Origin of the sequence: Blautia caccae (assembly GCF_040095955.1) — a bacterium.
Taxonomy (GTDB): domain Bacteria; phylum Bacillota; class Clostridia; order Lachnospirales; family Lachnospiraceae; genus Blautia; species Blautia celeris.
Map to the genome: position 1 here is coordinate 1 of NZ_JBBMFP010000025.1, position 56,830 is coordinate 56,830.

Consider the following 56,830-nt stretch of genomic DNA (forward strand, 5'->3'; position numbering starts at 1 on the left):
TTAGCCATTTTTCCGGTCAGAAAATAAATATAATCTTTTGCTAATTTAGGGTTGACTTTTCATAGCTGGTCTCCTTTTACCAATACTGTTTATTTTTATATTATACCAACAGCAATGTACAGGAAGCAATACCCTTTGCGTATTCCTTCCGCGATATATTACAATCGTACTTCGTTTGTTTCCTTCGAGTGCTTGACTCTCACCTTACGTGATACAGTATAATCAGAAAAAAACAGACACACCGGTGTATGTTTGAAAGGCGGGATGTAATTATGAAGGAAAATCTGGATATGAGCAGGTATTTTGCTGCACTGGAGGCATTCAAAGAAGAACATCATGATGAGGTGATCAAATACTGGAAAACGGAGAAAGCCTTTGACAACATGATAAAACAATTCAGGAAAAAAGAAAAACAGATGGCCAGGGACGCCATAAAAAGCTTTGGGAGCATAGACAAATACACGGATGCCATGATAGAAAATCTCGGGCATCTGACAGAAGTCGTTGAAGAACTCATGCGTATGTGATAAAATAACCCTCCACTATAACACCAGACTTGATATCTATGTTACGGTAGTCTTTGTAAGGAGGCATAAAAAAATGAACACATACAGGACTTCGGAAATCGCAGAAATCATCGGCGTACATCCCAATACGGTGCGTTTGTATGAAGAGCTGGGGCTGATTCCAAAACCCGGACGGCTTCCAAACGGCTACAGAGTATTTACAGAGCTTCACATAGAGCAGTTCCGCCTTGCCCGTCTCGCATTTCAGATAGAAGTGCTGCAGAACGGGCTGCGTAAGAAAATAGTACAGATGGTAAAAGTGTCTGCGGCAGGTGATTATGAGAAGGCACTGGAACTCACACGGGAATATCTGCTGCAGATTCGGCAGGAGATTGCCAACGCGGAGGAGGCCACCCAGATCGCTGAGCAGATTTTAGACGGCAGAACAGAAGAAAATCTGCACACCATGAAACGGAAGGAAGTGTCCGAATACTTAAATGTTTCTATGGATACCCTGAGAAACTGGGAGATGAACGGTCTATTGACAGTCAGACGCAGGCAGAACGGGTACCGCGTTTATACAGATGGAGATATCAAGCGCCTGAAGATTATCCGTTCCCTTCGGTGTGCCAACTATTCGCTGGAAGCTATTTTGACCATGCTCGGGCAGGTATCAAAAAATCCGGGGATAGATATCAAAAAAGCGCTGGATACACCGAAGGAGGATACTGAGATCATTACAGTGTGCGATAAACTGGTGACCTCCCTCACCGCGGCAGAGTTAAATGCGGAAAAAATGATGGAGAAGCTCACGGAAATGAAAATCAGATTTTCTGAACCCTCCATTTAACCACCAATGTTTTTTCCTGTGATATCCTTGTCCTTGATAAAACAAGGAGGTAAAAGATATGCAGGAAGTAATCAAAGTAGAACAGCTCACCAAATCCTACGGTAAGCTGCATGCAGTGGAAAATATAAGTCTGTCCGTTGACAGGGGAATGGTATTTGGCCTGCTCGGAGCAAACGGCGCAGGAAAATCCACCACGATCGAATGTATCCTGGGAACGAAAAAAGCCGACACAGGGACGATTCGCATTCTGGGAGCAGACCCTTTTAAGGACCGGAAAAAACTCTTTGAAAGGGTAGGGGTACAGTTCCAGGAGAGCAGCTATCAGGAGCAGATCACAGTGGCAGAGCTGTGCCGGGTGACTGCCTCATTATACAAAGAAGCCGCTGACCCTTTTGCACTGCTTGCGCGGTTTGGAATTGCGGATAAGAAGAAAAGCCCTGTCAAAGATCTGTCCGGTGGACAGAAGCAGCGTCTGTTTATTGTTCTTGCGCTGATACCTGATCCGGAAGTAGTTTTTTTGGACGAACTGACAACCGGGCTGGACGCAAAAGCACGGCGGGAGGTATGGAAAATACTTTCTGACCTGAAAGAAAAAGGTCTGACCATTTTTCTGACTTCACATTTCATGGATGAAGTGGAAGCTTTATGTGACGGTATCTGTATTTTGAAACGAGGAAAGATCGTTTTCTATGGAACAGTTTCAGAGGCGATAGAAAAAAGCCCGTATGAGAAATTTGAGGACGCTTATCTTTGGTATACAGACGAGGAGGAACAGGCCAATGAAAACATTTAGAACCATGCTTAAGACAGAACTGAAATTATCACTGCGAGGAATGGATATGTTCATATTTGCCATCTGTGTCCCTGTTGTGGTGTTGGTGATACTGGGAATTATATACGGAGAAAAGCCGGCCTATCCGGGGGCAGACTATACCTTTTTGGAACAATCCTTTGGCGCCATTGCCACTATATCTATTTGCGCCGGCGGGGTAATGGGACTGCCCTTGGTGGTCTCGGATTACCGGAGTAAAAAGATTCTGAAGCGCTATCAGGTCACCCCGGTCAGTCCGGCCATGATCCTGTTTGTGCAGGTAGTCATTTATACCTTGTATGCAGTGGTTTCTTTTTTGCTGCTGTATCTTACAGGTGCGCTCTTTTTCGGGTATCGGTTTAACGGGTCAGTGCTTCATTTTCTGGGAGGCTACCTGCTGGTGCTGGTATCCATGTTCAGCATCGGCATGATGGTGGGAGGCATAGCGCCGAATACGAAAATAGCGGGTGTGATCGCCAGTATTCTCTACTTCCCCATGCTGATATTTTCCGGGGCAACACTTCCCTATGAAGTTATGCCGGCAGCCATGCAGAAGGCAGCCAATATCCTGCCTCTTGCACAGGGGATAAAATTACTGAAAGCAGCATCTCTTGGGCAGGGCACAGAAAATGTGACGGTATCGGTCCTCATTATGATCGTGATCGCGGTACTCTGTACAGGGATAGCTTTTCGATACTTTAAATGGGAATAAAGCGGATGCAGCAGTGCTTTGTATAGATTTTGCAGACCGTCTATGATACAATGAAGAATATTAGAAATTCAGAACCCGGTCCTATACAGGAAAAGCCGGTATGACTTTTTGATGTTGGAACTGTGGTATCTTATAGAAAGCGAGGCTGCATTATGAGCGAACCTATACTTTTTAAGACACGTGAGGAGTTCAGGGATTGGCTGAAAAACAATTGTATGACCAGCGGCGGCGTCTGGCTGCTTTTCGGAAAAACGAAGGAGCTGGTGACCGTCAAAGCCGGAGAAGCACTGGAAGAGGCTCTTTGTTTCGGCTGGATTGACGGCCTTATGAAACGGGTCGATGAGAAATCTTATGTGAAATACTTTTCTGCCCGCAGAAGCGGCAGCAAATGGTCAGAAAAAAATAAGGCGCTGGCAGAGGCTCTTGAAAAACGCGGTTTGATGACGGATTTCGGAAGAGCAAAGATTGAGGAAGCAAAGAAAAACGGGCAGTGGGAGGGCACTGCCCCAAAAGTGGTTATAGGTAAAGAGCAGATAGACTCTGTGGCGGAACTGCTGAAAGGAAATGAACAGGCATATGCAAACTTCCTGAATATGTCCCCGTCAGTGCAGAAGACCTATACCAGAGCATATCTGGATGCCAGGACGGAGGCCGGACGCGTCAAACGGCTGGCGTGGATGACTGAGAGGCTGGAAAAGAATTTAAAACCCATGTGAAGGTTTTGCTCCGGACTGCCTGATCTGTCAGATAAAAAACTTTTTAATTCTCAGCGGGAATCAAATTACTGTTGTATTTGGTTTTGCCCGACATAACATCATCATAAAAGGTCTGTTTCCAATCTATGTAGTCAATGGAATCCTGAAGTTCCTGCATAGAGAGGAGCAGGTCTTTTCTTTTTTGCTCCAGAATGACTTTCCGCTTAGGTATGGAAGACTGCCCCTGGAGGCACAGAGCGAGATATTCTTTCATTTCTTTCAGGCTCATACCGCATTTCTTCAGACAGGTCAGGCTTTTGATCCATGCAATATCATGCGCATCAAAGACACGGCGATTTGTCTTGTCACGTTTTACATTGGGAATCAGACCCTCATTGCAGTAGAATTTCAGTGTTTCATAATGCATGCCTGTTTTCTCACAGGCCTGTTTCATTGTATACATGATAACCTCCGTAAAATAGGAAAACTTAAAAAAGCTATTGACCGGTAGCAGCTACCGGAGAGTACAATGCAAATGATATCAATGGAAATGCAGAATGTCAAGTTTGCAGTATGTTAAAAAACAGGAGGATTTGCTGATGTATAATATTAAGAAAAATTTTGGCTTCGGATGTATGAGGCTTCCCATGATTGACGGGGAGGTGGACCAAAGGCAGTTTTCAGAGATGGTGGACACTTTTTTGGAGGCCGGATTTAACTATTTTGATACGGCACACGGGTATCTGGGAGGCAAAAGCGAATTGGCACTAAAAAGCTGCCTGACCAGCCGGCATCCCCGGGACAGCTATATCCTTACCAATAAACTGACGACGTTTTTCTTTGAAAAGGAAGAGGAGATCCGGCCGTTTTTTGAAAACCAGCTTGCGTGGTGCGGCGTGGAATATTTTGATTTTTATCTGATGCATGCCCAGAGTGCGGAAAACTTTGCAAAATTCAAACGCTGCCATGCGTATGAAACGGCATTGGAACTAAAGAAAGAGGGAAAAATCCGCCATTTCGGCATATCCTTCCACGACCATGCAGATGTGCTGGAACAGATTCTGACGGAATACCCGCAGATTGAAGTCGTACAGATTCAATTCAATTACCTGGATTACGATGACCCTGCAGTACAGAGCCGGAAATGCTATGAGGTCTGCCGCAAATATGGAAAGCCGGTGATCGTTATGGAGCCGGTAAAGGGCGGTAATCTTGTCAATCTGCCGGATGAGGCCAGAGCCGTATTGGATGAGTTAAAGGGCGGCAGTCCGGCCAGCTATGCAATCCGGTATGCAGCCGGATTTGACGGTATGATGATGGTGCTTTCCGGCATGAGCACCCTGGACCAATTGGAAGACAACATCAGTTACATGAGAGAGTTTCAGCCTCTTTCCCAGAAAGAAATGGACGCAGTGGATAAAGTACGGAATATTTTCCGCTCCATGAATCTGATCTCTTGTACTGCCTGTCGGTATTGTACAGATGGATGTCCGAAACATATATCTATCCCTGATTTGTTTGCCTGCATGAATACAAAACAGCTCTATCATGACTGGAACGCGGATTATTATTACAATAACGTCCACACAAAGAAAAACGGAAAAGCATCTGACTGCGCAAAATGCGGAAAATGTGAGGATGCCTGTCCGCAGCATCTGCAGATCAGGAATCTCCTGGAAGATGTTGCAAAAGAGTTCGAGAAAACCTGCCGTTAGGCAGCAATTATCTCCAAGAGACAACAGCGGGTTAGCAGTGTGGCACAGCACGCTGCGCCTGAACCATCCGATTTTTGAGCAGACAGTTGTAGATGGAAGAATAGGATTGCAGTGATTGTGTGTGATAATGTATAATAAAGATAGTAAAAGATAGAAACAGAAATTCAAGAATGGAGTTTTTCGGATTATATGAGTATCTTCAGGACGAATTCCAGAAATTATTTTAGGAGATTGTCATATGGAGAATTATGGAAGTATTGAAGTGAAGATTGATGAAATGCTCGAAAAGAGAAATTTAAGTAAAAATAAATTATGTTTTAAAGCACAATTAGAACGGAAGCAATTAAATAAACTTTACAAAAACGAAGCGGTAAGAATTGATTTCGGTGTTCTTTGTCGAATATGTTTTGCTTTGGATTGCGACATATCAGATATATTGATATATAAAAAGCCTGAGTAAAGGCCAATAATAAAAAGATGTAAAGAGGGGATTCTACTAATGAAGATACTAAGTATATCAGCAACCAATATTCAACATTCCCAAAAGAACAGCATGTCACTATTACTATGCAACAAAATAGCGGAATTTTTGAATTGTAAAGAAATACAATGTGAAGTAATCGATTTAAGAGACTATACTTTGCATCCGTGTATTGGATGTGGTAAATGTTTTAGTAGTAAAAGATGTAGTGCTGATTCAGATTTCAATAAGATTTACAATAAAATTACCAGGTCAGACGGAATCTTTTTTATTTCACCTCATTATGCTCCCATTCCTGCCAAACTTAGTATGGTGCTGGAGAAAATGGAGCAGATCACCTTTTTACATTGGTGGAAAGATAATACATATAAGTCTGAATTATATGGACTGCCCGCGGGAATAATTTCGCATGGTGGTGGGTCTGATTGGGCATTAAAAAGCTATAAAGCAATGGTTAATGATACAATCGCAAATGCTTTAGACACAATTCAATGTAAAGTAGTACCATATGACGAAGAATGGAATACTGGAATTTCCATACCAGTACAAAGAGTTATGGAAGATAGCGATATCTTCCCAATACAAGAATATGATTGGCCTATGATTGATCAAAAAATAAAAGATTATATCGAATTTTTCTTGAGAAAGATTTAATATTAATGAAAGACAGATGTTATTGTTGAATGTGTATCAGACGGCAATAATATTTAAAAAGAAGATAGGAATCACCGTTTCTACTGTTAATTGATTCGGTGATTCCTGTCTTGTTTATCTGTAGTTCTCGCTACATAATTCTTTCGGCATCTGTATGAAGAGGTGCAAAAAGTTGTTTTATCCCCATCGGATATATCGGAAATCTTAAGCGGAGGCGCAGGTTCTATTGAGGTAAAATAAAAGCAGGCTGTCTATAGGCGGTGTATGACATGGCATAATGCATCTGACAGCGCTTCAGAAAACTCTTTTTTCCTGTCAATGAATGGAATATGTCCGGTGTTCCTTATTGTTATAAATTTCTTATAAGGTGCGGAAATAGCATTAAAATATTTAACTGCCATAGGATAAGGTGTTGTCCAGTCGCAGTCACCGGCAATGATGATAACCGGAGTTTCATACTGCAGTGTATAATCGTACATGGTTGATTTTTGGTCCGCTAAAAGTGTCTCATAAAGCGCACTGTTTGCTGCAATGAGACTACCAAAACTGAACATCCATCTTAAATTTCGGAAGGTCATATACGGAGAAAAAAGCTGTAGGATGAGCATTTTACTGCTGTATTGGGAAGGCAGATACTTCTCTTTTAACTGACGGAATTTCAGCAGTTTTGCTGCTTCCGGTTTATCAAATTTTCGGCACTTCATTATCGGTTCAAGCATTTTTTCTATTTCATATGCATCCTGAGGGCGGCCCGCTGCATAAGCCAAGTGGACGGCTTCCTGTGCGGATACCTGTTCTGATTTTTTAAAATCCAGCATTTGGCTGACGGAAATACAGGCCAATACCTTTTCAGGGTGCTGACCCGCATAAATAGCACCGGGAAAGGTTCCCCACGAGTGCCCCATGAGGATAACCTTTTCTTTTTGAAACTCCAAACGAATATGATCGACAAGCTCATCTAAGTCCGACAGCAGTAAATCCAGAGTAGGTTTTGCGGCTGTTTTATTCTGATAAAAGGTATTTCCACAGCCCCGCTGGTCCCAGTGGATCACGGTATAATCCTGTTCCAGCTCTGCCTGCCAATCATAGGAATAATATGCCATCGGATTGCCTGGCCCTCCGTGCAGCATAAGAATAACCGGATTGGAACTATCCTGTCCCCGGATTTGTATGTACTGTTTTATTTTGCCTATGGTTATATATTCAGATCTTTGAATCCCTGTTTTTGAACGGATTTTATATTGATGGGCAAAAGTGATTCTGCCTGTAATGATCGTGAGTACAAATAATAATATACATCCCATCAATAGGAGCAGTATGCTTTTCATTGACTTTCATCCTCTAATACCCTTAATATTTCTTCAATAAACTGCTGCTGCCTGCGGATAATGGCAAACATGTTTTCTATAGTGATCCTGGAGATTGGAGAAATCGGTTCATTAGCATTTTCGTTACTCTTTTCCCCCTGTTTCAGTGCGCTGTATTCCATTTGCAGCTTCTCTTTTTGTGATTCCAGGGCCTGCCGGGCATTTTCGCGGGGGATTTTATCGATGAGAGATAATCCGCTGTACAGTGTTGTAGGATATAGGACAGAGGAAGCGCCCAGTGCATCAAATATTAAGGATTGCAGATAAGCTGTTCCCTTGTCTGTGATTTTATATACAGCTTTTTGCCGGTGGCCCGTGTATTCCACATCAGCTATCTCAATATAGTTATCCTGTTCCAGTTTTTTTAACGCATGATATATGGAACCAACCAATACACCGCCCCATCTTTCAGCATCTGCCATGCTTATCTTTTGCTGAATATCGTAGCCGGACATAGGGCGTTCCTCGAATAAGCCGAGTACCAGTAACTTTGTCACAGTTTCTTTACCTCCGATTCATATACTCAATATTGAGTATACAACAATGAGGAAATTTGTCAAGGTATTTTACAAGACTGCATTATCCGTAATACTTTATAGGATTACTTGACAGAATCCACATTAGAATTTACAGTTAAAGACAAATGATAAGTTTTTCTACAGGCTGTTAATATGGTGGGAGAACTGATAGGAAAAAAGCTATATGCTTATATTTGACAGAGCATGGAAAAAACGGATAAAGGATGAATATTATGAAAACAAAACTGGTTTGTTTTGATTTAGATCATACATTGATCAGAGGAATCCATTCAGTTATGCTACCCTGCATCTTGAACGGCAAAGAGGAGGAACACGCCATAATCCAGAAACAGGAAGAAAACTGAAAAATAAGCAGGAGCAGAAATATATTATATGAATGTTTATGACAATATTTTCAAATTCAAAGGTTCCTGGAGATCCTACCAGGAACGGGTATTAAAACATGCGGATACATATCTTCAGGATGGAAAAATACATATTGTGGCGGCTCCGGGGTCAGGGAAGACAACCCTTGGTATTGAGCTTATAAGGAGACTGGGGTGTCCGGCGCTTATCCTGTCGCCCAGGCTTGTTATCCGGGAACAATGGCTGGAACGTATTCGGGAGGCGTTTTTGACAGAAGATGCGGAACACGGAAATATTCTGTCAAATGATCTGAAGTCTCCGGGATTGGTGACCTCCATAACATATCAGACCCTGTACAGCGGAATGAACCGTTATAAGGGTGAGCTGCAGGAGGAAGATACGGCGGGGGGCAGCCAGTCTGTGGATTTTTCCGGATTTGATCTGCTGGAGGCAGTCAGGACAGCCGGGATACGGGTGATTTGCCTGGATGAGTGCCATCATCTGCGCAGCGAATGGTGGGCTGCGCTGGAACATTTTATGCATGAGATGGAAAACGCCGGGGTGAAGGTCATATCTCTGACTGCAACACCGCCCTATGATTCCACACCGTCCCAGTGGGAACGGTATATACAGCTCTGCGGACCGATCGATGAGGAGATCATTGTTCCGGAACTGGTTCGGGAAGGGAGCCTATGCCCGCATCAGGATTATGTCTATTTTAATTTTCCTACCGGTGAGGAGGAAGAAAAAGTCAGGGACTTCAGAAACCAGGCGGAATCATTGCTTCAGAGCCTGATGGCAGACCGTGAATTTTTAAATATCATGGCTTCCCATCAGAAAATGCTGGATTATGATACATATGCGGAAACGATGCTGGAGGAACCGCCGTATGTATCCGCAATGCTGATTTTTTACACCGCAGCCCGGATTCCTTTTGATACAAGATGGAAAAAGCTTTTAGGCGTCAGGAATTTTCCGGAAATGGATGTGCACTGGATGGAAATATTACTGCAGAAGCTGCTGTTTGATGACAAAGACAGTTTTGTATGCGATGCGTATTACCGGGAAACACTTACGAAACAGCTGAAGAAGCAGCAGTTCCTTGTACGGCAGAGAGTCGGTCTTGTATTCAACAGTGGGATACAGAAATTACTCACAAACAGTCTGGGAAAGCTGGAAAGTATCAAGGCAGTTGTGAAAACAGAATTCAGGTCCATGAAATCAGAGCTGCGGATGCTGATACTTACCGATTACATACGGAAGGAATTTAAAACAATCATTGGAAACCCGGATGCGGAGGTCAAAAGTATCGGCGTAGTTCCCATTTTTGAGATGCTGCGCAGGGAAGCGGCACCGGACTGCAGACTGGGGGTTTTGTGCGGCAGCATGATCATTCTTCCGGTCACAGCGCTTCCCTGCCTGGAGGCCCTTTTGCGGGGAAGCACCGAAAACTGCAGTATGTCTGCCAGGGAGTTCGCAGACCGGGAAGGCAATCCGACGGGATATGCCCAGATAGATATCAGCGGCAGAACCTCTGATACGACAAAATGGATCACACAGGTTTTTGAAGCAGGATATGTGCAGGTTTTAATTGGCACAAAGTCACTGCTGGGAGAAGGATGGGATTCCCCGGGAATCAATTCCCTGATTCTGGCCAGTTTTGTGGGTTCCTATATTTTAAGCAACCAAATGCGCGGAAGAGCGATTCGTGTGATGCAGGGCAATCCGGAAAAGACAAGCAATATCTGGCATCTGGTCTGCATTGAAAACCAGAAAGAAGTGCGTGCAATGCGCAGGCTGGGATGCGATGAAGAAATGCTGTCGGAGGACTTTGCCACACTAAAACGGCGTATGAAGGGATTTATCGGGGTCAGCTATGATGGGACCAGTATTGAGGACGGTATGGAGCGTCTGGATATTATCCAAGGTCCTTTTGACAGGAAACGAGTTCTGGTGATCAATCAAAAAATGGAGGAACTGGCCGGGAACCGTGAGGGGCTGCGACAGAAATGGAAGGATGCCATCTTGATGTATGACGGTATGGAGGTCATGGATGAAGTGGAAGTGGAACAGGGAAGGTTAAAGACAAAAGCTGTATTTTTCAATATTATGGGGCTGGTCTTTCTGGATGTAGCTTCTATGGTTATTATCCAGGGCATCCATATATGGGGAGAAAGTGCCGGCAAAAAAGATGTTTTTTCCCTGCTCCTGTATCTTGCTGCTATGCTGTTTCTCTCAATAGGCATGATTTTTCTGGTGTGGAAAGGGATAAAATATCTGACGCCGCTTCGATATTTACAGCTCATTGGAAATGGGGTGCTTAAGTCCCTGGAGTATAAAGGGCTGATTTTATCAGCGGCGCGGGTGGAAGCCAGTGACTTAAACGGCGCGTTTTATGAAGTATATCTAAAGGGCGGAAGCGTACGGGAAAAAGATATTTTTTCAAACTGTGTGGAAGAGTTTTTTGGTGTAGTGGATAACCAGCGCTATCTGCTGTACAGAAGGCACGCGGGTGTGGGAATGATGAAATATTTCTGTGTGCCGGAAATCTTTGCAAAGTCAAGGGAAGATGCCCTTTTGTTTTCAGAGTGTATGAAAAAGACAATGGGAAGTTATAAGCTTATTTATACCAGAAACCCGGAAGGGCGGAAGATTTTAATACAGGCCAGGGCCCATGCCTATGCAAACCGGGCTGACCGGGAACTGCAAAGGCTGGTAACCGGGAGAAAGCGGAAGGTGAAGAGCAGGCTGGAATAAAAATAACCGATATACGAAAGTTTCCTATAACAGATATTCGTAGAGCATGTAGTCCGTCAATCCGGTGTCTTCATAAAACAACTGAATGGTATCCCTATATTGAAATCCCATGCTGCTGTAAAGTTTCTGCGCAGGGATATTGGTGCCGAGCACGTCTAAGCGGACTGCTTTTTGGCCGTTTTCCCCGGCAGTCCGAATGGCTTCCCGTACCATGAATTTCGCGATGCCCTGTCCCTGAAAAGCGGGAAGTACACCCAGTGCGTGCACTACGGTTACTTCCCGGGGATTGGCGGAAATACTCCACTGTATTTTTTCATATCCCTCTGTACTTTTATGATTTAAGATCATTGCAGCCGCATAAGTGCTGCCGGAGAGAAGTACATACAATTCTTTCCCGCGGATCGAGCGCATCAGAAGTTCATCCGATGGATAAATCCCCTTTTTCCATCCCGGTTTATATAAGGCAGAGTCCATCGAATCAATCAGCTGCCAATAAAAATCCCTCACTTTTTCCCATTCCGTTTCGTTTGCTGTATACAGTTCCATATGCAGAATCCCTGTCCCTTTAATTTTATACAGCAATTGTATCACAACAGGTAATAGCAAAACAAGTACGGAACTTTTTTATTTTGACTGAAAATTGACTTTTCTGTGTTATAAGTCAGGTTATCATTTATAAGAAAAGGAATGTGATAAATATGAGCAGAACATACAAAATATTACTGATTGATGATGAGCAGTCAATCTTAGATATGCTGGCGCTGCAGCTTCAGTCAGAGGGATATAAAGTCTATACAGCGGCAAATGCAGATCAGGGACTGGAAAAGCTTTCCTGTGAGCCGGATATGATTCTTCTGGATATTAATATGGCCGGCATGAACGGGCTGGATCTATGTGTAAAGATCAGAGGATTTGTTGTCTGCCCCATTCTGTTTCTGACAGCGAGAATAACCGAACAGGATAAGGTAAACGGTCTGCTTGCGGGCGGTGATGACTATATCACAAAACCTTTTTCCATGGATGAGCTGCTGGCAAGAATGACAGCACACTTACGGCGGGAGGAGAGATATCACACAAAAACACAGGGCAGGTTCTCAGAAGAAATGATGATTGATTACGGTAAAAGAAAGATTTATATCAAGGGAAGTCCTGTAGAACTGTCAAATAAGGAATTTGAGATCATTAAGCTGCTATCCAGGAATGCGGGACAGGTATTTGATAAAGAACGGATCTATGAACATATATGGGGATTTAACGCGGAGGGTGACTGCAGTGTTATCAAAGAACATATCAGGAAGATCAGGATAAAGTTTGCCGAATATACCGATAAAACTTATATTGATACCGTTTGGGGAGTGGGGTACCGATGGAAAAATTAAACGGAATGATACAAAAAATGTCATTAAAAAAAGCACTTTTATCTATATCAGCCGTCAGTATTATTCTGGTAGCGGCTTTATCTGTTATGACCATCTTTTTACTGCTGAATTTGAATCAGAAAATTTTAAATACCAGGCCCATCACCATCAGAAATTCGGATATACAGTATGAAGCCGGCGAAAAGGAAGAAGGTGATTCACTGCAATATATCGTAAAACCGGATCAGTATGTATATGGAAAACTGACGGCGGAAAATCAATTGAGATATAATGTAATAACGTTTCTCATGGCAGCACTGCCGGTGTTGTATGTGGCCATCGGTTCCCTGGCAGTTGCCGTTTTTTATTATCAGGTAAAGCTGCGCGTTCCCATAGAAACCCTGAAGCGGGGGATCAGTCATATAGCTGACCAAAACCTGGATTTTGAATTGCATTACCATGCGGAAGATGAACTGGGTATGCTGTGCAGTACCTTTGAAAGTATGAGAAAAGAGCTGTACAAAAATAATCAGAGGATGTGGGAGGCGATGCAGGACAGAAAGGCTCTGACAGCTTCCGTATCCCATGATCTGAGAACACCGATTACGGTGATCAAGGGATATCTGGATTATCTCTCTAAAACCATGCTTAGAGAGCAGCTGACCGAAGAAGTATTAGAAATGACGCTTCATAACATGATGCAGTCAACAGAACGCCTTGAAAGATATGTAAGCTGTATCCATGACATTGAAAAAATAGAAGAAATAGAGATTGAAAAATCTTCTGTCTGCATGAAGGAGCTGATGTCATGTCTGGAAAAAGATTTTTCACTTATGGCTGAACAGCGAAATATCACTTTTGTGCTGGATAATAAAGCAAAACAGGAAGTGATATACACAGATAAGAATATGCTGTTTAAAGTACTGGAAAATCTGTTCAATAATGCCTTACGGTTTACAAGAGACAGAATTCTGCTGACCATCACGGAGCATGAGGATGCGATCGCGTTTGTCATGGAGGATAACGGAAACGGTTTTTCACAGGATGAACTGGAGCATGCCGCTTCTCTGTTCTACACTTCCAATGGAAATGCAGATCATTTTGGACTGGGACTGTCAATATGCAAAATCCTCTGCGGGAAACTGGGCGGCAGCTTACATTTGAAAAATTCCCCGGACGGCGCCAGTGTCATAATTAAAATCAAAAAGTAATTGAACTTTTCAAAAAATTGACTTTTCTATGAAAAAATCTCCTTATACAAAGCGTAAGGAGGTTTTTTTATGGAAATCAGAATCGAACATTTATACAAAAAATATGGCGGACAGGAAGTTTTAAGAGATGTCTCTTTCAAGATTCCCGCAGGCATGTATGGCCTGCTGGGGAGCAACGGAGCCGGAAAAACGTCGTTCATGCGCATTCTTGCCACCATTTCAGAACCTACAGCAGGAGCGGTGACAATAAATGATATGGATATCCGAAATAAAAAAGAGATCAGAAAAATAGTAGGGTATCTGCCCCAGGAGTTTTCTGTTTACCCATCCATGAAGGTTTATGCTGCGCTGGACTATCTGGGTATTTTGGCTGAATTACCGAAAGCAGTGCGGAGACAGAGAATAGATACGGTTTTAAAACAAGTGAACCTGGAATCAGAGAAAAATAAAAAGTTTAAAAACCTTTCCGGCGGTATGAAAAGACGCTTCGGCATTGCGCAGGCGCTGCTGAATGAACCGGAAATACTGATTGCCGATGAACCGACAGCAGGTCTTGACCCGGAAGAACGCATACGGTTTTATAATCTTTTTTCCGAACTTGCAAAGGACAGAATCATACTTCTGTCAACACACATTGCCGGTGACATTGAGGCGGCCTGCTCCCGAACGGCGGTACTGGACCATGGAAAAGTCATGTTTGAAGGAAGTATTGCTGAAATGCGGAGGCTCTCAGAGGGAAACGTATATCTGACGGAAATAAAGCCCGGGGAAATAAATGATTTAAAAAAGAAATATAAAGTGATTCATCTGCAGCAGAATGGTCCTGATATCCTGTGCAGGTTCCTTTCCGACACAATACCCGCTGTAACACATGTTTTGTGTGAGCCGACAGTGGAAGACAGTTACATGTATCTGCTGAAACAATGCGGGGAGGGAGAATGATATGCTGTACTTCAAAGAGTTGAAGAGAATTTGTTTTAGTGTTGTGTATGGTCTGTTTTTATTTCTGCTTGTTTTCGGATGGTATCAGAATTTTTATCATGTGACAGATAAGGAAATTCTCGCCTCCAAAGATAAGGATACCTCTTACCAGTTACAGATCACTGGAGGCTCCATTCTGGAAAAACCGGATAAAAATGCAGAATCATTCGGCAGGAAGAGGAAGGAGGTGCCGGATACCGTTATGCTTGGCGGAACAGACCATCTGCTGATGGAGTACCGTGAAAATTCTTATGCGGTGTATCCTTTTGGGTACTATAAAGAAGTTGTCTTAAATGACGCGGAACAGGATGAAATATTAAAAATATTATGTGAGATAACAGGACTTGACGAAGAGAATCTTTGGAATCTTCCGGATGATTATTTCCCGTATGTAAACGGTAATATCGTTCATTTTAAAGAAGATAACCCGGATGAAAACGGAACCATAACCATAGAGGCAGGGGAAAAAGAAGAACGTATACAAGAGGCAGAGGATAAGACAAAACATTTTGTTCCACAGGTATCCTATGACAGATTTAAAGAGCTTATGAAAAAAGCGGAGGATATGATCGGCAGAGGTTCTAATTACTCCATGGATATGCTTTTGACATATTATGGGCAGGCAGAAATGAATTATGAAGAGGCAGCAGAAGAGTACCGTAAGACGATTTATGAGGATAAAGTCAGCAGAGCTTTTGCAAGATTATTTTGTGATTATATAACGCGGTCTCTGGGGCTGTATCCTGTATTTGTGGCTGTTGTGTTCTGGATGAAGGACAGAAGAAATAAAATGAATGAGCTGATTGACAGCAGGCAGTTCGGTACTGCCAAACTTGTCATGGTAAGGTTTCTGGCTATGCTGACAGCGTGTATGCTGCCTGTATTCTTATTGAGCTTTGAATCCCTGCTGCCGCTCCTGCAATACTCTTCGGAATCCGGGATTTCAATAGATGCGCTTGCTTTTGTAAAATATATTCTCTGGTGGCTGCTGCCCACAGCGGCAGTTGTCCTATCGCTGGGAACATTTTTGACGATTCTTACATCTGCCCCGGCGGCTGTTTTAGTCCAGGCCGTATGGTGGTTTATGGATACCGGTATGACCGGATTGTGGGGAGATACAGGGTATTTTACATTGATGATACGCCATAATACACTGCGTGGTTCTGAACTGATAAGGCAAAACCTTACAATCCTGTGGGTGAACAGAGGGATCATGCTTCTTTTTACTTTTATTTTTTTACTGCTTTCCTGTGTCATTTATGAGAGGAAAAGAAAGGGGAAATGCAGTCATGGGTATCAAGGGCAGAGATATTACAGGATTCTTAAAAAGAGATTTTTTACTGGCATTCAAAAGTAGTGTGATACTTGCACTCCTGTATCTTTTCTGCATTCCGATAATAAGAGGAGTGAAAAACCTGGACAGCATACAGTCAGCCCAATGTCTGGAACAGTCGGTATCCCTTATTGGAATCATTCTGTTTGTTCCGGTTACGAGATGGGAACACAGTCTGGAAATTAAGGAATTGATTTTGTCTAAGCCATGGACGTATGCAAAGACAGTTTTTATCCGTCTGCTGTCTGCATTTTTTCTTGTTTCCTCCATGGTATCCGGATTCGCTTTCATGATGTGGCTGAACCATTGTGAATTTCCTTTTTGGAGGTTTGTATCTGTGGTGATCCTGCTTTCCTGTTTTCTGGGAATCTCCGGACTTTTTGTATCACAGATATGTCAGAATGTGGTTGTTGGGTACTTGTGGGCACTTGGATATTTTGCACTGTGCAAAATGGATGTTCTGAGCGAAGGAGATACGCTGTATTTATTTGGGCTGAGCGAAAGTGCGGAATCCGGCGGCAGGTTATGGTGCTTTTTGAGCCTGTCGATACTATTTTTGTTTTCGCTGCTGCTCCTTATCCGAATACAGAAAAGATGAGCTTTTCCTGTGTTCATTTCTTGACGCAGAACGGTAAAAGGATATAGAATGAAAGTAAAGAAAGGAATCAAAAATATGATATACACAACAGAATATAACTCACCGGTGGGACGGATCATGATAGCGGCGAAAGATGAAGCACTGACTGGTCTTTGGATAGAAAATCAAAAATACTATCTGGCATCTGTGAAAGAAGAAATGAAACAATGCGATGATCTGGCAGTTCTCGTACAGGCCAAAGACTGGCTGGACCGTTACTTTGCCGGAGAAAAACCGCAGATCAGGGAATTAAATCTGGCGCCTGTCGGAAGTGAATTTCGCAGAGCTGTATGGGAGATTCTCACAGAGATCCCATACGGTGAGGTCACTACATACGGAAAAATAGCCGGGAAGGTAGCAAAAAGACTGGGGCTGGACCGGATGTCTGCGCAGGCTGTAGGCGGAGCTGTGGGACATAACCCCATCTCTATTATCATACCCTGCCATCGCGTGGTTGGCACAAACGGCAGCCTGACGGGTTACGCCGGGGGAATAGATAAGAAAATAGCATTGCTGACACACGAGGGCATTTCCATGGATCGATTCTTCGTGCCAAAGAAGGGAACTGCTTTGTAGAGAAAGCGAAATGAATAAGGAGGATAAGATATGTCCATAGCAGTTGTATGGTCAAGTGCAAATACAGACGGGCTGACCGCGTCGGCAAAGGATGCATTTATTGAGGGAATCAGGGAAAACGGTACGGATGTGGAGGAAATCTATTTAAATGGACTGAAGCTGGAGCACTGCCGCGCCTGCGGGAACGGCTGGGGCGCCTGCCGGGCTAAAGGCGTCTGCATTATAAAGGATGATTTTGAGGAAACCTATAAAAAACTGGCAGAGGCAGACGGTATTGTGTGGATCACTGCCGTTTACTGGCATGATACAACAGAGGTCATGAAAGCATTTGTGGACCGCCTCAGAAGATGTGAAACGGCACATAACGGCTATTTAAGCCAAAAGAGATGCTTCCTGGCTGCCTGTGCAGGAGGAACCGGGCTTGGGGCTGTGGAATGTCTTCACAATATGGAGGAAGCACTCAAGCATATGGGAATGCGGGCTTACGACCGTGTTCCGGTGATTCGCTTCAATAAGGATTATATGCTGCCTGCACTCAGGGAGGCAGGAAAGATATATGCCGGGCGTCTTGTGGAAGGGTTTGATATGAGATATTAGGACTGCTGTACAGTGGGGGAAACTATGAGGCTATATAATTATGATACAAAGCTTCTCTTAAACATGCAGATACTTGTTGATAACCTGGAAGAGGACTATAATATCTCTTTTTTCTGCAGATGGCATGATGAGCAGAGACTGACCGGTGCTTCTATTTACTATGGGCAGAAGGAGCTGTCTTCCGACCTGGTTTATGTGGCAAAAGCAGAGGTATATGCCCGATTTCCGATTACAGAAAAAGGTATATGCCGGGTTATTGTGGGAAAATCGAAAGAAAAACCGGACGCTCTGTTATGTTCCGTCATTGAACTTGAGGAATCTGTATGCTGGGAAAGTGTTTTTAACTATATACAGGAAATTTTTATTCGATATGCCTCCTGGTCCCAAAAGCTGGAGGATATATTAAACAGCGGCGGCGGACTCCATGAATTGTGTGTTTCTGCCATGGATTTTTTCCAGAATCCACTTTATATCCATGACAATAATTTTTATGTTCTTGCCATGCCCACTTGGGTCGTAGGTATGGGGAATATTCAGGTAGATGAGAATTCCGGTAATATTTTCTTCTCCCAGGAGAAAATACAAAAGCTGCAGAAGAGTCCGGCCTACATACAGACGCTCTCCACCCGCGGCGCACATATATGGGAACCTTCTTACGGAACCCATCGCATGCTTTATACAAATATCTGGACAAGTGACCATCATTACTGCGGTCGTTTTTTGCTCCATGAGCTGAATCGTTCCCTAAAGCCGGGTGATTTTCTTATGGTCAATCATTTTGCGACCTTTCTGCGCATGGCATTTGACCGCAATCTCTTTAAGCGAAACGATGTGACCTCTTTTGAAAAAATCATATTGAAGTTGATCAAAGGAGAGGCGATCGAACAGAGGTATTTGGTAAAACGTCTGGAAATGCTGGGGTGGGAGCTTACACACGAATATATCTGCTTGAAAATAGAAATACAAAAAGAAAGCAAAGAAATACTAAGACATCAGAAAATATGCAGTTCTGTGAATATCATATTAAAAGATGCACTTTCCATATCCGTAGAAAACGGAGCTTTAACCATCTGCAATCTGACGCTGTCGCAATATTCTCGTACAGAACTTCCGGTCAAATTGGAGGGCCTGTGCAGAGAGATGAATCTGACCATTGGGTGCAGCAATCATTTTTATGATTTTACGGAAGTAGGAGAATACAGCCGGCAGGCAGAAAAGGCGATTCAACTGGGCCTGCAGCGGAAGCCCAAAGAATATTTTTTCTATTTCTCTGACTATGTACTTGATTACATTATCGGACATTTTACGGAAGAATTCAGCATTCGTTCCATATGTTCCGATTCTATACTTGCCCTGGTCGAGATTGACCGGCAAAAAGGAACGGAATATATGGAGACTCTGGCCAGCTATTTTAAAAACGGAGGAAACCAGACGCCTACAGCAAATGACCTTTTCATACACCGCAGTACGCTGATGTACCGTCTGGAACGTATTCAGAAGCTGATCGGAATAGATTTGGAGGATTCGGATACCAGACTCTTTATTCAAATCGCTATGCGTCTTCTGGGGTATCTGAATTAATTTATAAGGGATAACAGTTCAGGGGCTGTTGTTCCTTATTTTTTTGACTTTAATGTTCTCCGCATTTTGCGGAAATTTAAAAGTTATTTTAAAAATTCGGCGGATTTACATCGCTTACATGCGAAGATATAATGCAGTTATAAAAATTCGACGAGCGGAGGTAACATTATGGCGATTCCTTTTCATGAAGATGAGCTGACTGTAGTAGAAATATCAAAGGCATTCCGAGATGCCAGTGTACCGGTGTTTCATTATCCGATCACCATGAGAGAGGCCTGGAAAAGAATGGCTTTAGACAAAAAACCGGTATGGATGTGTACCGGTGTGGAAACTTTTAGCTTTTATCCGGATATCATTCCCGATAATCGTGCCAGAGGCTATGTCAATGACGGCGGAAGACGTATCAAAGAGGAAGAAAAGGGCGGAAGAGATATGTTCGGCATTGAATGGATCTATGTTCCTGTGGCAGAAGGTTCTATGGAAAAGCCGGGATGTCCCCACTTATTTGAGGATGCCAATGATTGGAAGGCAGCCGTCAAATGGCCGGATATAGATTCCTGGGACTGGGAAGCAAGCAAAAAAGAGAATGCAGAGTTCCTGAAAAATGACCAGTTCCGGTATATAACATTCCTGAATGGTTTTGGTTTTGAGCGTCTCATTTCTTTCATGGGATTTGAAGCGGCTGCCATGGCACTGGTTGACGAGGAGCAGCAGGATGCTCTAAAGGGGCTTTTTGACAGGCTGTCCGATTTATATTGCAGAATCATTGACAAATGCTGTGAGGCATATGATATTGACGGATTTATTATCCATGACGACTGGGGAACCCAGAGAGCGCCGTTTTTTTCTTTTGATACAGGCAGGGAACTGCTCGTTCCTTATATGAAAAAGGTGACAGACCATATCCATGCAAAAGGAAAGGTGGCCGAACTGCACAGCTGCGGTTGTAATGAAATGCAAATAGAAAATTATATTGCCGGCGGATGGGATATATGGGGGCCTATGAGCAATATAAATAATACACAAAGACTTTTTGAAGATTACGGAGATAAGATTATTCTGGGAGTAATGCCGGATCTTTACGATCCGAAGGTTGATTCTGAGGAAACCATCCGTGAAAAGGCAAATGCTTTTGTTCAAAAGTTTTGTTCTGATCCAGATAAAATCTGTATTATCAATCGGTACTTCGGGCCATATCTGCAGGGGGTATATGCAGAGGAACTTTATAAAGCATCTCGTATGAAATATGAAAACTGCTGAAACAGATTTAGGGAGGGGTAAATATGGGTGACGCTATCCGCATTCTTGTTACACTAGTCATGATTGCCATGATCTTGATCATTGTGGCAAGAAAGTATTATACTGCAACAGCTTTTCTTGGTATTGGATTTGTGGTTCTGCTGGTGACAACACTGATAACCGGCCAGAGTGCCATTGCCGAGGGCGGTTCCGGTAACGCGGTTGTAGATGTTTTTGAAGTAATGGCAAATGCCATTACCACATCGCTTGGTTCTACAGGCCTTGTAATTATGGTAGTCATGGGATATGTGGGCTATATGACGCATGTAAAGGCAGCAGAATTGTTCAGCATCGTAGTGGCAAGACCGCTGCGGAAAATAAAACATTCGGAAATATTGATTTTTGCCACTTTTGTGCTGGTCGTAATCGTGAAGCTTGCCATTCCTTCCAGCTCGAGCGAAGTTTCTCTTCTGATAGCAACTGTCTTTCCGGTTTTGATAGCTGTGGGTATCAGTAAAGAGACATCGGCATCCCTTTTAATGGTTGCAACTGCTATTGTCTGGGGGCCTTCCAACACGCTGGCGCTTACTGCTTTTAACGGTGCAGGACTGGAGAATATTTCTATTCCCGTTTATTTTGTGACAAAAGAGATTCTTCCGGTGATTTGTATGATCGTAGTGGGGACCATTGTATTTATTCTTGTGAACAAATACTTTGATAAAAAAGAAGGAGTGCTGGTAAGCCGTTCGGAACTTCCGGAATTAAAGGATGTGAAAGAGCTTGGGATTCCTAAATTCTATGCAGTTTTTCCGGTACTTCCGGTATTACTGGTGATTGTTTTCAGCCCTATTGTACAGCAGTATATTACAATCTCCGTAGTAGCTGCCAATTTTATGTCGTTCCTTTTGGTCATGATCATTGAAATTATCCGGAAACGTAATATACGCCGGACTTTTGAAGATTCCAAGGCTCTTTTTGAAGGAATGGGTAAAGCATTTGTCAGTGTCGTATCTATTCTTATCGGTATCAATGTATTTTCGGCGGCGCTGAATCAGGTAGGTGGTTTGAAAATACTGGCCGGAGCATTTGCGGGGGCCGGGGGAGGGACAATTACCATTGCAGTGATCGGTGCCATTGCGGCATTTATCCTGATAGGTATCGGCAGTTCCATCAGCGGAACACTTCCTTTGTTTTCATCACTGTATGCGGCTTTTGCTGCATCAGAAGGCGAACTGGTCAATATGGTGCGTATCCTGATTTTTGGCGGAAGCCTTGCCAGTGCTGTCAATCCCATTGCGCCTACGACCATGATCGTCAGCGGCGGCTGTAATGTACCTATTACGACAATTATCAAGAGAACCATTATTCCTGCACTGGCATGTCTGCTTACAGAAATGATCGTGTGTATTCTGATTCCCTAAACAGAAGGACGTAAAATTTTCCGGAGGTAAAGTGTTATGAATACAGAAATTCTGATCACGTTGGTCATTCTGCTTTGCGCAGTGGTTTTTTATTCCACAACCTGGATGAATATGACTGCCACATCCCTGCTTATTCTGGCTGCACTTTATCTCTCCGGGATTGTATCTGTATCGGAACTGTTTGTCAATCTGGTAAACAGTTCTACGCTTCTGGTCATCTTTATGTTTATCATCAGTGGTTCGCTTTTGAAATCAGGAGCCTCCGCATTTATCGGAAATTGCCTGCTTTGGCATGCCGTGTCTGAAAAACAAATTGTTATGCGCCTGCTGCTGCTTTCCATGCTGCTGTCTGCATTTTTCAGCAATATGGCAACCGCGGCGGTGGTGGCTACATTTGCGGTAGGTATAGCGAAATCAAACAAAGCATACCGTCTTCCAAAAATGACAATGAGCATAGCGGTGGGGAGTATCCTTGGAGGCATGCTTACTATTATAGGTGTTTCCGGGAATGTAATGGTAAGAACATTTTTGGAAGAGGCGGGTGCAGGTACTGTCGGATTCTGGGATTTTGGGAAGATAGGTCTTCCTCTTTGCATTACGGGTTATATTTATATGTATTTTATCGGCTACAGACTGTCGCCTTCTCAGTCTGTAACGGAGTCTGCCATAAACGACACAGAAAAGCAGGATAACGTATACAGGAAAGGACAATGCATATTTACTTTGATGGTTTTTGCATCGGTGGTTATCTGTATGATGTTGGAAAATATAATCCATCTTCCAATCCACATGGCTGCATTTTTCGGAAGTCTGGTATTGATCGTCAGCAGGACGGTAACGGAGAAAGAGGCGTTTTCCTATGTGAATTGGCCTACAACACTTATGTTTGCAAGTCTTCTGACTCTGGGCGCTGCAATTTCCAAGTCCGGAGCAGCCCCTTTGATTTCCGACACTTTTTTGCGGTTGTTTGGGGAGGAGACGAATAAGACATTTATTTTGGTCGTTTTCTTCGTTCTTATTGTGATCATCACGCAGTTTATGTCCAACGGTGCCACGGCAGCCGTTTTTTATCCCATTGGTCTTTCTGTTGCACAGCAGTTGAATGTCAGTCCTGTGGCAGCCCTGATGATGGTCTGTGTGGCAGCGGGCAGCTCTTTTGCAACGCCGATGGCGACACCGCTGAATGCATACTTAATGTCGGTTTCCGGATGTCGTTTTTCTGATTATATGAAAGTAGGAGTACCTTTATTGCTGCTTACAACGATTGTCTGTGTGATTTTGTGTCCTTTGATTTGGCGTATTGGTTGAATCGAAACGCCTCCCCGGGAGTACGGGGAGGCGCCAATATTAATAGTTTTCTTTCCTTACTTCAAAATAACTCTGTGAATACTTGCAGACAGGGCATACCTCAGGTGCCTTTTTCCCCATAACCAAATGTCCGCAGATACGGCATTCCCACATGGTTTCCTCCCCTTTTTCAAATACCTGCTGCATCTCTACATTTTTAAGAAGGGCACGGTAACGCTCTTCATGGGACTTCTCGATTGCGCCTACTCTGCGGAATCGTTCTGCCAATTCCGGGAAGCCTTCTTCTTCGGCGTCTTTTGCCATGCGGTCATACATGTCCGTCCATTCATAGTTTTCTCCTTCGGCTGCTGCCAGCAGATTCTGGGCGGTGTGTCCCAGATGCCCCAGCTCCTGATACCAGATCCGGGCATGCTCCTGTTCATTGCGGGCCGTTTTAAGGAAGATTTCCGATAACTGGTCATAGCCTTCCTGACTTGCAATATTGGCAAAATAGGTGTATTTGTTGCGTGCCTGGCTTTCACCGGCAAAAGCTTCCATCAGGTTTTTCTCTGTTTTCGTTCCGGCATAAGGATTTTCGGATGAAGCCTGTTTTTCTTCGATTTTTTCAAATGCGGTTGCCGGCTGTTTGCACACAGGGCAGGTAAAGCCTTCTGTTAATGGTCCTTCATGTATATAACCACAGATTTTACAGCGATATTTCTCCATTGTTTTTCCTCCCAGATCTTTGCTTCTGTCTATATAGTTTGTATGTAACATTTCTTCTGCCAGCCTGCTGAGCGGCTGGCCGTAAAATTCTCGATACAATTGCTGGATTTCAGCATTGTCATGGCTGTTGCGCAGCTTCATCTCATCATCGCGCTTATATAAGCCGGCAATTCGTTCTTTGCGCAGTTCGTCTCCCTTTAACAAAGTTCCCTTTGGCTGGCCGCCGCCGCCGATGCAGCCGCCCGGACAGGTCATGACTTCGATAAAATGATAGGTTTGTCCGCTGCTGCGCCATTTTCGGATGAATTCTGTGGCTGCCTTTGTGCCAAAGATTACAACAGCTTTTAATTTGAGCGGGCCGATGGTCACTTCTGCTTCTTTTACGGATTCCATACCGCGGACGGATTTTAGATTATAAAAATCAGCAGGGGCGGGATTGCCTGTAATGAACTGATGGGCAGTGCGCAGAGCAGCCTCCATGACACCTCCTGTATTTCCGAATATGACGCCTGCGCCGGAGGCCTCCCCCATAAAGGAATCGTAGTCTGAGTCTTTCAGGGACGCAAAATCAATGTTCTCTTCTTTCGCCCATTTTGCCAGTTCCCTGGTGGTGATCACATAGTCCATATCGCGCATATCCTCAATATCAAGATATTTGGAGGCTGCGTTCATTTCCCCGCGGCGGATCTCGAATTTCTTGGCAGTACAGGGGGTGACAGCTACATTGACGATTTTTGCCGGGTCCAGCCCCATTTTTTTCGCAAAATAAGTTTTGACTGTGGGACCCTGCATACCGATAGGACTCTTGGATGAAGAGATATGTGCTAGGATATCCGGATGATAGGTTTCTGCGTATTTTACCCAGGAAGGGCAGCAGCTTGTGAACTGGGGGAGAGGCGCAGTCTTCTTTGTAACACGCTCAATTAACTCACTGGCTTCCTCCATGATTGTCAGGTCGGCTGCAAAATTGGTGTCTAATACATAATCACCACCCAATTTCCGCAGTAAAGCGATCATTTTTCCCTGTACAAAACTTCCGCCGGACAGATCAAATTCTTCCCCTAAAGCGATTCTTACGGAGGGGGAGGTGTTGAAAATGACAATTTTATCCGGATCAGCGATTGCATTTCTTACATCCTGGTATTCATATTTTTCGGTGATACTGGAGACAGGACAGACATTTGCGCACTGACCGCAGTTGATACAGACTGCCCGGTTGTTCGTATCTTCTAATTCGTAGGTATCATGAACACCTATATAATCTGTGCAGATGTTCTTGCACTGTCCGCATTTTATGCACAGCGATTCGTCACGCATAATGGATGGGTTATCCGGCTCGATGGGGACACGCACACTCTTTGGTAAATGATTCATGGAAACCTCCTTTGATAAATGATAATTGTTACTGTTATTATTATATTATACCAAAATTATCCAGTTTGTCAATGAAAATGGATAAAATTAGTTAGGTAAAAGTGAACGCTGAAAAGCGCTTGCTTTTTAAGCGGGTTATTGTATACTACTTTATAAAGTCGTACATAACAGATAAACTTTTAAAACCCAAAAGAGGAGAATGCAAATGAATACAAAAATTTTTCAGGAGGCCATGGAAATACAGGAGGAATTGACAAAATGGAGACATGAGCTGCATAAGATACCGGAAATCGGTCTTGTACTTCCAAAGACCAGTGCCTTTGTTCAGAAAAAGCTGGCGGAATTTCAAATTCCTTTTGAGACGAAAGTAGAAGGAAATTGTGTTGTGGGATGTCTGGGAAAGGGAGAGCAGTGTCTGATGCTCCGGGCAGATATGGATGGGCTGCCTATGCAGGAGGAGACAGGACTGCCTTACGCCTCAGAGAATGGGAATATGCATGCCTGCGGTCATGATCTGCACACAGCAGCCCTTCTGGGAGCAGCAAAATTGCTGAAAGTGCATGAGAGGGAACTGAAAGGATGCATCAAGCTTTTATTCCAGCCTGCGGAAGAAACTTTCCTCGGGGCAGAGGCAGCCATACATGACGGTGTATTGGAAAATCCTAAAGTGGATGCAGCGGTTGGTCTCCATGTAGCCTCCGAATTTCCGGCAGGTGTTGTGGCATATGGAACACAGGAATACGCTTCTGTCTATGGATTTAAGATCATACTGACAGGAAAGGGAACTCATGGAGCCATGCCGCAGAATGGTATCGATCCTATCAACGCAGGAGTCCACATTTACCTGGCTCTGCAGGAATTGATGGCGCGTGAGTGTGATCCTGCGGAAGAGGCGGCGCTGACGATCGGACAGTTTACCGCCGGAAATGCAGCGAATGTGATTCCTGAGCAGGCAGTCCTCCAGGGTACGCTCCGGACATTTGATGAAAAAACGCATGTACAGATGATCCGGCGCATTGAAGAAGTTGTCAGCGGGGTAGCGGCCACTTACCGTGTCCGGGCTGAAATTGAAGTGCTCAGTGATGTTCCGGTCCTCAACTGTGAGGAATCACAAAATGAACATTTTGCCAAAGCGTTTAAGGAAATGTCTCCGGAGCTGAAAATTTTCCCCGATGTTCATACCATGGGCTCCGAGGATTTTGCATTCTACGCACAAAAAGTACCCTCCTCCTATTTTATGGTGGGAGCAAAGCAGGAGGAGACTGCTATATCCTATGCGCATCATAATCCAAAAGTCTGCTTCAGTGATAAAGCGCTTCCCATAGCGGCATCCATCTATGCCTGCGCTGCGCTGAACTGGCAGATTGAGTAAGAGAAGCTAACCGTTTCCCCATTTCAAACACCGTTTGGCGGACAATGAGATGACATGCAAAAAGCTGCCGGGCTCTCCGAAAAAGAGCGGCAGCTTTTTGCTATTTTATAAAGGTTTATTCTGATTTGCGACTACCGCCGGTTTTTAAAACATTCCGGCCGCTATATGTACAAGCAGTGCCGCAATCCAGGCGATCACGCATTGCCCGGCAACAACTGCACAGGCCCATTTTCCGCCAAGTTCCCTTTTGATGGAGGCAACCGCCGCTACGCACGGCGTATACAACAGACAGAAGACAAGAAGAGCAGCTGCGCCTGCGGTTGTCAGTGTGCCGAGCAGCATATCTGTCCTGCCAAAAAGAACGGTCAGTGTAGAAACAACGCTTTCTTTTGCCATAAATCCACTGACCAGAGCTGTGGAAATCCTCCAGTCTCCAAACCCAAGGGGTGAAAAAACAGGAGCGATCACACCGGCAATGGCAGCAAGAATACTGTCTTTGGAGTCTGAGACCATATTCAGACTCATATCAAAGCTCTGCAGGAACCAGATGATAATGGTTGCAATAAAAATAACGGTAAAAGCCCTTTCAAGAAAATCCTTTGCTTTCTCCCAGAGCAGCTGTCCCACGTTTTTTGCTCCCGGCATGCGGTAATTGGGAAGCTCCATCACAAAAGGAACCGGTTCTCCCCTGAACATGGTACTCTTAAAAAGCAATGCCATCAGTATGCCTGTCAAAATCCCGAACACATACAATCCGATCATTACAAGCGCTGCCCGATCCGGGAAAAATGCCTCTGTAAAAAACGCATATATGGGAAGCTTTGCAGTACAGCTCATAAACGGGGTCAGTAAAATGGTCATCTTCCGGTCTCTCTCTGAAGACAGAGTCCGGCTGGCCATCACGCCGGGAACCGTACAGCCGAATCCGATCAGCATGGGAACGATACTTCTGCCGGATAAGCCGAGTTTACGCAGAAGCTTATCCATAATAAACGCAACTCTTGCCATATAGCCGCTGTCCTCCAGAAGGGACAGAAAGAAAAACAGAGTCACAATGATGGGAAGAAAGCTTAGCACGCCTCCCACACCGCTGAAGATACCGTCAATGATAAGAGAGTGTACAGCTTCATTTACGTGTGCTGCCGTCATGGCGCTGTCTGCAAGTTGTGTCATCCATGTGATCACCGCTTCCAGCGCACCCTGAAGCCATGCGCCTATCACATTGAAGGTCAGCCAGAAGACCACAGCCATGATTCCGATAAAAGAGGGAATCCCTGTGTATTTTCCGGTAAGTATGCGGTCCATTCTTTTGCTCCGCAGCCGTTCCCTGCTTTCTTTTGGTTTCATGACTGCTGTGTCACATGCGCGGTTAATATAGGCAAAACGCATGTCCGCCACTGCCGAGGCGCGGTCCATCCCTGTCTCTTCCTCTGTCTGGATCACAATGTGTTCCAGCATTTCCTTTTCATTCTGGCTTAAATCAAGCTGCTCCAGAATCCGGTTATCGCCTTCCATGATTTTGCTGGCTGCAAAACGTATGGGAATGTTTTCGGTCCTGGCGTGGTCTTCGATCAGATGCATCACTGCGTGGAGTCCTCTGTGAATGCCGCTTCCGGTGTCTGCGCAGAAATCTGTTTTGGCAGGAGCTTCCTGATATTTGGCAACATGGACTGCATGTTTTACCAGTTCTTCGATGCCTTCTCCCTTAGATGCGGAAATGGGCACTACCGGCACACCCAGAAATGCTTCCATATCATTGACCTTCACGGAACCTCCGTTCTCCAACAGTTCATCCATCATGTTTAACGCTACGACCATGGGCATGTTTAATTCCATCAACTGCATGGTCAGATACAGGTTGCGCTCCATATTGGTGGAATCCACGATATTGATGATTCCTTTGGGTCTGTCTTTCAACAGAAATTCCCTTGTCACAATTTCTTCGCTGCTGTAAGGCGACATGGAATAGATACCCGGGAGGTCTGTGATCCGTGTGTTTTTATGGCCTTTTATCACCCCGTCTTTTCGGTCTACGGTAACACCGGGAAAATTTCCCACATGCTGATTGGAGCCGGTCAGCTGATTAAACAAGGTGGTCTTGCCGCAGTTCTGGTTGCCCACAAGCGCAAAGGTAAGGATTTCACTGTCCGGAAGGGGATTTTCCTGCTCTTTTGCGTGGTATTTTCCGCCTTCTCCGTATCCGGGATGGGGTGCTTCCGTGATCTTTATTTTTTCCTCTTCTTTTTCAGAAGTGCGGTGGATTTCTTCTACCTGGATTTTTTCCGCATCATCAAGCCGGATGGTCAGTTCGTATCCGTGGAGCTTTAATTCGATGGGGTCTCCCATGGGTGCGTATTTGACAACCGTTACCTCCGTCCCCTGAATCAGTCCCATATCCAGAAAATGCTGGCGCAGCGCCCCGCTTCCGCCGACAGAATGTATAATGGCTGTTTTTCCAATCTTCAGTTCTTTTAAAGTCATTTCGTTTCTCCTTATGTTAGCGTCTTCTAACTTTATGTTCCTACTATATTTCAGCGGCTTTGTTTGGTCAACTGATTCCGGTGTCATCCTTCCATTTGGGTAAAAAGTATTTCCGATTGGATTAATATTATATTTTTTCTCATAAAAATCAGGTGACGGAATAAAAACCATATGGTAGAATTGAGCCTGAGAATACGAGGGAAAGAGGAGAGATTATGAAAGATAGTTTAGAGGTCCTTCCCGGGATTGAATTGTCTGTTATCCATTTTCATTCTGAAAGGTTCACCATGCACCATGAGCTGTTTTCTGATGTTCTGGAGGTGAATTATTGCCATAGAGGAAGGATCGGATGGGATATGAGGGACGGTTCCTCTGTCTTTTTAGGCGCCGGTGATCTGGAAATCCACACAATGGACTGCTGTGCTGACTCCACGATCACTCTGCCCCTGGGAGGTTATGAAGGGATTACCGTTCTGTTTGATATGGAAGTTCTGGAAAATCATGTTCCGGAATTGCTCAAGGATGCCGGCCTGAATGGCAGGGCACTTTTGAAGAAGCTCTGTCCCGGGCAGACACCTCTGTCCCTGCCTGCAAGTCCTGAAATCTCCGGCATTTTTTCCTGCCTTTTTGAAGTTCCCCAAAAGCTGCTGCCTTCCTACTACAGAATCAAAATGCTGGAGCTTTTACTTTACCTGGAGCAGCTTAAACCGTCCCATGTGAACAGGCTGACATCCTATCAGTCAGAATTAACGGTTCTGATCCGGGAAATCCATGATTTTATAACCGCTGACTTATCAAAGCGATTTACCATAGAGGAATTGTCAAAAAAATATCTGATCAATACCACCACCCTGAAAAAGATTTTCAAAGCTGTGTATGAGAAACCCATAGCTGCTTATATGAAAGAGTACCGCATCCGCCAGGCCATGCTCCTGCTTTCTCAGACGGATGACAGCATGGCGGATATTGCCGGGCAGGTAGGGTATGTGAATCAGGGGAAATTTACGCAGGCTTTTAAAGAGCAGACACAGATGCTTCCAACGGAATATAGAAAACGCTGCCGGTTACGCAAAATGGAAAAAGAATAAACATTAAGCGGTATCGTATTTTATTGACCACATTATTCCCGCCGGGGAGGAAAATCCACACTGCAGGCCGGAATCTATCCTCCGGTGCGTCAGATCCTTAAGATACGGCTAATGCCTTCCTTCGTTATAGTTATCCACTGACGAAATATAATGTGTTTCCCGTTTTAGACGATAATCAAAGTAAGCAGCAAAAAAAGCCATGACAACAAAGGTAAGGCATTTCGTTATTAAGGCCGGTATGGGTATTGAAATACCTGCGGACAGTTGGAAAAAAGTCTGAACAGGGAGCATAATACCAATACACATACATATTTTAAAAATCATTCGGAGAAAAACATATCCGATAAAATTTCCATGTCTGACTAAATAATATGTAATGAATATTAAGGGACTTATAATGCCCATATCGAGTACATACGTGATTTCCGTAGTGTATACTTCAATCAATTCCAGCGATGTTCCCTTTGCAACGGATATTATAATATCGGGAAGCCATGCAGCAAACAGTGATATGCCTGCCGCCAGTAAAAATACCTTCATTCCTTTTGTAAAAGGATATGAGCAGACCTTTCCCTGCCGGACACCGGCTGCATGCAATTTTGCAAATAATACACTTACGCTGAAAGAGCACATACCAAATAGTGCGATATATATTAAATGTAAACGGTTATAGGTAACACCAAAGGCCAGACTTGCAGAATAGTAAAGCAGCAAACTGACAATTCCAAAACTGCGTATATCATATTCCACACTCTGTTTTTTCTTTGCTTTAAAAAAAGTGACAATTGACAGCGGAACAACAAATAACAGGATTGTAAAATCAGAGCCAATAAAAATAGGTGCTTTAAAATAAGAATCATGAGCATAGATACCGGCTCCCCACATTTGTACTTTCTGTCCATATTGATTCACAAACTCATAGGAAAATGAAGTATGAAAAGAACATACACCTAAAATTGTTACAATCAACAGCAGCAGAATTATGAGTACATCTAAATACTTAATGATTGGTTTCGTATTATCCATATCTTTACCTGTCCTTCCCATAAGTTTCAAAACAACCGAGTAATTTTTCAAGAGCATAAATGAAACTGTCAATTTCATTGACTGAAAATGATGAAAATAATCGGTTGGCTTCACAAGCAGTGGGTTCATTATTTTCAGCAAAATACTGATATGCTTTTTCTGTCAATTCAACTTTTAAAGCCCTCGCATCTTTCTTGGATTTTCCAATCATCACATATCCCTTGTTTTCCAATGGCACCAGCATTTTTTTGACATTTTGTCTTGTGGTTCCTACAAATTCAGCAATATTATTGAGATTCTTATCCTGGAGTTCCATTTTAGAAATCATCATCAGCAAGAACCATTGCTTGAAAGTGATATCAGGGAATATAGAATCCCCAAACAGTGTTATTTTATTTGAAAGCAAAGAAATACTTCCGATTATAAACTCTTCTTTTTCTGTTCTGTTCATAAACACGCCTCCGATATGCAACTGGTTACCTATTCATTATATGCAACTAGTTGCACAAAGTCAAGACTTATATAATAAAACCATTTAGCTGACTTTATATTGAATATTGTGTCATCTTCCGGTGTGGGAACACAATACAGTTTAAACATGGGGAAAACAGACAGCAGAACCGTAAGAATATTCATTGGTAAATGTAACGCAATCGGATGAAAATAAGCTCTGTATATGTTATCATAGAGTTAGCCGTATCAAGGGCAGTATGCCGGAAAAGGAAGAGATAACAGAGGCAAGATACCCCGGTTGGAGAAGGAGAATTTCAGAATGAAAGAAATTATTAACTTTATTGAGGCGAATGTGAATGGCAGAACGCTATTTACAGAGGAACTGATCTACAAATTGGAAAACGGTGCGCTGCAGGGCGTATACTCGGATCAAATATCTTTTTCTAATCTGAAATATTCTCAAAGTGGATTTCAGTTGGATTTGTTTATCATATCAAATGAGAAAATATGGCTTATGGGAGAGGATGGCCAACGGGAGGAACTGCGAAAGGATTTTAGTGCGGTATCCTTGTTCCGATTTGAATTGGCAGAACGGAAGAGCACGAATGCTGTGACCGGATTTTTTCGGTTTGTTTCAGCTTCAGGAAAAAGTGTGGCGGCAGAGGCTGTGGTAAGTGGGATTTATGATGTCCGTCTTGAAGATAATGTGCTGAAATTATCAGAAGATCAGGTGCTGTATCGGGATCAACCCATACAAGGTGAGCGCTTCAAACCTGTGGCGTTTCAAGCGGAACATCGTTTTTATAATGAAGACGGAAAACTGCACTATGAATACAATGGCAGATGTTTTGATGTGCACACAGAAACAATGCAGCGCAGCCGGAGTTCCGATACCTTTCCCCCGTTTCTTTCAGTCGAAAAGTAAACGGAGGCATTGTCAGACAATATTAACTTGCAGAACAGGAAAATCGTGGAGGCAGCAGGATGAGAAAATGTATTAGATGTGAGGTTAAACTAAAAGAGAATTTTGATGTAAAAGTGGAAGGCGCGGCATATGGACTGAAAATAACAAAGCCCGGTATTTTTAAAGAAACTCTGGGTAAGGTACATTGTGCAGTATGCCCGTCCTGCGGATACATTGCGTTTTATTTGGATGATCCTTCTAAAATATCAGAAAGTTAAATATCCGTGAAAACCGGTGCATAGCAGACTTATAAATGCGAAGACAGCAGCGAAGAAGATTTTGGAATACTGCCAATAACAGTTTCGTGTGGGTTCACATTGTTTGATTCCGAAAACAGCGGCTATGTTCTTTATAGAAAACCATGATATAAAAGCGGGAATTCGGGAAGGATGGAAAGCAATGAGGAAAATGTGGAAGTTCATTCGAGCTGTCGGCATTTTAGAATATAAGGTGTAGCGAAAAGGGGTAAAGAGTGAAAGGGGCAATAGATGATTGGAATATATTTTAGCGGAACGGGAAACTCGAAATATTGTATTGAGAAGTTTCTACAGGAATATGATTCGGGAGCAGAGGCGTTCAGTATTGAAAATGAAGAACTGCTCATAAAAATCAGAGAACATGAGGATCTCGTATTCAGTTATCCCGTACAGTTCAGTAACCTTCCGAAAATCGTGAAAGATTTTGTGGATCAGCATCATCAGCTGTGGAAGAACAAGCGGGTTTTTGTCATTGCAACAATGGGCCTGTTCAGCGGTGACGGAGCCGGCTTGCTGGCACGTATGTTACATCAGCACGGTGCTGTGATCACTGGTGGGCTGCATTTGAAAATGCCGGACAGTATCAGCGACGAAAAAGCACTCAAACGTTCAATTGAGAAAAACAGGCATCTTGTTGCAGATGCGGGAAAAAAGGCCGCTGAAGCCGCATACAAAACAAAAAATGGAACTCCGCCTCAGGAGGGCATCGGACCCTTTTATCATCTGGCAGGCCTATTTGGACAACGGCTTTACTTTTATAACCGGACAAAGCACTATACAGATCAATTGAAAATAAATACTCATAAATGTACCGGCTGCGGACTATGCGCGGCAGTGTGTCCCATGAAAAACATTACTCTGGTGGATGGCAGAGCTAAGTCGGGTAATCAATGCACAATGTGCTATCGCTGCATCAACCGCTGCCCCAGACAGGCCATCACATTGTTGGGAAAACGCATTGTAGAGCAATGCAGGATAGAGAACTATCTCTGATAGAAAGCGTATCTCCTACAGCGGAATAGAAGTATGAGCCATGAAGCTATAGAAGTGATTTTCAGGTTAACCGGTTGAATATTTGAAAGTGTGAGGATAAAATATGTTCCATGATAAGAGAAGTAAAAAAGTTGTTTTTATTGCACATTGCCTTTTAAACCAAAATTCTATTTCCGATGGAACGGCGGTATATCCGGCAGCATTTAAAGAGGTTATTGATTTTTTCTTAAATTCTGATGTTGGTATCGTCCAAATGCCTTGTCCGGAGTTTTGCTGTTTAGGACTTGACAGGGGAAATATCTACGGAGCAGATAGTCCGGTAGTGGTAGAGAATACAAGAATACGTTCAGCAATGAAAAATGACAGCTTGAATATAAAACTGGCAGGGCTGGCAGATCTTGTAGTACAACAAATTGTGGAGTATAAAAAATACGGATTTGAAGTTATCGGCATGATTGGGGCAAACCGATCTCCAAATTGTGGTGTAGACACAACATCAGACTATAATGCAGAAATCAATGGAATGGGGTTATTTGTAGAAAAAATTGTTAAGCGGCTTTCGGAAGAGAACATATCTGTTCCTATGATAGGTATAAAAGGAACTGACAACATTCGGGAAAAACTTCAGCAGTTAATATAGGAATAGTGTTGCATGCTATTGCCATGCAGAAAAAGAATGAAAATGTGATCTCAATTGCTACCTTTTTGACCAATTCTAATATTTCTTCAATATCTCATCTGCTTGTTTGCACAAGGTCATTCCTTCTTCTGTCAGAGTGACCTTTCGTGAATCGTTTGTTCCCCATATCAGAAACTGCTTGCCAAATTCCTCCTCCATATTTTTAATTTATGTCGAAAGTATTGAAAGTGCTGGCTGGGAGAGGAAGCGATGCAGCTGTCCTTACAATACTCTATTTTCTTGCTATCTCCAGAAAATCATGAAGTATCCGTAATTCCATCTGGAAATTTCCTTTACAATTAGATTTATAATACATTAACACAAAATAGTATAGGTTTTAACTATAACAATCAATATAATATAAGTATTGGCTATTTTATTATTTACAGATTATACTGATATGGAGAACAGAAGTTGCCGTATATTGCCTGAAAGATCAGAGAGAAGGTGACGATAGTAGAATGATAAATCTTGAGACCAGAGAAACAGTTGTTCAAAATCTCAAAGATGCGGGATGCAGTATAGATATGATTGAATATTTCATGAAATGCTATGACTCGGAAAATTTGAGTGAACAGCTGTTTTTACTGGAAAAACACAGAAAGCAGCTTCTAAGCAAGGTACATAAAGAGGAAGAACATATCTCCTGTCTGGATTACCTTGTTTACCAGCTGAAAAAATAAACAGCTTATAGAGTGAGTAGAAAGAAGGGCATTTATGAATATCTTAGTGTTGAACGGCAGCCCCAGAAAGAATGGGAATACTGCCGCATTGGTCTCGGCTTTCTTAGAAGGAGCGGCAGAGAAACATCACAATATCACAGTTATCCCGGTCTGCAGCAAACATATATCCGGATGTCTGGCATGTGAATACTGCCATACAAAAGGAAACGGAGTCTGTATACAGAAGGATGATATGCAGGAGATCTATCCCCTTTTATCAGAAGCTGAAATGATCGTACTGGCATCCCCTGTTTATTACCACAGCTTTACCGGACAGCTGCAATGCGCCATTAACCGCATCTATGCCTTAGATAAACCAAAGAACCTGAAAAAAGCGGCGCTGATTTTAAGCTCCGGCAGCGACAAGGTTTATGACGGAGCAGTCTATGAATATGAGAATTCATTTCTGGATTATCTGAATCTGGAAAATATGGGAATCTTTACGGCATTTGACAAGCAGAATAAATCCGAAGAGAAGTTGGACGAATTAAGAGCGTTTGGAAGAAGCTTGTAAACAGGAATTCAGCAGATTAAAAAAGGAGCTTTGAATATTATGGAAGCAAAAATGTTAGATGGAAAAGTGGCAATGATTACCGGGGCAAGTTATGGAATGGGGCAGTCTATGGCGGAACTGTTTGCCGAAGAAGGCGCCAGTGTTGTGCTCACTGCCAGAGGAAGAGAAAAACTGGATCAGGTAGTAGAAGGAATACGTCCACAAAAGGGGCACTCAATACCCTGACAAAAAATGTTGCCATGAGGCTGGTAGATACCAATATCAGATGCAATGCGGTGGCTCCGGGGGCAACGGTTACGCCGGCGCATCTGGCAAACAGGGCTGGTGAGCAGCCGGGCGGAGCAAAAATGCTGGAATACAGCGGACATTATGTGTATTTTCCGGGACCGGAATGCGACCCTTTGGATCAGGCGTATGCCTGTTTATATCTTGCGAGCAAAATGGGAAAAGCAGTCCGGGGACAGGTGCTGCAGGTCTGCAATGGGGCATTTCTATAAAATTGGCATTTCCGTGATGAAGCTCAGGTTCCGCCCTTTTGTATTGACCGGGCGGCCAAGGCAGAGCACAGAGCCGATTCCGTACACCACTATAAATGCCCGGAAAAGGTCTGCTCTGCCGGTATCAGGAGGATGGATATGAAAAGAATGATAATTTTAATCGCTGTAATATTCCTGCTGCTTGGCATAACCGGATGCGGGAATTCAAACAGCACGGGAATCCCGTATAACACATCCGCGGATCCGGCACAGCAGAACAATCCGGAAAATCATAAAGCAGTTGAAAAAAATGATATACAGCAGACGGAACAGAATGAAAGCGGACCAACAGACAAAGAGGAGAACAATACTATGAAAATATCTGTAAAATCAGCGAATTATGAAATGATTTATGAACTGAACAACAGTCAGGCTGCCAAAGCATTGTATGCACAGCTGCCGCTGACAATGGAAGTGAAGCCTTTCAGCAGCAATGAAATGACTTTTTATCCTACGCAGAAGCTGGATACATCGGGTACCCCGTTAAGCGGTGGTGAAACTGGGTCTTTGTCCTACTACGAACCGTGGGGAGATGTAGTGATGTTCTATGCTCCCTGTGACCCGAACAGCAGCCTGTATGAGCTTGGAACTATTCTCTCCGGTAAAGAGGATATTGATAAACTGAATGGTACCATTACAATTTCAGTTTATAAGGAATAGGATATCCCTTCCGATTCGGAAACCGTGACATCGGAAAAGGCCGGGGAAGTCTATTACTCGGACCCTAACCGTATTGTATTGTTTTACCGGGACGCTGAAATTACGGGAGAATATACCAGGATAGGGACATTTGATGCAACGGATGACTTTGTGACCGCGGTAGAAGAAAAACAAAATGATAATATTTCAAAATAAAAGGAGAGACAGGAAATGAAAGAAATCAGACAGGAGTATCTAACAGGGGAACGTGCACTTTTTAATGGTGAGAATTTAAAAATATACGACACCATATTTGCAGATGGGGAGTCACCGCTGAAGGAAAGTCATGATATTGAACTTTACGGCAGCATGTTCAAGTGGAAGTATCCCTTATGGTACTGTAAGAATATTACCGCTGAGGACTGTACATGGTTTGAGATGGGCCGCGCTGGTGTTTGGTATACAGACAATATCATGGTAAAGAATGCAGTTATTGAGGCACCGAAGAATTTCCGACGATGTCATGGCGTGACCCTTCAAAATGTGAATTTTCCCAATGCGACAGAAACTCTGTGGAACTGTGAAGATGTTATTATGGAGCAGGTAAGGGCCAGGGGTGACTACTTTGCCATGAACAGCCGGAATATGAAGCTTCGGGATTTTCAGTTAGTTGGTAATTATTCCTTTGACGGGGTTAAAAATATGGAAATCCATAATGCCAGACTGCTTTCAAAAGATGCTTTCTGGAACAGCGAAAACGTGACTGTATATGATTCCTTTATTTCAGGGGAATATCTGGGCTGGAATGCCAGGAACCTGACTCTGATCAACTGTACGGTAGAAAGTCTGCAGGGAATGTGCTATATCGACAATCTTGTCATGAAAAACTGCAGACTGCTGAATACCACCCTTGCATTCGAGTATTCTACTGTGGATGCAGAAATTAACGGGAAGATTGACAGCGTCATGAATCCGTCGGGAGGAAGCATCCGGGCGGATTACATTAAGGAATTGATTATTGAAAAAGATAAAGTAGATCCGGATAAAACAGTCATTACCTGCACAATGGAACAAGATTCGGAGAAGATGGCGGTTTAGCAAAAAAAAATCCGGCAGATGAACAGACAGGAATGGAGAGGAAGGAACAGATGGGCATTTTTTCTGCTTCAGCATGAAAGCGTTATGAACATGATCGGAAGCTGTTTGATTCTGGGCATGGGCATCAGCATGTTCACGAAAATAAACGCAGGATCCCAGGATATGCCGGACAACGCCGGAGGTTTCCGGATGTTCGCGGCTTCCTTTGCAGTGGGAATCACAAACCCGGCAGCCATCCTTACGTTTCTGTTTGCGTTTTCCTGGTTTGGTATTGATGGACGGATGGAACCTGCGGATGGAATCGGATTGGTTTGCGGTGTGTTTATCGGAACTTATATTTGGTGGGGAACGCTTTCCGGTGTGGTTACCTTATTAAAGAAAAAAGCCGGGAACAATCATCTGTCAGCCATGAACCGGATATTTGGAACGATCCTGATCCTTTTTGGGGCAGTGGTGCTGGTTCGGAGTTTTCTTCACTGAGGATATGAGTTTGGCAGTATCCATACAGGAGACATTATGCTCTTTGGCTCTGACTGCCTTGTCTTTTTTTGAGGACTTCAGCACATCTTACAGCTATACCAGGATCGGCCATATCGAAGATGCAGGAAATTTTGCAGACACCCTGGCAAGCGGAACCGTAGAAGTCATGTTTGAGACAGGGGAACAGGAGGAGAAGAAATGAAATTTCTATTTGATGAAAAGATAGACCGCAGAAATACAGGATCCATGAAATGGGATGTGGATGAAAATGAACTTCCCATGTGGGTGGCTGACATGGATTTTCAGACAGCGCCGGAAATAACGGCAAGTATGATGGAAAGAGCCGGACAGAGAGTATTCGGATATACGATAGTGACAGATGAGTGGTACGAGGCTTACAAAAATTGGTGGAAAAACCGGCATCAGTTTGAAATCAGAAGAGAGTGGCTGGTTTTTTGTACCGGTGTCGTACCCGCTATATCCAGTATTGTCCGTAAGATTACGACTGTCGGGGAGAATGTGATAGTAATGACTCCGGTATATAACATATTCTTTCATTCCATCGTGAATAATGGCAGGAATATACTGGAGAACCGACTGAAATATGATGGAGATGCGTATCAGATCGATTTTACAGATTTGGAAGAAAAACTTCAAGATACCCAGACGACCCTTCTGCTCCTTTGCAACCCCCATAATCCGGTGGGGAAAATCTGGGACAGAGAAACACTTCAGAGAATCGGGGACTTATGTGTCAAATATCACGTGACTGTTTTATCAGATGAGATACACTGCGATATTACAGAGCCTGGTTATGATTATACACCGTTTGCCTCTGTATCGGAGAACTGCCGGAATAACAGCATCACATGCGTATCCCCTACAAAGGCATTTAATCTGGCGGGGATTCAGACGGCTGCTGTGATTGTTCCGAATGACAATCTGAGGCATAAAGTTGTCCGAGGACTGAATACTGATGAAGTGGCAGAGCCTAATGTATTTGCAGCCATATCGCCGATCGCGGCATTTGGCAGGGGCGGTGAATGGCTGGATGCCCTGAGAGAATATCTGTGGGAGAACAGGAGGTATGCAGAGGAGTACATAAAAAATGAGATTAAAGGTGTATCCGCCGTTCCCGCCAGGGCAACATATCTGCTCTGGATTGACTGCAGGTCTATAACTGGAGATTCATCGGAACTCTGTCGTTTTATCCGCAGCCACAGCGGCTTATACCTGTCAGACGGAAACGATTACCGGAACGGGAGTGGCTTCCTGCGCATGAATCTGGCATGTCCAAGGCAGCAGGTGGAAGATGGAATGAAACGTCTGAGGGACAGTGTGAAAGCTTACGAGTCATGGGTCTGTGAACCGAGTTAAAACCATGCGTGTATTTTAATAAAGATAGAACATATATTCGACAAAGCCTTGATTTAAGTGAATAAATATACTATGCTATATAATATAAAAAAACTATTCAGATATGCCTTATACATTGTGTAATCAGTATGGAAACACTGAGGCAGAAAATGAAGGAGGAATTTTATGTGACCGGTAATCGTACTTATATAGCTATAGATCTTAAGTCCTTTTACGCTTCGGTGGAATGCCGCGAAAGACAGCTTGACCCATTGACCACAAATCTTGTTGTAGCGGATGCAGGCCGCACGGAAAAGACCATATGCCTTGCTGTGTCACCATCCCTAAAAAACTATGGGATTCACGGACGGCCAAGATTATTTGAAGTAGTGCAGACCATGCGAAAGGTTAATGCCCGACGTTTAAGTGCATCGCCCGGGCACACCTTCACAGGTTCCTCATATGATGCGAATGAATTAGATGCGTCACCGGAACTTTCAGCGGACTATATCATTGCTCCGCCGAGAATGTCCTGCTACCTGGAATACAGTACACGTATTTATGATATTTATTTAAAATATATTGCCCCCGAGGACATCCATGTCTATTCGATTGATGAGGTTTTTATGGATGTTACAAATTATTTGAGCACATATGCCGTTTCACCCCGTAAACTTGCAAAAAGTATCATGCAGGATGTGCTTAAGAATACTGGTATAACGGCAACGGCGGGAATCGGAACCAATATGTATCTGGCGAAAGTTGCCATGGATATTGTTGCCAAGCACATCCCCCCGGACAAAGAAAGGGTCCGTATTGCAAGCCTGAATGAAATGTCTTACAGAAAAATACTTTGGGACCATCAGCCGTTGACCGACTTTTGGAGAGTCGGAAAGGGTTATGCAAAAAAGCTGGAACAAAATGGACTGTATACCATGGGAGATATCGCACGCTGCTCCATGGGAAAACCAAATGAATACCATAATGAAGAGCTGCTGTATAAGCTGTTTGGAGTTAATGCGGAATTATTGATCGACCATGCCTGGGGATGGGAACCCTGCACAATCGCTGATATTAAAAATTATAAACCGGCAGAAAAAAGTATCGGTTCCGGCCAGGTGCTGCCGTGTCCATATGCATTTCAAAAGGCAAGGCTTGTCGTTCGTGAGATGACGGACCAGCTGGCACTTGACCTGGTTGACAAAGAGCTTGTGACAGACCAGCTTGTGCTGACTGTTTCCTATGATATAGAGAATCTGAAAGACCCTGACATTAAAAAGATGTATAAGGGTGAAATTTCTGCAGACCGCTATGGCCGGAAGGCTCCAAAACATGCCCATGGCACAATAAATCTAAAGAAAAAGACGTCTTCTGCAAAGCTGCTCCTGAATGCGGTTACTGAGCTGTATGACAGAATTGTTGACAGAAATCTGTTAGTAAGAAGAATGTATATTTCTGCAAATCGTTTGGCTGCAGAAGGAACAGCAGAAATGGGAGAGAAAGAATATGAGCAGCTTGACCTATTCACTGATTATGAGGCACTGAAAAAAAAGAAGGAAGAGGAAGAAGCGGAGCTTCAGCGGGAAAAGAAAATGCAGCAGGCGCTGCTGAGTATTAAAAAGAAATACGGGAAAAATGCAATTCTGAAAGGCATGAACCTGGAAGAAGGAGCGACAGCGGTAGAACGCAATAAGCAGATTGGCGGCCATAAGGCATAGAAGGGAGATAAATGATGTTAAATAGAAATTCACATGCTTATGACGATATTATCAGTCTGCCGCATCATATCTCATCCCACCATCCTCAGATGCCGATACATGACAGGGCAGCGCAATTTGCTCCGTTTGCAGCTCTCAGCGGACATGAAGCCGCTATTTGGGAGACGGCAAGACGGACAGAAGAAAGAATGGAGCTGGATGAGGATGCAAAGGCTGTTTTGGACGAAAAAATGGCAATGTTACAGATACTGCTTCCCAGACAACCACAGATAACCGTGACTTATTTTAAGCCGGACGAAAAAAAGAGCGGCGGCTCCTATATTACGGTAACCGAGAATATAAAGAAGATAGACGAGTATGAGGATACCATAATGCTGGCTGATGGTTTGAAGATTTTTGTGAAAGAGATATGTAATATCGAAGGGGATATATTCACCGGGAAACTGCCGAAAACGCACAACATACGCTGAAAGAAATTATAAATGAAAGTCTTGAAGAAACTAAAAAATTTTACTATGAAAGATATGCAGCAAAATATGAATTACCACAAGCATACGCATACGCCATTTGCCTTAAAAGTGATAACCTTCCGATCGGTTATATTAAAGTTGATATGGAAGAACATCACGACTTTGGTTATGGACTCCGAAAGGAATTTTGGCATCAGGGAATTGTGTCAGAGGCGGCGAAAGCTGTTATTGAGCAGGTAAAAAAAGACGGTCTTCCCTATATCACGGCAACTCATGACAGGAAAAATCTGAGAAGCGGAAAGGTTATGCAAAAAGTGGGCATGAAATATTGTTATTCGTATGAAGAACAGTGGCAGCCCAAAAATATTCCCGTAATATTTAGAATGTACCAATTAAATTTTAACGGCAATGAGGATTTTGTATATAAAAAGTATTGGGATATGTATGAAAATCATTTCATTGAAGAATTGTAAACGGACCGCGTAATACAAAGCCCGGCTTTTCGGGATTAAGAGTTAGAATTTTCGTTAATAACTGCCGGACCAGGAAAGATTCCGGCAGTTGGTGTAAGATCCATTCTTGTTTTATACTTTATATTGTTTTCTTATTTCCGGCGAATCCAATCACCGTAAATGCCACTGCCAGTACAAGTAATATAATAATAGAGAACAGCATGGCTCCCTGTGTTCCGGATAGTTTCCCGGAAGCTGCAAAGGCTGCGCCGCCGGCTGTCACCAGGTACGGGCACACGGTCATACCTGCATTCTGCATGCAGGTGGCAATGGAAACTGCCATACCGGAAGAAGCCTGTGGAACCGCTCCGCCTGCGCCGTTTAAGATGCACGGCATACAGATGGAGAAGGCAAGTCCGCAGATAAACGCGCCCAGATAGGACATGGGAAGGTTAGCGGCAAATGTCATGATCAGGAAGGATAATGACAGTACCACACAGCCAACGGTAAGCGTAAGTTTCTTGAATATATCTGCAATTTTGCCGAAAATAAATCCCATAACAAATCCGCCAAGGGCGAAACATGCCAGTGAATAACCGGCTGCCACCGTGTCACCCAGACCTTGTTCCGTGATGAGGGAGGATGCAAAGTTGGCATATGTCTGTGCACCGGACATATAGACAAAGAACGCCGCGCACCATACCCACATCATAGCGGTAGGACGAAATTTCCCCTTTTCACCGGAAGAACTTGTCTTAACCGGCTGCTTGTAGGGGATACAGGTGACAGCGGCTATCAGGGATACCATTGCGATGAGATGAACTAAAAACGCAATATTCCAGCTGATTCTGCCCAGGTTGCCTGAGACCAATGAAAAGAAGATCGCACCGAGCATCTGGAATGCGGTCATATTTCCCATGACTTTCGCCCTCTCGGCCGGGTCTTCAAAATTCTCAATAACCAGTGCCGGACAGAGGGACTGGACGATTCCCACGCCTACGCCGAAGATAAGGCGCATGACAAGGATCAGCCCCAGACTGTCCATAAAGTAAGGCAGAACTCCCCCCACAAGCCAGAAGAGAACGCCTGCAATCATCAATGTCTTTTTCGGGACAAAATCCATCAGTTTTCCTGTAACCAATGTGACCAGTATAACCACCAGACAGGGCGCAGAAATCAGATATGCGACAACTTTTGTCTGGCCTGCCTCGGGGAAGGCTGCGGCAATACTTGCAATATTGCTTGCCACAGCGATAGCCCCCATCATCAGGATGGCACACAGGTAAATGGCGGTTTTCACCCTTCGGTTGCTGCCTTTTTCCATAATGTTAATCCTTTCATGTTCCAATATGGAGTAGTTAAGTCATAAATCGAGTCTTTAAATATCAATTGCCCGGTAATAACCCGTAGTGACAGCTTCCACAACACGTCCTGCCTTGATACAGTCACCTGTTTCAAATACACGTGGTGCTGCATTGTAAAAGCTTTCGGCAGTTTTTCGGTCAGCTTTCATTCCGGCTGCCAGCAGGATATTATCTGCGGGGATAACAAGCTCGCCCTCAGGAGTCTGGCATACAAGGCCTTTGTCAGTGATTGCCTTTGCCGTGGTGTTCACATGGATCTTGATGTTGCTGTCGCGCATATAAATCTTCATGGCATTTTTGTGCATGAAATAGGAATCTGCTGCCCAGTCATCTTTCATTTCAACGATGGTTACGTCTTTGCCGAGTCCGTCCAGGTAAATGGCGCATTCGGAACCGACAAGTCCACCGCCGAGGATGACAACCTTCTGTCCAAGGGCCGGTTCCGGCTGATGAAGAGCGGTAAGCCCCACAACTTTTTCATTGTCAATTCCCGGAATCGGCGGAACAATGGGTTTGGCACCGATGGCAGTGATGATAACGTCAGCATTTTCTGCGGCTGCCTGCTCTGCGGTCAACTCTGTGTTCAGGCGTACATCCACACCTGATTTGGCAAGGCGGCCTTCCAGTACTTTGACAAAATTATACATATCCTGTTTAAATGGTATGTACTGCTCGGAGAGAAGCTGTCCTCCGAGACGGCTGTTTTTCTCGTAAAGAGTGACAGAATGTCCCCGTCCTGCGGCTGTGATGGCTGCTTCCATACCGCCGGGGCCGCCGCCCACTACGATGACTTTCTTCGGTGTTGTAGGCGGAAAGGCATGTTTGTGTTCCAGCTCATTGCCGACAACCGGATTGAAAGCGCAGCAGAAGGTTCTGTTTGTCAGGTAGTTGTAGAAGCAGGTGAAGCAGCGGCAGCAGCGGGTGATGTCGTCTTTGTTGCCGGAAAATGCTTTTTCCGGAAAGTAGGGGTCACAGATGGACTGACGGGCAATCTCTATGATATCTGCTTTGCCTGTGGCGATGATTTCCTCCATCATATCCGGGTCGTTGAGGCCGCCCAGGGTAGCCACCGGTGTCTTGACGTGCTTCTTGATCTCTGCGGCCAGATATACGTTGCAGCCGTGCTCAATGAACATGGACGGATGTGTACGCACAAATACTTCCGGGTCTTCGTGAACGCCGGCGGATACATGGATAATGTCAACTTTGCCGTCTATGGCTTTTGCCATCTCGATTCCCTCTTCGATACCGTATCCGCCTTTGGTAAACTCGGCACCGCTCATACGGAATTCGATGGGGAAATCAGGACCTACGGCTTCCCTTACTTTTTCAATGACAAGAAGAGAAAAACGCATACGGTTTTCCAGGCTGCCGCCCCATCTGTCTGTTCTGTGGTTCATAGCCGGGGAGCTGAACTGTCCAAGGAGCCAGCCGTGTCCGCCGTGAATCAGTACCATATCGAATCCGGCTTCCTTTACCAGTTTGGCAGCCTGGCCAAAGCAGTCGGCAACTCTGTAGATGTCTTCTTCCGTCATGCTGCGGACCGGATGTCCTTCTCCGTTGATCTCGTCGTTGGGGCCGATATTGACACCTTCTGCGCTTCCATGGCCCCGGGCATTGGCGAATTTGCCGCCGTGGGCAAGTTCCATAACGGCATTGCAGTTATGGCGGTGCATGGCGTTAGCAGCTTCCTTCAGGGAGGGAAGCGACATAACATCGTAGAGCTTGACTTCCTTCGTGTGGGAACGTCCGATGGCATCCACGATGCCAAGACCGATGGCAACGCCTGCCAGGCCGCCGCGGGCACGGTTCTCGTGAAATGCGATTTCTTCCTTGCGCATATTACAGTCAGAGTCTAATTCGGGATTAGACATGGGAGCGCCCAGGATTCTGTTCTTGAATGTCAGGTTGTTGATGGTGATTGGGCTGGCAAGATGCGGATAATACTTATTTTTCATTGGGAAACCTCCTTAGTTTCGTTTACGTTTGTTTGATAAGTTAAATATATAACAAATTCCGCGATTGAAAAAGAAGAAAAAACATTGTACTATTACAAGGAAAAGGTTGTAGTGGTAAAGGGGGCCTCAATATCTTTTCCGGCAGAGCGTTAGAGGCATTCTTTCTGATTTAGACAGGAGATTAGGACATGACATTCAGGCAAATGGAGTTATTCGTAGCGGTATGTGAATATAAGAGCATTAATAAGACATCTGCGGCGTATCATATTTCGCAGCAGGGGATATCAAAGACCATCCGGGAAGTGGAGGAGGAGCTTGGTTGTGTGCTTCTGAACCGGGATATTAACGGTGTGTCGCCGACAAGGTTTGGGACGTATTTTCTGAATGAGTGCCGTATTATTCTGGAGAGGAAGAATTATGTGTGCTCCCATATCACGCAGATTGAGGATATGCCGCAGGAAACGATTTATCTGGGTATGGCATTCGGGGTGGTTTCTTCGCTGCCTTACCGGCTGATAGGGGATTTTGAAAGGCTGCATCCCCATGTGAAGATCGAGTATTCAGACCATACGGATTACTATCTGGAAAGTCTTGCGAAGAAGGATGAATATGATTTTTGTATCACGACGGGAGTGGTGGACAGGGAGAGGCTTTCATCGGAGCTGTTGTTTCAGGAGGGCGTGTATCTGTGTATTCCGTGTACCCATGAATTGTATGAAAAAGAAAAGATTACCATGGAGAATTTGAAAGGGCAGAGATATGCCATGTTCAGCACGCAGTTTCATATCCGCCATAATTTTGACACTGCCTGCAGGAATGCGGGCTTTGAGCCGGAGATAGTGATTGCGTCCAGTGATTTTAATTCACTGAAAGAGATTGCCCAGCACAATAATCTTCTGTTTGTGGTTCCGGGCCATACGATTCGGCCGGATGATGCCAGGCTTCGGTATGAGAAGTTCCCTGATGACAGATTTACCTGGGATGTGAATTTTGTTAAGAAAAATAATAAAGTGCTGACAGAGAATATGATGGCATTTTACCGTTATCTGAAAGAACAATTTCCGAAAAAAAATGTGCCCCCTTTGGGGGAGGAATCTCCGGTAAGTAATCTCCCTGCGGATTGTTGATGATTCCGGTGTTTTGCCTGCACAGACCAAATTTTACTTGAAGTTCTTCCTCAAACTGCGTATAATTGAACAAGCATGCATCACAGTGATACAAATTGTGTTTGTGAGGCAGCATTCATATGGACAGTATACTGCATGGAGCTATAATTGTGTCGGCCTGTGTTGAGATGTGGGCTGAAGGAATAGTTTGATATTGTGTATATTTTTAAAAAATATCAAGGAGAAATAATGAGAAAATTAGCTTTAAGTGATGAAATATTACTAAAAATCGAGAAACCCGCCCGCTATATTGGTAATGAGGTAAACTCGGTAAATAAGAACAAAGATGAGGTGGATATACGTTTTGCCATGTGTTTCCCGGATGTGTATGAAATCGGAATGTCCCATCTGGGAATACAGATATTATATGATATGTTTAATAAAAGAGAGGATGTATGGTGTGAACGTGTCTACTCTCCATGGCCGGATTTAGACGCGGTTATGCGCAAAAAGCAGATTCCGTTATTTGCGCTGGAATCCCAGGATCCCATAAAAGACTTTGATTTTCTCGGCATAACCATCCAGTACGAGATGTGTTATACGAACATTCTGCAGATTCTGGATCTGAGCCATATGCCCCTTCGCGCGAAAGACAGAGGGGAAGAATACCCCATCGTCATAGGCGGAGGTCCTTGTACCTATAACCCGGAACCGCTGGCCGAGTTCTTTGATGTGTTCTATATCGGTGAGGGAGAAACGGTTTTTGATGAATTTCTGGACATCTATAAGGAATATAAAAAAGTTGGAAAAAGCAAAAAAGAATTTTTAGAACGCGCCGCCGAAATACCGGGTATTTATGTTCCGGCATTTTATGACGCGTCGTACCATGAGGATGGGACACTTGCGTCCTTTACCCCCAATAATCCGCATGCCAAAGAGATAATTGAAAAACAGGTTGTCATGAACCTCTCAGATGTCTGTTATCCGGAAAAGCCGGTGGTGCCGTTTATCAAGGCCACACAGGACCGTGTTACCCTGGAAATCCAGAGGGGATGTATCCGGGGATGTCGTTTCTGCCAGGCAGGGATGATTTACAGACCGACCAGGGAGCGCGATGTGGAATTCCTGAAAAAGACGGCCCAGGCTATGCTTGAAAGTACCGGGCATGAAGAAATTTCCCTGAGTTCCCTAAGCTCCAGTGATTATTCCAAACTGCCGGAATTGATAGATTATCTGATTCAGGAGTGTTCCGCAAGAAATGTGAACATCTCCCTTCCTTCCCTGCGTATTGACGCCTTTTCTCTGGATGTTATGAGCAAGGTTCAGGATATCAAGAAGAGCAGTCTGACTTTTGCCCCGGAGGCGGGAACACAGCGTATGCGCGATGTGATCAATAAAGGACTGACAGAGGAAGTTATCTTAAACGGTGCGGCAGAAGCATTTGCCGGAGGCTGGACCAGAGTGAAGCTGTATTTTATGCTGGGACTCCCCACGGAGACAGAGGAGGATATGAAAGGCATTGCCCATCTTGCTGAAGAAGTCGCCAAGAAATATTATGAAATACCAAAAGAACAGCGCCGGGGCAGATGCCAGATCGTAGCCAGTACGTCCTTTTTCGTGCCGAAACCGTTTACCCCCTTCCAGTGGGCTTCCATGTGCCGCAAAGAGGAGTATCTGGCAAAAGCAAAAGTTGTGAAAGATGAGATCCGTGCGCAGCTAAACCAGAAGAGTATCAAATACAATTACCATGAGGCAGATGTCACGGTGCTGGAAGGGATTTTGGCAAGGGGTGACAGACGTATCTGTGATGTTCTGGAGCTGGCCTACAAAAACGGGGCTGTTTTTGATGCATGGTCCGAATATTTCCGTTATGATATCTGGATGAAGGCCTTTGAAGAACTGGGCATTGATCCGGAATTTTATACGCTTCGTGAGCGTCCGGCTGATGAATTGTTCCCCTGGGACTTTATTCACGCGGGGGTAGCAAAAAAATTCCTTCTAAAAGAATGGGAGAGAGCAAAAGAGGGAGTTGTGACACCAAATTGCCGGGTAAAATGTTCCGGCTGCGGAGCAGCTTCTTATAAAGGAGGTGTCTGCATTGAAGGTTAGAGTGAAATTTGCAAAAGAAGGGGCCATGAAATTTATCGGTCATCTGGATATCATGCGGTATTTCCAGAAAGCTGTAAAACGCGCAGGACTGGATGCGGCATTTTCAGAAGGATACAGTCCTCACATGATTATGTCCTTTGCCTCACCTCTGGGTGTGGGGATAACCAGCACAGGTGAATACTTTGATTTAGAGCTTAAGAGTGCCTCTTCATCAGAAGAAATGGTAAAAAGGCTGAATGATGCCATGGTGGAGGGAATGCGCATTTTAAGCATCCGCCAGGTAGAAGAAGGCAAGGCGGGAAAGGCCATGTCTCTTGTGGCTGCTGCTGACTATGTACTCACCTTTCGGGAGGGAAAAGAGCCGTCAGAGGACTGGAAGAAGAAAATTGCGGAATTTACGGCCCAGCCATCCATCACAATCTTGAAAAAGACAAAGAAAAGTGAAAAGGAAGTGGACATCCGCCCCTTTATATATCATATGGAAGAAAATGAGGGGAGCATTTACCTGACTCTGGCGGCGGGGAGTTCCAACAACACCAAGCCTGAGCTTGTAATGGAAGCTTTCTGTGCATTTTTAGGTGTGCCTTACGATGAATGGGCCTTTATGGTGCATAGAAGCGAACTTTATGCCGACAACGGCACAGAGGAGGAGCGGCATCTCGTGCCGCTGGAAAATTTAGGTGAGGAAATTGAGTAAGCTGATTCTGACGCCTATGGATATTTCCGGCAGAAAACGGCTGGCGGCGGCCCTTGTGCAGGACGGGCGTGTCTGCCAGCTTGACTTGTGCCGGTTTGAACATAAGAATATTTTGGGCAATATTTATGTGGGAAAAGTAAAAAATATCGCTGAAAATATACGTGCGGCCTTCATAGAAATAGCGGATGGCATCATGTGTTATTACTCTATGGACGAAAAGGCAATTCCTATCTATACCAACCGGAAAAAAAACGGGAAGCTGAAGCCGGGTGATGAACTCCTGGTGCAGGTGTGCAGAGAGCCCATCAGGGGAAAGCTTCCCTGTGTGACCTGTGATCTGAATTTCTCGGGAAGATATTTGGTTGTGACCGCTCTTAAGGCTGTGCCGGGGTTCTCGGGGAAATTAAACGCAGAGGAGAAAAAGAGGCTGAAGGAAATACTCAGTCCCATTCTGCCGGATGATGCCGGTATCATTGTGCGCACTAACAGCAGAAACGCATCGGAGGAAGAACTGCAGTCCGAGCTGGAACGGCTGATGAAATGCCTGCATCAGGTAAAAGAAAAAGCCCTGACAAGAACCTGTTTTTCCCTGATACATGAAAATCTGCCGGAATACCTGCAGGTTTTGCAGAATGTGTATGAACAGGACCTGGATGAGATCGTCACAGACGACAGAGAGCTTTGTGACCAGGTTTCACGCTATCTGGAATACTATGGAATGCCGGCTGATAAGCTGCGTTTCTATGAGGATAAGCTTCTGCCTCTGTCACGCTTATATTCACTGGAATCAGTACTCAAAGAGGCGGTTTCTGAAAAAGTGTGGCTGAAATCAGGGGCGTTTTTAGTGATCCAGCAGACAGAGGCATTTGTCTCCGTTGATGTGAACACCGGAAAATATACCAGTAAAAAGGATTCCCAGGAGACCTTCCGGAAAATTAATCTGGAGGCAGCCAAAGAGATCGCAAGGCAGCTCCGTCTCCGCAATCTGTCCGGAATGATCTTAATAGATTTCATTAATCTGAAAGAGCAAAAAGATAAAGATGAGCTGCTGCAGGCCCTGCAGAGATACCTGAATCAGGACCCGGTCAAGGGGAATGTGGTGGACATTACGAAACTGAATATTGTGGAAGTGACCCGCAAAAAAATAAGGAAATCCCTGGCAGAAGAGCTTCGGGAAGAATATCAGGAAAGTGTAAGGTAATCATAGTTATGAAAGTAAAATCCATGCTTACAACGCTGTGTTATATTGAGAAAGGCGACAGCTATCTGATGCTGCACCGGATTAAAAAAGAGTCTGATGTAAATAAAGACAAATGGATTGGTGTGGGCGGACATTTTGAGGAGGATGAAAGTCCGGAGGACTGTCTTTTACGGGAAGTAAAAGAGGAAACGGGCCTGACGCTTACTTCCTACAAATTCAGAGGCATTGTCACCTTTATTTTCAAACCCCTGACAGGGGAACCGGACACAGAATATATGTGTCTCTACACAGCAGATGGATATGAAGGCACTCTGTGTGCCTGCAATGAGGGCACTCTGGAATGGGTACAGAAAAAAGAAGTGCTGAATCTGAACCTTTGGGAGGGGGACAAGATATTCTTCAAGCTTTTAGATGAGGACCATCCTTTCTTTTCCCTGAAATTAATGTATCAGGGAGATACATTACGTGAGGCGGTGTTAGATGGAAAACGGATACGATGATTTCGGAAACCTGCAGAAGAAAAAACTGAAGCCTGTACACGGAATACTCCTGTTTGTACTGGTTATGGCTTCCTACTATACAATTATTGCCTGGATGCAGATGAAGTTCGGTATGTACGGGCTGGCAATGACGGAGCTGTACCTGCTTTTGCTGTCCGTGGGAATCACGGTGCTTTGCGGTGCGGATCTTGCAGAGGTCTTTCCGATCAGAAAACCGGCATGGAGCAAAGTCTTCGGGACACTGCTTTTGTGGGCAGGAGTCTACGCCCTGGTTCTGCCGGCTACCATGGTGATCGCATGGCTGTTTCCAAGGCAGATGTTCGGTACCGGCAGCGCTCTGAATGATATGATCGCCAGTGTGCCGCTGCTGCTTTCTGTATTTATAACGGCTGTAATGCCTGCTGTCTGTGAGGAGGCAATGCACAGAGGTGTAATTCTGCACAGCCTGAAAAGCCTGAAACGCGAATGGCTGATCGTGCTGGTCATGGGAATCCTTTTCGGCCTGTTTCATGGCAGTGTATGGCGCTTTGTGCCAACTGCGCTGCTGGGCGGAGCCTTGTCCTGGCTGATGCTTAAAACAGAGAATATGGTTTATCCGGCACTGTTTCATTTCGCAAATAATTTTCTGCCGACGCTTCTTACTTTTGGACAGACTGAAAATGATGCAGCGGCAGGTGCGGAATACCTCATGGAAGCAGGTATCCCCATGGCAGCACTGGGAATCTATGTGGCGATTGGCTGCGTGGCACCATTTGCCATTTATACGGCGGGTTATCTGATACGAAGGGAAAAAGGAAGAAAAGTGCCCTATTTTCCGAAAGAACATCAGACATTCTGGATCGTATTTCTCACCATCTGTTCCGTGATACCGGCAATGATAGGCGGCGTGTTATTTTTGTATGGGATTTTCTTTGAGGACTCCCTGTGGGAGATGATAAGGCAGAGTCCGGTGGAAAATTTCACCGTTTTTCTGAAATACCTGTAACGGTTCGGTACAAACCTCCTTTGGTGATGGCTTTTTTGTACAAAATTCCTACAAAATTTTCAAGAATATATTGACGAACAGATATTCTTGTGCTATTATAAGCGAGTATGCCGCACAAAGAGGTTTGAAGCGCTGTGAAATAGTCAGCCACCATAATTTGGCGAGTAATGATAATAGGAGGTGCCATATGTACGCAATTATTGCAACAGGTGGTAAACAGTACAAAGTAGCCGAAGGCGATGTTATCAGAGTAGAAAAACTTGGAGCAGAAGCTGGAGAAACTGTTACATTTGACCAGGTCCTTGCCGTAAACAATGATGGGTTAAAAGTTGGTGAAGACGTAGCAAGCGCTACTGTAACCGCGTCTGTAGTTGAAAACGGTAAAGCAAAAAAGGTTATCGTTTACAAATATAAACCGAAAACCGGATACCACAAGAAAAACGGTCACAGACAGCAGTACACCAAAGTTAAGATTGAAAAAATCAACGCTTAATTATGACGTACATTACGTTTTATCAGGACAGTGACGGTGTTGTGACAGGCTTTGACACCAGTGGACATGCCGGGTATGCCAAGCAGGGTGAGGATATCATCTGTGCAGCTATTTCCGCTCTTGTCATCAATGCGGTGAATTCCATTGAAGAGTTTACAGAAGATGCTTTTAAAGTGGATGTAGACAGGGAAAATGGCGGTATCGTATTCAGGCTGGAGGCAAAACCTTCCAAAGAAGCAGCATTGTTGCTGAATTCCCTCATTCTCGGATTGCAGAGAATGGAAGACGAAGAAGAAAACAGACAATATATTGATGTCATATTCGAGGAGGTGTAAGGACATGTTAAGAATGGACCTTCAGTTTTTCGCTCATAAAAAAGGTGTGGGTTCTACCAAGAACGGTAGAGATTCCGAATCCAAAAGACTGGGCGCAAAGAGAGCAGACGGACAGTTTGTAAAAGCCGGAAATATCCTTTACAGACAGCGCGGAACAAAAATTCATCCGGGTGTGAATGTAGGACGCGGCGGCGACGACACTTTATTTGCATTAGTAGATGGTGTTGTTCGTTTTGAGAGAAAAGGCAGAGACAAAAAACAGGTTTCTGTAGTACCGGTAACAGCAGAGTAACAATGGAATCTGCGCTTGCAGGTTTTCTATTGTCATGAATTAAGGGAGGCTTCAAATCGTTTTGGTTTGAAGCCGCTTTTTTTAGCAATATATCTGCTAAGGCAGATTTAGAAAGTCAGAGGTTTTTATGTTTGCAGACAGAGCAAAAATCACAATCCGTTCCGGAAAAGGCGGTGACGGCCATGTGAGCTTCCGAAGAGAACTTTATGTTCCAAACGGCGGTCCTGACGGCGGCAACGGCGGCAGAGGCGGAGACGTTATCTTTGAAGTGGATAAAGGTCTGAATGCCTTGACCGATTATCGGCATAAACGAAAATACGCGGCAGAGAACGGACAGGAAGGCGGCAAGAAGAGATGTCATGGCGCCGACGGAAAAGATATTATTTTGAAAGTTCCGGAAGGAACCGTGATCAAGGAAGCAGCTTCCGGAAAAGTCATTGCTGACATGTCCGGAGAAAACAAAAGACAAGTAGTGTTAAAAGGCGGAAGAGGCGGCAAAGGAAACATGAACTATGCCACAGCTACCATGCAGGTGCCAAAATATGCCCAGCCGGGACAGCCGTCCCAGGAGCTTGAGGTGATGCTGGAACTGAAAGTGATAGCAGATGTGGGACTTATCGGATTTCCAAACGTTGGAAAATCCACCCTGCTGACAAGAGTGAGCAATGCCAGGCCGCAGATAGCCAACTATCACTTTACAACTATCAATCCTCATCTGGGAGTTGTAGATCTGGAAGGCTGTGACGGATTTGTCATTGCGGATATTCCGGGTCTGATCGAGGGTGCATCAGAAGGTGTGGGACTTGGCCATCAGTTCCTGCGTCATATTGAGAGGACCCGCGTACTGATCCATCTGGTGGATGCAGCGTCCACAGAGGGAAGAGATCCCATAGATGATATTTATAAAATCAACAAAGAACTGGAAGCTTATGATCCAAAACTCATGGAGCGTCCCCAGGTGATCGCTGCCAACAAGACAGATATGATCTACAGCGAGGACGAAGATCCGGTTGAACGCATCAGACAGGAGTTTGAACCTCAGGGAATCCGAGTGTTTTCCATATCCGCAGCTACAGGAAAAGGTCTGAAGGAACTTCTCTATTATGTGAAGAGTCTTCTGGACAAGATCGACAAAGAACCAGTTATATTTGAACAGGAATTCTTCCCGGAAGATGTGCTGATCACAGAGAATCTTCCGTATACCGTAAAACAGGATGAAGAGGACGAGCACTTGTTCTATATAGAAGGGCCGAAGATTGAGAAGATGCTGGGATATACCAATCTGGATTCAGAGAAAGGATTTTCTTTCTTCCAGAAGTTCCTTAGGGAGAGTGGTATTCTGGCTGACCTGGAAGCAGCGGGAATTGAAGAAGGCGACACTGTACGGATGTACGGCTTTGATTTTGATTATTACAAATAGGAGATAACATGACAAGTAAACAGAGGGCGTATTTAAAAGGTCTTGCAATGACCATGGACCCCATCCTGCAGATTGGGAAATCCAGCCTGACACCGGAAAACACGGCGTCTGTCGCTGAGGCGCTGGAGGCCAGAGAACTGATCAAGATAAATGTTCTCCAGAACTGCATGGATGATCCGAGGCAGATTGCAGAAATGCTGGCTGAGAGGACTAAATCCCAGGTGGTACAGGTGATTGGCAAGAAAATTGTTTTATATAAAGAAGGAAAAAAAGAAAAGAAGAAAATATTTCTTCCATAATAGGATATCCTGATAAGAGGAACAGTCATGTGCGAGAAAAGAAAACGAGTGGGCATCATGGGCGGGACTTTTGATCCCATCCATATTGGACATCTGATTTTGGGCGAGACAGCCTATGAGCAGTTTGACTTAGACCAGGTACTTTTTATGCCTGCAGGAAATCCTCCCCACAAGAGGAATCGTCTTCACCGGGCAACGGATGAACAGCGCAGTGAAATGGTGAGAAGGGCGATCGCTTCCAATCCGCACTTCTCCCTCTCTTTGGAGGAGATGAATGAGGATGGATTCACCTACACTTACAGAACGCTGGAACGTCTGAGGGCTGAGCACCCGGATACAGATTATTTCTTTATTCTGGGAGCTGACTCTCTCTTTGATTTTGACAAATGGAGAGAACCGGGCAGAATATGCAGAGCGTGTACTGTGGTGGCGGCGACCCGGAATCATACCAGTCAGGAACGGCTGGATGAGGCGATTCGTTTCCTGGAGGAAAAATACAGCGGAACCTTCCGCAAACTGAATTCCCTGAACATAGACATTTCATCGGCTATGCTCCGCTCCTGGATAGCAGGGCAGAGGACTATAAAGTATTATGTGCCTGACAATGTCATTGCATATATCAGGGAGAACCATATTTACGAGGAATGTGATACGGATGAACTATGATTTGAAAGCCTTTTCAAAAAAGCTGAAAAAGCATCTTGATGAAGAACGGTATGTGCATACTCTTGGGGTTATGTACACAGCAGCAGCATTGGCTATGGCCCACGGCTGTGATTTGGAAAAGGCGCAGACAGCAGGCCTGCTTCATGACTGTGCGAAATGCATACCAAATGAGAAGAAGCTGAAGCTGTGTGAAAAAAAGAATATTCCGGTATCTGAGATAGAAGAGAAGGCACCCTTTCTTCTTCACTCGAAACTGGGAGTTTATATAGCAAGAAAAAAGTATGAGGTAGAGGATAAGGAGATTCTGTCTGCTATCCGCTGGCATACCACAGGCAGGCCGGAGATGACACAGCT

At 44.3% G+C, this 56,830-nt stretch carries 63 protein-coding genes (1 of these 63 cut by a window edge); 53 read left to right on the top strand and 10 right to left on the bottom strand.

The window, feature by feature from the left end; genetic code table 11:
- Nucleotides 1-272: 272 nt before the first annotated feature.
- The 5 genes from WMO65_RS21250 (at nt 273) to WMO65_RS21270 (ending at nt 3,595) form a co-directional block, all read left to right on the top strand.
- A complete protein-coding gene (locus WMO65_RS21250) occupies nt 273-527 on the top strand; it encodes a hypothetical protein (RefSeq protein ID WP_148393628.1) in 255 nt (84 codons plus the stop codon).
- A 73-nt stretch (nt 528-600) separates the two neighbouring features.
- The gene (locus WMO65_RS21255) at nt 601-1,356 is read left to right on the top strand and encodes a MerR family transcriptional regulator (RefSeq protein ID WP_103731869.1); all 756 of its coding nucleotides are present in this window, start codon (nt 601-603) and stop codon (nt 1,354-1,356) included.
- Between the two features lie 58 nt (nt 1,357-1,414).
- A complete protein-coding gene (locus WMO65_RS21260) occupies nt 1,415-2,149 on the top strand; it encodes an ABC transporter ATP-binding protein (protein ID WP_148393629.1) in 735 nt (244 codons plus the stop codon).
- Nucleotides 2,136-2,879 carry an ABC transporter permease gene (locus WMO65_RS21265; RefSeq protein WP_054353646.1) on the top strand — a complete coding sequence of 248 codons (744 nt, stop codon included), beginning with the start codon at nt 2,136-2,138 and terminating at the stop codon, nt 2,877-2,879. Before WMO65_RS21260 ends, WMO65_RS21265 begins: the two co-directional genes overlap by 14 nt.
- A 152-nt stretch (nt 2,880-3,031) precedes the next feature.
- Complete coding sequence (locus WMO65_RS21270) at nt 3,032-3,595, top strand: YdeI/OmpD-associated family protein (protein WP_148393630.1); 564 nt, start codon at nt 3,032-3,034, stop codon at nt 3,593-3,595.
- A 43-nt stretch (nt 3,596-3,638) separates the two neighbouring features.
- Here WMO65_RS21270 and WMO65_RS21275 read toward each other — a convergent pair whose 3' ends face one another.
- The gene (locus WMO65_RS21275; protein WP_148393631.1) at nt 3,639-4,037 is read right to left on the bottom strand and encodes a MerR family transcriptional regulator; all 399 of its coding nucleotides are present in this window, start codon (nt 4,035-4,037) and stop codon (nt 3,639-3,641) included.
- Between the two features lie 136 nt (nt 4,038-4,173).
- On the opposite strand from WMO65_RS21275, the gene WMO65_RS21280 reads away from it, so the two are divergent.
- The 3 genes from WMO65_RS21280 to WMO65_RS21290 all read left to right on the top strand — a co-directional run bounded on the left by WMO65_RS21280 (nt 4,174) and on the right by WMO65_RS21290 (nt 6,424).
- The gene (locus tag WMO65_RS21280; RefSeq protein ID WP_148393632.1) at nt 4,174-5,289 is read left to right on the top strand and encodes an aldo/keto reductase; all 1,116 of its coding nucleotides are present in this window, start codon (nt 4,174-4,176) and stop codon (nt 5,287-5,289) included.
- A 238-nt stretch (nt 5,290-5,527) separates the two neighbouring features.
- Nucleotides 5,528-5,749, top strand: coding sequence for a helix-turn-helix domain-containing protein (locus WMO65_RS21285; RefSeq protein WP_033139530.1), 222 nt, complete (start codon nt 5,528-5,530; stop codon nt 5,747-5,749).
- 39 nt (nt 5,750-5,788) lie between these two features.
- Entirely contained in the window at nt 5,789-6,424 is a 636-nt protein-coding gene (locus WMO65_RS21290; RefSeq protein ID WP_148393633.1) for a flavodoxin family protein, read from the top strand.
- Nucleotides 6,425-6,675: 251 nt separating this feature from the next.
- Here WMO65_RS21290 and WMO65_RS21295 read toward each other — a convergent pair whose 3' ends face one another.
- Nucleotides 6,676-7,752 (bottom strand): alpha/beta fold hydrolase, encoded by a 1,077-nt coding sequence (locus tag WMO65_RS21295; protein WP_148393634.1) that lies wholly within the window; start codon nt 7,750-7,752, stop codon nt 6,676-6,678.
- The gene (locus WMO65_RS21300) at nt 7,749-8,288 is read right to left on the bottom strand and encodes a PadR family transcriptional regulator (protein WP_349064655.1); all 540 of its coding nucleotides are present in this window, start codon (nt 8,286-8,288) and stop codon (nt 7,749-7,751) included. The genes WMO65_RS21295 and WMO65_RS21300 overlap by 4 nt, the downstream gene beginning before the upstream one ends.
- A 254-nt stretch (nt 8,289-8,542) precedes the next feature.
- Here WMO65_RS21300 and WMO65_RS21305 point away from each other — a divergent pair, with 254 nt between their 5' ends.
- Nucleotides 8,543-8,674, top strand: a complete 132-nt coding sequence (locus tag WMO65_RS21305; RefSeq protein ID WP_256157862.1) for a hypothetical protein — start codon at nt 8,543-8,545, stop codon at nt 8,672-8,674.
- Between the two features lie 28 nt (nt 8,675-8,702).
- Nucleotides 8,703-11,432 carry a DEAD/DEAH box helicase family protein gene (locus WMO65_RS21310; protein ID WP_148393636.1) on the top strand — a complete coding sequence of 910 codons (2,730 nt, stop codon included), beginning with the start codon at nt 8,703-8,705 and terminating at the stop codon, nt 11,430-11,432.
- 24 nt (nt 11,433-11,456) lie between these two features.
- Here the strand turns inward: WMO65_RS21310 and WMO65_RS21315 are convergent, their stop codons facing one another.
- On the bottom strand, nt 11,457-11,978 hold the full coding sequence (locus WMO65_RS21315; protein WP_033139534.1) for a GNAT family N-acetyltransferase: 522 nt from the start codon (nt 11,976-11,978) through the stop codon (nt 11,457-11,459).
- Between the two features lie 152 nt (nt 11,979-12,130).
- Between WMO65_RS21315 and WMO65_RS21320 the strand changes: the two genes are divergently transcribed.
- The 11 genes from WMO65_RS21320 to WMO65_RS21370 all read left to right on the top strand — a co-directional run bounded on the left by WMO65_RS21320 (nt 12,131) and on the right by WMO65_RS21370 (nt 23,674).
- Nucleotides 12,131-12,811: a response regulator transcription factor gene (locus WMO65_RS21320; RefSeq protein WP_148393637.1), complete on the top strand. Its 681-nt coding sequence runs from the start codon at nt 12,131-12,133 to the stop codon at nt 12,809-12,811.
- Complete coding sequence (locus WMO65_RS21325) at nt 12,799-14,001, top strand: HAMP domain-containing sensor histidine kinase (protein WP_148393638.1); 1,203 nt, start codon at nt 12,799-12,801, stop codon at nt 13,999-14,001. The genes WMO65_RS21320 and WMO65_RS21325 overlap by 13 nt, the downstream gene beginning before the upstream one ends.
- Before the next feature lie 69 nt (nt 14,002-14,070).
- Entirely contained in the window at nt 14,071-14,943 is an 873-nt protein-coding gene (locus WMO65_RS21330) for an ABC transporter ATP-binding protein (RefSeq protein WP_148393639.1), read from the top strand.
- Between the two features lies 1 nt (nt 14,944).
- Nucleotides 14,945-16,339 carry an ABC transporter permease gene (locus tag WMO65_RS21335; protein WP_148393640.1) on the top strand — a complete coding sequence of 465 codons (1,395 nt, stop codon included), beginning with the start codon at nt 14,945-14,947 and terminating at the stop codon, nt 16,337-16,339.
- Between the two features lie 49 nt (nt 16,340-16,388).
- Nucleotides 16,389-16,913, top strand: coding sequence for a hypothetical protein (locus tag WMO65_RS21340; protein WP_227210486.1), 525 nt, complete (start codon nt 16,389-16,391; stop codon nt 16,911-16,913).
- Between the two features lie 75 nt (nt 16,914-16,988).
- The gene (locus WMO65_RS21345) at nt 16,989-17,528 is read left to right on the top strand and encodes a methylated-DNA--[protein]-cysteine S-methyltransferase (RefSeq protein WP_148393669.1); all 540 of its coding nucleotides are present in this window, start codon (nt 16,989-16,991) and stop codon (nt 17,526-17,528) included.
- A gap of 30 nt (nt 17,529-17,558) precedes the next feature.
- Nucleotides 17,559-18,125 (top strand): flavodoxin family protein, encoded by a 567-nt coding sequence (locus WMO65_RS21350; protein WP_033139539.1) that lies wholly within the window; start codon nt 17,559-17,561, stop codon nt 18,123-18,125.
- A 24-nt stretch (nt 18,126-18,149) separates the two neighbouring features.
- Nucleotides 18,150-19,706 (top strand): PucR family transcriptional regulator, encoded by a 1,557-nt coding sequence (locus tag WMO65_RS21355; protein WP_148393641.1) that lies wholly within the window; start codon nt 18,150-18,152, stop codon nt 19,704-19,706.
- Nucleotides 19,707-19,874: 168 nt separating this feature from the next.
- Nucleotides 19,875-20,966, top strand: coding sequence for a uroporphyrinogen decarboxylase/cobalamine-independent methonine synthase family protein (locus WMO65_RS21360; RefSeq protein ID WP_243128857.1), 1,092 nt, complete (start codon nt 19,875-19,877; stop codon nt 20,964-20,966).
- Nucleotides 20,967-20,989: 23 nt separating this feature from the next.
- Nucleotides 20,990-22,366 (top strand): C4-dicarboxylate transporter DcuC, encoded by a 1,377-nt coding sequence (gene dcuC, locus WMO65_RS21365; protein ID WP_033139542.1) that lies wholly within the window; start codon nt 20,990-20,992, stop codon nt 22,364-22,366.
- 36 nt (nt 22,367-22,402) lie between these two features.
- Complete coding sequence (locus WMO65_RS21370; RefSeq protein WP_148393647.1) at nt 22,403-23,674, top strand: SLC13 family permease; 1,272 nt, start codon at nt 22,403-22,405, stop codon at nt 23,672-23,674.
- Between the two features lie 39 nt (nt 23,675-23,713).
- Here WMO65_RS21370 and rbr read toward each other — a convergent pair whose 3' ends face one another.
- Nucleotides 23,714-25,753 carry a rubrerythrin gene (gene rbr / locus WMO65_RS21375; protein ID WP_148393648.1) on the bottom strand — a complete coding sequence of 680 codons (2,040 nt, stop codon included), beginning with the start codon at nt 25,751-25,753 and terminating at the stop codon, nt 23,714-23,716.
- 205 nt (nt 25,754-25,958) lie between these two features.
- Here rbr and WMO65_RS21380 point away from each other — a divergent pair, with 205 nt between their 5' ends.
- Nucleotides 25,959-27,125, top strand: coding sequence for a M20 metallopeptidase family protein (locus WMO65_RS21380; RefSeq protein WP_148393649.1), 1,167 nt, complete (start codon nt 25,959-25,961; stop codon nt 27,123-27,125).
- 144 nt (nt 27,126-27,269) lie between these two features.
- Here WMO65_RS21380 and feoB read toward each other — a convergent pair whose 3' ends face one another.
- On the bottom strand, nt 27,270-29,606 hold the full coding sequence (gene feoB, locus WMO65_RS21385) for a ferrous iron transport protein B (RefSeq protein ID WP_148393650.1): 2,337 nt from the start codon (nt 29,604-29,606) through the stop codon (nt 27,270-27,272).
- 215 nt (nt 29,607-29,821) lie between these two features.
- On the opposite strand from feoB, the gene WMO65_RS21390 reads away from it, so the two are divergent.
- Nucleotides 29,822-30,694 (top strand): helix-turn-helix domain-containing protein, encoded by an 873-nt coding sequence (locus WMO65_RS21390; protein ID WP_148393651.1) that lies wholly within the window; start codon nt 29,822-29,824, stop codon nt 30,692-30,694.
- A gap of 108 nt (nt 30,695-30,802) precedes the next feature.
- On the opposite strand, the gene WMO65_RS21395 is transcribed toward WMO65_RS21390, so the two are convergent.
- Together WMO65_RS21395 and WMO65_RS21400 are read right to left on the bottom strand one after the other, a co-directional pair.
- Nucleotides 30,803-31,720, bottom strand: coding sequence for a hypothetical protein (locus WMO65_RS21395; RefSeq protein ID WP_148393652.1), 918 nt, complete (start codon nt 31,718-31,720; stop codon nt 30,803-30,805).
- Nucleotides 31,721-31,724: 4 nt separating this feature from the next.
- Complete coding sequence (locus WMO65_RS21400; protein WP_052098935.1) at nt 31,725-32,171, bottom strand: MarR family winged helix-turn-helix transcriptional regulator; 447 nt, start codon at nt 32,169-32,171, stop codon at nt 31,725-31,727.
- Nucleotides 32,172-32,492: 321 nt separating this feature from the next.
- Between WMO65_RS21400 and WMO65_RS21405 the strand changes: the two genes are divergently transcribed.
- The 17 genes from WMO65_RS21405 to WMO65_RS21485 all read left to right on the top strand — a co-directional run bounded on the left by WMO65_RS21405 (nt 32,493) and on the right by WMO65_RS21485 (nt 43,072).
- Nucleotides 32,493-33,098: a hypothetical protein gene (locus WMO65_RS21405; RefSeq protein ID WP_148393653.1), complete on the top strand. Its 606-nt coding sequence runs from the start codon at nt 32,493-32,495 to the stop codon at nt 33,096-33,098.
- A 59-nt stretch (nt 33,099-33,157) separates the two neighbouring features.
- A complete protein-coding gene (locus WMO65_RS21410) occupies nt 33,158-33,355 on the top strand; it encodes a nucleic acid-binding protein (RefSeq protein WP_148393654.1) in 198 nt (65 codons plus the stop codon).
- 270 nt (nt 33,356-33,625) lie between these two features.
- Complete coding sequence (locus WMO65_RS21415; RefSeq protein ID WP_148393655.1) at nt 33,626-34,387, top strand: EFR1 family ferrodoxin; 762 nt, start codon at nt 33,626-33,628, stop codon at nt 34,385-34,387.
- Nucleotides 34,388-34,490: 103 nt separating this feature from the next.
- Complete coding sequence (locus tag WMO65_RS21420) at nt 34,491-35,027, top strand: CD3072 family TudS-related putative desulfidase (RefSeq protein WP_148393656.1); 537 nt, start codon at nt 34,491-34,493, stop codon at nt 35,025-35,027.
- Nucleotides 35,028-35,527: 500 nt separating this feature from the next.
- A complete protein-coding gene (locus WMO65_RS21425; protein ID WP_033139555.1) occupies nt 35,528-35,749 on the top strand; it encodes a MerR family transcriptional regulator in 222 nt (73 codons plus the stop codon).
- A gap of 34 nt (nt 35,750-35,783) precedes the next feature.
- Nucleotides 35,784-36,302, top strand: a complete 519-nt coding sequence (locus tag WMO65_RS21430) for a flavodoxin family protein (RefSeq protein WP_033139556.1) — start codon at nt 35,784-35,786, stop codon at nt 36,300-36,302.
- 39 nt (nt 36,303-36,341) lie between these two features.
- A complete protein-coding gene (locus WMO65_RS21435) occupies nt 36,342-36,527 on the top strand; it encodes an SDR family NAD(P)-dependent oxidoreductase (RefSeq protein WP_033139557.1) in 186 nt (61 codons plus the stop codon).
- A 14-nt stretch (nt 36,528-36,541) separates the two neighbouring features.
- Nucleotides 36,542-36,799 carry an SDR family oxidoreductase gene (locus WMO65_RS21440; RefSeq protein ID WP_197064073.1) on the top strand — a complete coding sequence of 86 codons (258 nt, stop codon included), beginning with the start codon at nt 36,542-36,544 and terminating at the stop codon, nt 36,797-36,799.
- A gap of 138 nt (nt 36,800-36,937) precedes the next feature.
- Nucleotides 36,938-37,498: a cyclophilin-like fold protein gene (locus tag WMO65_RS21445; RefSeq protein WP_148393657.1), complete on the top strand. Its 561-nt coding sequence runs from the start codon at nt 36,938-36,940 to the stop codon at nt 37,496-37,498.
- A 3-nt stretch (nt 37,499-37,501) separates the two neighbouring features.
- Complete coding sequence (locus WMO65_RS21450; protein WP_187370685.1) at nt 37,502-37,693, top strand: cyclophilin-like fold protein; 192 nt, start codon at nt 37,502-37,504, stop codon at nt 37,691-37,693.
- Between the two features lie 15 nt (nt 37,694-37,708).
- Nucleotides 37,709-38,575 carry a DUF3737 family protein gene (locus tag WMO65_RS21455; RefSeq protein ID WP_148393658.1) on the top strand — a complete coding sequence of 289 codons (867 nt, stop codon included), beginning with the start codon at nt 37,709-37,711 and terminating at the stop codon, nt 38,573-38,575.
- A gap of 18 nt (nt 38,576-38,593) precedes the next feature.
- Nucleotides 38,594-39,055: a LysE family translocator gene (locus tag WMO65_RS21460; protein WP_148393659.1), complete on the top strand. Its 462-nt coding sequence runs from the start codon at nt 38,594-38,596 to the stop codon at nt 39,053-39,055.
- 10 nt (nt 39,056-39,065) lie between these two features.
- The gene (locus tag WMO65_RS21465) at nt 39,066-39,257 is read left to right on the top strand and encodes a cyclophilin-like fold protein (RefSeq protein ID WP_187370686.1); all 192 of its coding nucleotides are present in this window, start codon (nt 39,066-39,068) and stop codon (nt 39,255-39,257) included.
- Nucleotides 39,254-40,432 carry a MalY/PatB family protein gene (locus tag WMO65_RS21470; protein WP_148393660.1) on the top strand — a complete coding sequence of 393 codons (1,179 nt, stop codon included), beginning with the start codon at nt 39,254-39,256 and terminating at the stop codon, nt 40,430-40,432. The genes WMO65_RS21465 and WMO65_RS21470 overlap by 4 nt, the downstream gene beginning before the upstream one ends.
- Nucleotides 40,433-40,581: 149 nt before the next feature.
- Entirely contained in the window at nt 40,582-42,129 is a 1,548-nt protein-coding gene (locus tag WMO65_RS21475; protein WP_148393661.1) for a Y-family DNA polymerase, read from the top strand.
- An 11-nt stretch (nt 42,130-42,140) separates the two neighbouring features.
- A complete protein-coding gene (locus tag WMO65_RS21480; protein ID WP_306799942.1) occupies nt 42,141-42,599 on the top strand; it encodes a hypothetical protein in 459 nt (152 codons plus the stop codon).
- 8 nt (nt 42,600-42,607) lie between these two features.
- Entirely contained in the window at nt 42,608-43,072 is a 465-nt protein-coding gene (locus WMO65_RS21485) for a GNAT family N-acetyltransferase (protein ID WP_243128860.1), read from the top strand.
- A 118-nt stretch (nt 43,073-43,190) separates the two neighbouring features.
- Here the strand turns inward: WMO65_RS21485 and WMO65_RS21490 are convergent, their stop codons facing one another.
- Both WMO65_RS21490 and WMO65_RS21495 read right to left on the bottom strand, forming a co-directional pair.
- Nucleotides 43,191-44,375 (bottom strand): MFS transporter, encoded by a 1,185-nt coding sequence (locus WMO65_RS21490; RefSeq protein WP_148393663.1) that lies wholly within the window; start codon nt 44,373-44,375, stop codon nt 43,191-43,193.
- Nucleotides 44,376-44,429: 54 nt separating this feature from the next.
- Nucleotides 44,430-46,373 (bottom strand): oxidoreductase, encoded by a 1,944-nt coding sequence (locus tag WMO65_RS21495; protein ID WP_148393664.1) that lies wholly within the window; start codon nt 46,371-46,373, stop codon nt 44,430-44,432.
- Between the two features lie 188 nt (nt 46,374-46,561).
- Between WMO65_RS21495 and WMO65_RS21500 the strand changes: the two genes are divergently transcribed.
- From WMO65_RS21500 to yqeK, 13 genes are all read left to right on the top strand, one after another.
- Nucleotides 46,562-47,500 carry a LysR family transcriptional regulator gene (locus tag WMO65_RS21500; RefSeq protein WP_148393665.1) on the top strand — a complete coding sequence of 313 codons (939 nt, stop codon included), beginning with the start codon at nt 46,562-46,564 and terminating at the stop codon, nt 47,498-47,500.
- Nucleotides 47,501-47,728: 228 nt separating this feature from the next.
- Nucleotides 47,729-49,588: a TIGR03960 family B12-binding radical SAM protein gene (locus tag WMO65_RS21505; RefSeq protein WP_033139565.1), complete on the top strand. Its 1,860-nt coding sequence runs from the start codon at nt 47,729-47,731 to the stop codon at nt 49,586-49,588.
- The gene (locus WMO65_RS21510) at nt 49,578-50,285 is read left to right on the top strand and encodes a TIGR03936 family radical SAM-associated protein (RefSeq protein WP_148393666.1); all 708 of its coding nucleotides are present in this window, start codon (nt 49,578-49,580) and stop codon (nt 50,283-50,285) included. The genes WMO65_RS21505 and WMO65_RS21510 overlap by 11 nt, the downstream gene beginning before the upstream one ends.
- Entirely contained in the window at nt 50,269-51,486 is a 1,218-nt protein-coding gene (locus tag WMO65_RS21515) for a ribonuclease E/G (RefSeq protein WP_148393667.1), read from the top strand. Before WMO65_RS21510 ends, WMO65_RS21515 begins: the two co-directional genes overlap by 17 nt.
- 8 nt (nt 51,487-51,494) lie before the next feature.
- The gene (locus tag WMO65_RS21520) at nt 51,495-51,986 is read left to right on the top strand and encodes an NUDIX hydrolase (protein ID WP_033139568.1); all 492 of its coding nucleotides are present in this window, start codon (nt 51,495-51,497) and stop codon (nt 51,984-51,986) included.
- Nucleotides 51,967-52,971, top strand: coding sequence for a CPBP family intramembrane glutamic endopeptidase (locus tag WMO65_RS21525; protein ID WP_256139591.1), 1,005 nt, complete (start codon nt 51,967-51,969; stop codon nt 52,969-52,971). Before WMO65_RS21520 ends, WMO65_RS21525 begins: the two co-directional genes overlap by 20 nt.
- Before the next feature lie 187 nt (nt 52,972-53,158).
- Nucleotides 53,159-53,464 carry a 50S ribosomal protein L21 gene (rplU, locus tag WMO65_RS21530; RefSeq protein WP_033139570.1) on the top strand — a complete coding sequence of 102 codons (306 nt, stop codon included), beginning with the start codon at nt 53,159-53,161 and terminating at the stop codon, nt 53,462-53,464.
- A 2-nt stretch (nt 53,465-53,466) separates the two neighbouring features.
- Entirely contained in the window at nt 53,467-53,799 is a 333-nt protein-coding gene (locus tag WMO65_RS21535) for a ribosomal-processing cysteine protease Prp (protein ID WP_033139571.1), read from the top strand.
- Between the two features lie 4 nt (nt 53,800-53,803).
- Nucleotides 53,804-54,091: a 50S ribosomal protein L27 gene (gene rpmA, locus WMO65_RS21540; protein WP_018598162.1), complete on the top strand. Its 288-nt coding sequence runs from the start codon at nt 53,804-53,806 to the stop codon at nt 54,089-54,091.
- Nucleotides 54,092-54,218: 127 nt separating this feature from the next.
- A complete protein-coding gene (gene obgE / locus WMO65_RS21545; RefSeq protein ID WP_103732820.1) occupies nt 54,219-55,511 on the top strand; it encodes a GTPase ObgE in 1,293 nt (430 codons plus the stop codon).
- 8 nt (nt 55,512-55,519) lie between these two features.
- Nucleotides 55,520-55,810: a ribosome assembly RNA-binding protein YhbY gene (yhbY, locus tag WMO65_RS21550; protein WP_033139573.1), complete on the top strand. Its 291-nt coding sequence runs from the start codon at nt 55,520-55,522 to the stop codon at nt 55,808-55,810.
- 27 nt (nt 55,811-55,837) lie between these two features.
- Nucleotides 55,838-56,476: a nicotinate-nucleotide adenylyltransferase gene (nadD, locus tag WMO65_RS21555; RefSeq protein WP_033139574.1), complete on the top strand. Its 639-nt coding sequence runs from the start codon at nt 55,838-55,840 to the stop codon at nt 56,474-56,476.
- Nucleotides 56,466-56,830, top strand: the 5' portion of a protein-coding gene (gene yqeK / locus WMO65_RS21560; protein ID WP_033139575.1) for a bis(5'-nucleosyl)-tetraphosphatase (symmetrical) YqeK. 238 nt of this gene lie beyond the right edge of the window; 365 of the gene's 603 nt are visible here — the first part of the coding sequence; its start codon is at nt 56,466-56,468; its stop codon lies beyond the right edge, outside the window. Before nadD ends, yqeK begins: the two co-directional genes overlap by 11 nt.

Coding starts and splice junctions, on each gene's coding strand:
- WMO65_RS21250 (WP_148393628.1), top strand. CDS start 273: ATGAAGGAAAATCTGGATATGAGCAGGTATTTTGCTGCACTGGAGGCA.
- WMO65_RS21255 (WP_103731869.1), top strand. CDS start 601: ATGAACACATACAGGACTTCGGAAATCGCAGAAATCATCGGCGTACAT.
- WMO65_RS21260 (WP_148393629.1), top strand. CDS start 1,415: ATGCAGGAAGTAATCAAAGTAGAACAGCTCACCAAATCCTACGGTAAG.
- WMO65_RS21265 (WP_054353646.1), top strand. CDS start 2,136: ATGAAAACATTTAGAACCATGCTTAAGACAGAACTGAAATTATCACTG.
- WMO65_RS21270 (WP_148393630.1), top strand. CDS start 3,032: ATGAGCGAACCTATACTTTTTAAGACACGTGAGGAGTTCAGGGATTGG.
- WMO65_RS21275 (WP_148393631.1), bottom strand. CDS start 4,037: ATGTATACAATGAAACAGGCCTGTGAGAAAACAGGCATGCATTATGAA.
- WMO65_RS21280 (WP_148393632.1), top strand. CDS start 4,174: ATGTATAATATTAAGAAAAATTTTGGCTTCGGATGTATGAGGCTTCCC.
- WMO65_RS21285 (WP_033139530.1), top strand. CDS start 5,528: ATGGAGAATTATGGAAGTATTGAAGTGAAGATTGATGAAATGCTCGAA.
- WMO65_RS21290 (WP_148393633.1), top strand. CDS start 5,789: ATGAAGATACTAAGTATATCAGCAACCAATATTCAACATTCCCAAAAG.
- WMO65_RS21295 (WP_148393634.1), bottom strand. CDS start 7,752: ATGAAAAGCATACTGCTCCTATTGATGGGATGTATATTATTATTTGTA.
- WMO65_RS21305 (WP_256157862.1), top strand. CDS start 8,543: ATGAAAACAAAACTGGTTTGTTTTGATTTAGATCATACATTGATCAGA.
- WMO65_RS21310 (WP_148393636.1), top strand. CDS start 8,703: ATGAATGTTTATGACAATATTTTCAAATTCAAAGGTTCCTGGAGATCC.
- WMO65_RS21315 (WP_033139534.1), bottom strand. CDS start 11,978: ATGGAACTGTATACAGCAAACGAAACGGAATGGGAAAAAGTGAGGGAT.
- WMO65_RS21320 (WP_148393637.1), top strand. CDS start 12,131: ATGAGCAGAACATACAAAATATTACTGATTGATGATGAGCAGTCAATC.
- WMO65_RS21325 (WP_148393638.1), top strand. CDS start 12,799: ATGGAAAAATTAAACGGAATGATACAAAAAATGTCATTAAAAAAAGCA.
- WMO65_RS21330 (WP_148393639.1), top strand. CDS start 14,071: ATGGAAATCAGAATCGAACATTTATACAAAAAATATGGCGGACAGGAA.
- WMO65_RS21335 (WP_148393640.1), top strand. CDS start 14,945: ATGCTGTACTTCAAAGAGTTGAAGAGAATTTGTTTTAGTGTTGTGTAT.
- WMO65_RS21345 (WP_148393669.1), top strand. CDS start 16,989: ATGATATACACAACAGAATATAACTCACCGGTGGGACGGATCATGATA.
- WMO65_RS21350 (WP_033139539.1), top strand. CDS start 17,559: ATGTCCATAGCAGTTGTATGGTCAAGTGCAAATACAGACGGGCTGACC.
- WMO65_RS21355 (WP_148393641.1), top strand. CDS start 18,150: ATGAGGCTATATAATTATGATACAAAGCTTCTCTTAAACATGCAGATA.
- WMO65_RS21360 (WP_243128857.1), top strand. CDS start 19,875: ATGGCGATTCCTTTTCATGAAGATGAGCTGACTGTAGTAGAAATATCA.
- dcuC (WP_033139542.1), top strand. CDS start 20,990: ATGGGTGACGCTATCCGCATTCTTGTTACACTAGTCATGATTGCCATG.
- WMO65_RS21370 (WP_148393647.1), top strand. CDS start 22,403: ATGAATACAGAAATTCTGATCACGTTGGTCATTCTGCTTTGCGCAGTG.
- rbr (WP_148393648.1), bottom strand. CDS start 25,753: ATGAATCATTTACCAAAGAGTGTGCGTGTCCCCATCGAGCCGGATAAC.
- WMO65_RS21380 (WP_148393649.1), top strand. CDS start 25,959: ATGAATACAAAAATTTTTCAGGAGGCCATGGAAATACAGGAGGAATTG.
- feoB (WP_148393650.1), bottom strand. CDS start 29,606: ATGACTTTAAAAGAACTGAAGATTGGAAAAACAGCCATTATACATTCT.
- WMO65_RS21390 (WP_148393651.1), top strand. CDS start 29,822: ATGAAAGATAGTTTAGAGGTCCTTCCCGGGATTGAATTGTCTGTTATC.
- WMO65_RS21395 (WP_148393652.1), bottom strand. CDS start 31,720: ATGGATAATACGAAACCAATCATTAAGTATTTAGATGTACTCATAATT.
- WMO65_RS21400 (WP_052098935.1), bottom strand. CDS start 32,171: ATGAACAGAACAGAAAAAGAAGAGTTTATAATCGGAAGTATTTCTTTG.
- WMO65_RS21405 (WP_148393653.1), top strand. CDS start 32,493: ATGAAAGAAATTATTAACTTTATTGAGGCGAATGTGAATGGCAGAACG.
- WMO65_RS21410 (WP_148393654.1), top strand. CDS start 33,158: ATGAGAAAATGTATTAGATGTGAGGTTAAACTAAAAGAGAATTTTGAT.
- WMO65_RS21415 (WP_148393655.1), top strand. CDS start 33,626: ATGATTGGAATATATTTTAGCGGAACGGGAAACTCGAAATATTGTATT.
- WMO65_RS21420 (WP_148393656.1), top strand. CDS start 34,491: ATGTTCCATGATAAGAGAAGTAAAAAAGTTGTTTTTATTGCACATTGC.
- WMO65_RS21425 (WP_033139555.1), top strand. CDS start 35,528: ATGATAAATCTTGAGACCAGAGAAACAGTTGTTCAAAATCTCAAAGAT.
- WMO65_RS21430 (WP_033139556.1), top strand. CDS start 35,784: ATGAATATCTTAGTGTTGAACGGCAGCCCCAGAAAGAATGGGAATACT.
- WMO65_RS21435 (WP_033139557.1), top strand. CDS start 36,342: ATGGAAGCAAAAATGTTAGATGGAAAAGTGGCAATGATTACCGGGGCA.
- WMO65_RS21440 (WP_197064073.1), top strand. CDS start 36,542: ATGAGGCTGGTAGATACCAATATCAGATGCAATGCGGTGGCTCCGGGG.
- WMO65_RS21445 (WP_148393657.1), top strand. CDS start 36,938: ATGAAAAGAATGATAATTTTAATCGCTGTAATATTCCTGCTGCTTGGC.
- WMO65_RS21455 (WP_148393658.1), top strand. CDS start 37,709: ATGAAAGAAATCAGACAGGAGTATCTAACAGGGGAACGTGCACTTTTT.
- WMO65_RS21460 (WP_148393659.1), top strand. CDS start 38,594: ATGAACAGACAGGAATGGAGAGGAAGGAACAGATGGGCATTTTTTCTG.
- WMO65_RS21470 (WP_148393660.1), top strand. CDS start 39,254: ATGAAATTTCTATTTGATGAAAAGATAGACCGCAGAAATACAGGATCC.
- WMO65_RS21475 (WP_148393661.1), top strand. CDS start 40,582: ATGAAGGAGGAATTTTATGTGACCGGTAATCGTACTTATATAGCTATA.
- WMO65_RS21480 (WP_306799942.1), top strand. CDS start 42,141: ATGATGTTAAATAGAAATTCACATGCTTATGACGATATTATCAGTCTG.
- WMO65_RS21490 (WP_148393663.1), bottom strand. CDS start 44,375: ATGGAAAAAGGCAGCAACCGAAGGGTGAAAACCGCCATTTACCTGTGT.
- WMO65_RS21495 (WP_148393664.1), bottom strand. CDS start 46,373: ATGAAAAATAAGTATTATCCGCATCTTGCCAGCCCAATCACCATCAAC.
- WMO65_RS21500 (WP_148393665.1), top strand. CDS start 46,562: ATGACATTCAGGCAAATGGAGTTATTCGTAGCGGTATGTGAATATAAG.
- WMO65_RS21505 (WP_033139565.1), top strand. CDS start 47,729: ATGAGAAAATTAGCTTTAAGTGATGAAATATTACTAAAAATCGAGAAA.
- WMO65_RS21520 (WP_033139568.1), top strand. CDS start 51,495: ATGAAAGTAAAATCCATGCTTACAACGCTGTGTTATATTGAGAAAGGC.
- WMO65_RS21525 (WP_256139591.1), top strand. CDS start 51,967: ATGGAAAACGGATACGATGATTTCGGAAACCTGCAGAAGAAAAAACTG.
- rplU (WP_033139570.1), top strand. CDS start 53,159: ATGTACGCAATTATTGCAACAGGTGGTAAACAGTACAAAGTAGCCGAA.
- WMO65_RS21535 (WP_033139571.1), top strand. CDS start 53,467: ATGACGTACATTACGTTTTATCAGGACAGTGACGGTGTTGTGACAGGC.
- rpmA (WP_018598162.1), top strand. CDS start 53,804: ATGTTAAGAATGGACCTTCAGTTTTTCGCTCATAAAAAAGGTGTGGGT.
- obgE (WP_103732820.1), top strand. CDS start 54,219: ATGTTTGCAGACAGAGCAAAAATCACAATCCGTTCCGGAAAAGGCGGT.
- yhbY (WP_033139573.1), top strand. CDS start 55,520: ATGACAAGTAAACAGAGGGCGTATTTAAAAGGTCTTGCAATGACCATG.
- nadD (WP_033139574.1), top strand. CDS start 55,838: ATGTGCGAGAAAAGAAAACGAGTGGGCATCATGGGCGGGACTTTTGAT.